Origin of the sequence: Thalassovita autumnalis, from assembly GCF_001458255.1 — a bacterium.
Classification (GTDB): Bacteria; Pseudomonadota; Alphaproteobacteria; order Rhodobacterales; family Rhodobacteraceae; genus Thalassobius; species Thalassobius autumnalis.
Map to the genome: position 1 here is coordinate 115,215 of NZ_CYSB01000009.1, position 55,526 is coordinate 170,740.

General features: G+C 60.1%; 59 protein-coding genes (2 of these 59 cut by a window edge). 42 read left to right on the plus strand and 17 right to left on the minus strand.

The features are described from left to right. The 31 genes from TL5118_RS03350 to TL5118_RS03505 form a co-directional block, all read left to right on the plus strand. Nucleotides 1–632: the 3' end of a carboxyl transferase domain-containing protein gene (locus TL5118_RS03350; RefSeq protein ID WP_058243922.1), read on the plus strand. Its footprint begins 973 nt before the window's first position; only the last 632 of its 1,605 coding nucleotides appear in the window; the start codon falls outside the window, past its left edge; its stop codon occupies nt 630–632. 339 nt (nt 633–971) lie between these two features. Continuing rightward, a complete protein-coding gene (locus TL5118_RS03360) occupies nt 972–2,906 on the plus strand; it encodes an acetyl/propionyl/methylcrotonyl-CoA carboxylase subunit alpha (protein ID WP_058243924.1) in 1,935 nt (644 codons plus the stop codon). Next, nucleotides 2,903–3,568 carry a glutathione S-transferase family protein gene (locus TL5118_RS03365; RefSeq protein WP_058243925.1) on the plus strand — a complete coding sequence of 222 codons (666 nt, stop codon included), beginning with the start codon at nt 2,903–2,905 and terminating at the stop codon, nt 3,566–3,568. The genes TL5118_RS03360 and TL5118_RS03365 overlap by 4 nt, the downstream gene beginning before the upstream one ends. 3 nt (nt 3,569–3,571) lie before the next feature. After that, on the plus strand, nt 3,572–4,237 hold the full coding sequence (locus TL5118_RS03370; protein WP_058243926.1) for a glutathione S-transferase family protein: 666 nt from the start codon (nt 3,572–3,574) through the stop codon (nt 4,235–4,237). Then, nucleotides 4,230–5,087 carry a hydroxymethylglutaryl-CoA lyase gene (locus TL5118_RS03375; RefSeq protein ID WP_058243927.1) on the plus strand — a complete coding sequence of 286 codons (858 nt, stop codon included), beginning with the start codon at nt 4,230–4,232 and terminating at the stop codon, nt 5,085–5,087. The genes TL5118_RS03370 and TL5118_RS03375 overlap by 8 nt, the downstream gene beginning before the upstream one ends. A 13-nt stretch (nt 5,088–5,100) precedes the next feature. Further along, nucleotides 5,101–5,883 (plus strand): crotonase/enoyl-CoA hydratase family protein, encoded by a 783-nt coding sequence (locus TL5118_RS03380; protein ID WP_058243928.1) that lies wholly within the window; start codon nt 5,101–5,103, stop codon nt 5,881–5,883. A gap of 483 nt (nt 5,884–6,366) precedes the next feature. After that, nucleotides 6,367–6,732, plus strand: coding sequence for an NADH-quinone oxidoreductase subunit A (locus TL5118_RS03385; protein WP_058243929.1), 366 nt, complete (start codon nt 6,367–6,369; stop codon nt 6,730–6,732). Then, on the plus strand, nt 6,723–7,256 hold the full coding sequence (locus tag TL5118_RS03390; RefSeq protein ID WP_058243930.1) for a NuoB/complex I 20 kDa subunit family protein: 534 nt from the start codon (nt 6,723–6,725) through the stop codon (nt 7,254–7,256). The genes TL5118_RS03385 and TL5118_RS03390 overlap by 10 nt, the downstream gene beginning before the upstream one ends. 18 nt (nt 7,257–7,274) lie before the next feature. After that, nucleotides 7,275–7,892 carry an NADH-quinone oxidoreductase subunit C gene (locus tag TL5118_RS03395; RefSeq protein ID WP_058243931.1) on the plus strand — a complete coding sequence of 206 codons (618 nt, stop codon included), beginning with the start codon at nt 7,275–7,277 and terminating at the stop codon, nt 7,890–7,892. Continuing rightward, nucleotides 7,892–9,106 (plus strand): NADH-quinone oxidoreductase subunit D, encoded by a 1,215-nt coding sequence (locus TL5118_RS03400; protein ID WP_058243932.1) that lies wholly within the window; start codon nt 7,892–7,894, stop codon nt 9,104–9,106. The genes TL5118_RS03395 and TL5118_RS03400 overlap by 1 nt, the downstream gene beginning before the upstream one ends. 178 nt (nt 9,107–9,284) lie before the next feature. Further along, on the plus strand, nt 9,285–9,758 hold the full coding sequence (locus TL5118_RS03405; RefSeq protein ID WP_058243933.1) for a hypothetical protein: 474 nt from the start codon (nt 9,285–9,287) through the stop codon (nt 9,756–9,758). Continuing rightward, entirely contained in the window at nt 9,758–10,036 is a 279-nt protein-coding gene (locus TL5118_RS03410) for a hypothetical protein (protein ID WP_058243934.1), read from the plus strand. The genes TL5118_RS03405 and TL5118_RS03410 overlap by 1 nt, the downstream gene beginning before the upstream one ends. Then, on the plus strand, nt 10,036–11,133 hold the full coding sequence (locus tag TL5118_RS03415; protein WP_058243935.1) for an NADH-quinone oxidoreductase subunit E: 1,098 nt from the start codon (nt 10,036–10,038) through the stop codon (nt 11,131–11,133). The genes TL5118_RS03410 and TL5118_RS03415 overlap by 1 nt, the downstream gene beginning before the upstream one ends. 10 nt (nt 11,134–11,143) lie before the next feature. Further along, nucleotides 11,144–11,380 carry a DUF5337 domain-containing protein gene (locus tag TL5118_RS03420; protein ID WP_058243936.1) on the plus strand — a complete coding sequence of 79 codons (237 nt, stop codon included), beginning with the start codon at nt 11,144–11,146 and terminating at the stop codon, nt 11,378–11,380. Nucleotides 11,381–11,384: 4 nt separating this feature from the next. Beyond that, entirely contained in the window at nt 11,385–12,683 is a 1,299-nt protein-coding gene (nuoF, locus tag TL5118_RS03425) for an NADH-quinone oxidoreductase subunit NuoF (protein ID WP_058243937.1), read from the plus strand. Nucleotides 12,684–12,689: 6 nt separating this feature from the next. Further along, a complete protein-coding gene (locus TL5118_RS03430) occupies nt 12,690–13,034 on the plus strand; it encodes a hypothetical protein (RefSeq protein WP_082626315.1) in 345 nt (114 codons plus the stop codon). 130 nt (nt 13,035–13,164) lie between these two features. Then, nucleotides 13,165–13,575 carry a DUF5333 domain-containing protein gene (locus TL5118_RS03435; protein ID WP_058243939.1) on the plus strand — a complete coding sequence of 137 codons (411 nt, stop codon included), beginning with the start codon at nt 13,165–13,167 and terminating at the stop codon, nt 13,573–13,575. Nucleotides 13,576–13,581: 6 nt separating this feature from the next. Next, on the plus strand, nt 13,582–15,600 hold the full coding sequence (nuoG, locus tag TL5118_RS03440) for an NADH-quinone oxidoreductase subunit NuoG (RefSeq protein WP_058243940.1): 2,019 nt from the start codon (nt 13,582–13,584) through the stop codon (nt 15,598–15,600). Beyond that, nucleotides 15,600–15,992 (plus strand): YNQ4 family lipoprotein, encoded by a 393-nt coding sequence (locus TL5118_RS03445; protein WP_058243941.1) that lies wholly within the window; start codon nt 15,600–15,602, stop codon nt 15,990–15,992. The genes nuoG and TL5118_RS03445 overlap by 1 nt, the downstream gene beginning before the upstream one ends. A 7-nt stretch (nt 15,993–15,999) precedes the next feature. Then, on the plus strand, nt 16,000–17,037 hold the full coding sequence (gene nuoH / locus TL5118_RS03450; protein ID WP_058243942.1) for an NADH-quinone oxidoreductase subunit NuoH: 1,038 nt from the start codon (nt 16,000–16,002) through the stop codon (nt 17,035–17,037). 4 nt (nt 17,038–17,041) lie between these two features. Next, complete coding sequence (gene nuoI / locus TL5118_RS03455) at nt 17,042–17,536, plus strand: NADH-quinone oxidoreductase subunit NuoI (RefSeq protein ID WP_058243943.1); 495 nt, start codon at nt 17,042–17,044, stop codon at nt 17,534–17,536. A 25-nt stretch (nt 17,537–17,561) separates the two neighbouring features. After that, nucleotides 17,562–17,978, plus strand: a complete 417-nt coding sequence (locus TL5118_RS03460) for a DUF4259 domain-containing protein (RefSeq protein WP_058243944.1) — start codon at nt 17,562–17,564, stop codon at nt 17,976–17,978. Continuing rightward, the gene (locus TL5118_RS03465; RefSeq protein ID WP_058243945.1) at nt 17,975–18,406 is read left to right on the plus strand and encodes a carboxymuconolactone decarboxylase family protein; all 432 of its coding nucleotides are present in this window, start codon (nt 17,975–17,977) and stop codon (nt 18,404–18,406) included. Before TL5118_RS03460 ends, TL5118_RS03465 begins: the two co-directional genes overlap by 4 nt. Further along, a complete protein-coding gene (locus TL5118_RS03470; RefSeq protein ID WP_058243946.1) occupies nt 18,403–19,011 on the plus strand; it encodes an NADH-quinone oxidoreductase subunit J in 609 nt (202 codons plus the stop codon). Before TL5118_RS03465 ends, TL5118_RS03470 begins: the two co-directional genes overlap by 4 nt. 79 nt (nt 19,012–19,090) lie before the next feature. Continuing rightward, complete coding sequence (nuoK, locus tag TL5118_RS03475) at nt 19,091–19,396, plus strand: NADH-quinone oxidoreductase subunit NuoK (RefSeq protein ID WP_058243947.1); 306 nt, start codon at nt 19,091–19,093, stop codon at nt 19,394–19,396. Nucleotides 19,397–19,401: 5 nt separating this feature from the next. Next, nucleotides 19,402–21,507, plus strand: a complete 2,106-nt coding sequence (nuoL, locus tag TL5118_RS03480) for an NADH-quinone oxidoreductase subunit L (protein ID WP_058243948.1) — start codon at nt 19,402–19,404, stop codon at nt 21,505–21,507. Next, nucleotides 21,507–23,072, plus strand: a complete 1,566-nt coding sequence (locus TL5118_RS03485) for an NADH-quinone oxidoreductase subunit M (RefSeq protein ID WP_058243949.1) — start codon at nt 21,507–21,509, stop codon at nt 23,070–23,072. Before nuoL ends, TL5118_RS03485 begins: the two co-directional genes overlap by 1 nt. A 15-nt stretch (nt 23,073–23,087) precedes the next feature. Then, entirely contained in the window at nt 23,088–24,539 is a 1,452-nt protein-coding gene (gene nuoN, locus TL5118_RS03490) for an NADH-quinone oxidoreductase subunit NuoN (RefSeq protein WP_058243950.1), read from the plus strand. 165 nt (nt 24,540–24,704) lie between these two features. Next, a complete protein-coding gene (locus tag TL5118_RS03495; RefSeq protein WP_058243951.1) occupies nt 24,705–25,454 on the plus strand; it encodes a biotin--[acetyl-CoA-carboxylase] ligase in 750 nt (249 codons plus the stop codon). Nucleotides 25,455–25,474: 20 nt separating this feature from the next. After that, complete coding sequence (locus tag TL5118_RS03500; protein WP_058243952.1) at nt 25,475–26,254, plus strand: type III pantothenate kinase; 780 nt, start codon at nt 25,475–25,477, stop codon at nt 26,252–26,254. Beyond that, nucleotides 26,251–27,921: a ribonuclease J gene (locus TL5118_RS03505; protein ID WP_058243953.1), complete on the plus strand. Its 1,671-nt coding sequence runs from the start codon at nt 26,251–26,253 to the stop codon at nt 27,919–27,921. The genes TL5118_RS03500 and TL5118_RS03505 overlap by 4 nt, the downstream gene beginning before the upstream one ends. 189 nt (nt 27,922–28,110) lie before the next feature. On the opposite strand, the gene TL5118_RS03510 is transcribed toward TL5118_RS03505, so the two are convergent. The 8 genes from TL5118_RS03510 to TL5118_RS03545 form a co-directional block, all read right to left on the minus strand. Continuing rightward, nucleotides 28,111–28,911, minus strand: a complete 801-nt coding sequence (locus TL5118_RS03510) for an ATP-binding protein (RefSeq protein ID WP_058244007.1) — start codon at nt 28,909–28,911, stop codon at nt 28,111–28,113. Between the two features lie 38 nt (nt 28,912–28,949). Continuing rightward, entirely contained in the window at nt 28,950–29,882 is a 933-nt protein-coding gene (gene tatC / locus TL5118_RS03515) for a twin-arginine translocase subunit TatC (RefSeq protein ID WP_058243954.1), read from the minus strand. Between the two features lie 3 nt (nt 29,883–29,885). Beyond that, a complete protein-coding gene (gene tatB / locus TL5118_RS03520; protein ID WP_058243955.1) occupies nt 29,886–30,332 on the minus strand; it encodes a Sec-independent protein translocase protein TatB in 447 nt (148 codons plus the stop codon). 3 nt (nt 30,333–30,335) lie between these two features. Further along, nucleotides 30,336–30,548 carry a twin-arginine translocase TatA/TatE family subunit gene (locus TL5118_RS03525; protein ID WP_058243956.1) on the minus strand — a complete coding sequence of 71 codons (213 nt, stop codon included), beginning with the start codon at nt 30,546–30,548 and terminating at the stop codon, nt 30,336–30,338. A 197-nt stretch (nt 30,549–30,745) separates the two neighbouring features. Then, the gene (locus TL5118_RS03530; protein WP_082626320.1) at nt 30,746–31,798 is read right to left on the minus strand and encodes an ABC transporter ATP-binding protein; all 1,053 of its coding nucleotides are present in this window, start codon (nt 31,796–31,798) and stop codon (nt 30,746–30,748) included. Between the two features lie 168 nt (nt 31,799–31,966). After that, nucleotides 31,967–33,007: a methyltransferase domain-containing protein gene (locus TL5118_RS03535; RefSeq protein WP_058243958.1), complete on the minus strand. Its 1,041-nt coding sequence runs from the start codon at nt 33,005–33,007 to the stop codon at nt 31,967–31,969. A 118-nt stretch (nt 33,008–33,125) separates the two neighbouring features. Beyond that, complete coding sequence (locus TL5118_RS03540) at nt 33,126–34,244, minus strand: YhaZ family DNA alkylation repair protein (RefSeq protein WP_058243959.1); 1,119 nt, start codon at nt 34,242–34,244, stop codon at nt 33,126–33,128. Nucleotides 34,245–34,269: 25 nt separating this feature from the next. Then, a complete protein-coding gene (locus TL5118_RS03545; protein ID WP_058243960.1) occupies nt 34,270–35,049 on the minus strand; it encodes an SDR family oxidoreductase in 780 nt (259 codons plus the stop codon). Between the two features lie 260 nt (nt 35,050–35,309). Between TL5118_RS03545 and TL5118_RS03550 the strand changes: the two genes are divergently transcribed. The 10 genes from TL5118_RS03550 (at nt 35,310) to TL5118_RS03595 (ending at nt 46,513) form a co-directional block, all read left to right on the plus strand. Then, a complete protein-coding gene (locus tag TL5118_RS03550; RefSeq protein ID WP_058243961.1) occupies nt 35,310–36,323 on the plus strand; it encodes a Hint domain-containing protein in 1,014 nt (337 codons plus the stop codon). Nucleotides 36,324–36,419: 96 nt separating this feature from the next. After that, nucleotides 36,420–37,148 carry a hypothetical protein gene (locus TL5118_RS03555; protein ID WP_058243962.1) on the plus strand — a complete coding sequence of 243 codons (729 nt, stop codon included), beginning with the start codon at nt 36,420–36,422 and terminating at the stop codon, nt 37,146–37,148. 111 nt (nt 37,149–37,259) lie between these two features. After that, the gene (locus tag TL5118_RS03560) at nt 37,260–38,099 is read left to right on the plus strand and encodes a universal stress protein (RefSeq protein ID WP_058243963.1); all 840 of its coding nucleotides are present in this window, start codon (nt 37,260–37,262) and stop codon (nt 38,097–38,099) included. A gap of 111 nt (nt 38,100–38,210) precedes the next feature. After that, nucleotides 38,211–39,818, plus strand: coding sequence for a peptide chain release factor 3 (locus TL5118_RS03565; RefSeq protein ID WP_058243964.1), 1,608 nt, complete (start codon nt 38,211–38,213; stop codon nt 39,816–39,818). Between the two features lie 112 nt (nt 39,819–39,930). Beyond that, nucleotides 39,931–40,386 carry a hypothetical protein gene (locus TL5118_RS03570; protein WP_058243965.1) on the plus strand — a complete coding sequence of 152 codons (456 nt, stop codon included), beginning with the start codon at nt 39,931–39,933 and terminating at the stop codon, nt 40,384–40,386. Between the two features lie 88 nt (nt 40,387–40,474). Continuing rightward, a complete protein-coding gene (locus TL5118_RS03575; RefSeq protein WP_058243966.1) occupies nt 40,475–41,428 on the plus strand; it encodes a glycosyltransferase family 8 protein in 954 nt (317 codons plus the stop codon). Continuing rightward, a complete protein-coding gene (locus TL5118_RS03580; RefSeq protein ID WP_058260745.1) occupies nt 41,394–42,002 on the plus strand; it encodes a hypothetical protein in 609 nt (202 codons plus the stop codon). The genes TL5118_RS03575 and TL5118_RS03580 overlap by 35 nt, the downstream gene beginning before the upstream one ends. Nucleotides 42,003–42,052: 50 nt before the next feature. Further along, on the plus strand, nt 42,053–43,849 hold the full coding sequence (locus TL5118_RS03585) for a glycosyltransferase family 2 protein (RefSeq protein WP_058243968.1): 1,797 nt from the start codon (nt 42,053–42,055) through the stop codon (nt 43,847–43,849). 10 nt (nt 43,850–43,859) lie between these two features. Then, nucleotides 43,860–44,813, plus strand: a complete 954-nt coding sequence (locus tag TL5118_RS03590) for a glycosyltransferase family 2 protein (protein WP_058243969.1) — start codon at nt 43,860–43,862, stop codon at nt 44,811–44,813. Between the two features lie 245 nt (nt 44,814–45,058). After that, nucleotides 45,059–46,513 carry a DEAD/DEAH box helicase gene (locus TL5118_RS03595; protein WP_058243970.1) on the plus strand — a complete coding sequence of 485 codons (1,455 nt, stop codon included), beginning with the start codon at nt 45,059–45,061 and terminating at the stop codon, nt 46,511–46,513. A 146-nt stretch (nt 46,514–46,659) separates the two neighbouring features. On the opposite strand, the gene TL5118_RS03600 is transcribed toward TL5118_RS03595, so the two are convergent. The 7 genes from TL5118_RS03600 to purF all read right to left on the minus strand — a co-directional run bounded on the left by TL5118_RS03600 (nt 46,660) and on the right by purF (nt 52,899). Further along, nucleotides 46,660–47,838 carry a peptidoglycan DD-metalloendopeptidase family protein gene (locus tag TL5118_RS03600; protein ID WP_058243971.1) on the minus strand — a complete coding sequence of 393 codons (1,179 nt, stop codon included), beginning with the start codon at nt 47,836–47,838 and terminating at the stop codon, nt 46,660–46,662. 177 nt (nt 47,839–48,015) lie between these two features. Then, nucleotides 48,016–48,666, minus strand: coding sequence for a protein-L-isoaspartate(D-aspartate) O-methyltransferase (locus tag TL5118_RS03605; RefSeq protein ID WP_058243972.1), 651 nt, complete (start codon nt 48,664–48,666; stop codon nt 48,016–48,018). After that, nucleotides 48,663–49,454: a 5'/3'-nucleotidase SurE gene (gene surE, locus TL5118_RS03610; RefSeq protein WP_058243973.1), complete on the minus strand. Its 792-nt coding sequence runs from the start codon at nt 49,452–49,454 to the stop codon at nt 48,663–48,665. The genes TL5118_RS03605 and surE overlap by 4 nt, the downstream gene beginning before the upstream one ends. Nucleotides 49,455–49,587: 133 nt before the next feature. After that, entirely contained in the window at nt 49,588–50,235 is a 648-nt protein-coding gene (locus TL5118_RS03615) for an SDR family NAD(P)-dependent oxidoreductase (protein ID WP_058243974.1), read from the minus strand. A gap of 59 nt (nt 50,236–50,294) precedes the next feature. Then, nucleotides 50,295–50,870: a DUF2199 domain-containing protein gene (locus TL5118_RS03620; RefSeq protein ID WP_058243975.1), complete on the minus strand. Its 576-nt coding sequence runs from the start codon at nt 50,868–50,870 to the stop codon at nt 50,295–50,297. Nucleotides 50,871–51,021: 151 nt separating this feature from the next. Further along, a complete protein-coding gene (locus TL5118_RS03625) occupies nt 51,022–51,294 on the minus strand; it encodes a hypothetical protein (protein WP_058243976.1) in 273 nt (90 codons plus the stop codon). 150 nt (nt 51,295–51,444) lie between these two features. Further along, nucleotides 51,445–52,899 (minus strand): amidophosphoribosyltransferase, encoded by a 1,455-nt coding sequence (purF, locus tag TL5118_RS03630; protein ID WP_058243977.1) that lies wholly within the window; start codon nt 52,897–52,899, stop codon nt 51,445–51,447. A gap of 162 nt (nt 52,900–53,061) precedes the next feature. Here purF and TL5118_RS03635 point away from each other — a divergent pair, with 162 nt between their 5' ends. After that, a complete protein-coding gene (locus tag TL5118_RS03635; protein ID WP_058243978.1) occupies nt 53,062–54,174 on the plus strand; it encodes an agmatine deiminase family protein in 1,113 nt (370 codons plus the stop codon). Nucleotides 54,175–54,935: 761 nt separating this feature from the next. Here TL5118_RS03635 and TL5118_RS03640 read toward each other — a convergent pair. Both TL5118_RS03640 and radA read right to left on the minus strand, forming a co-directional pair. After that, nucleotides 54,936–55,490 (minus strand): CvpA family protein, encoded by a 555-nt coding sequence (locus TL5118_RS03640; protein ID WP_058243979.1) that lies wholly within the window; start codon nt 55,488–55,490, stop codon nt 54,936–54,938. A gap of 35 nt (nt 55,491–55,525) precedes the next feature. After that, on the minus strand, nt 55,526 holds a 1-nt sliver of the coding sequence (gene radA / locus TL5118_RS03645; protein WP_058243980.1) for a DNA repair protein RadA. The gene runs 1,367 nt beyond the window's last position; just 1 of its 1,368 coding nucleotides falls inside the window; its start codon lies off the right edge, out of view — the gene reads right to left on this strand; its stop codon straddles the right edge of the window (only 1 of its three bases is visible, at nt 55,526).

The window sequence follows — 55,526 nt, forward strand, 5'->3', positions numbered from 1 at the left end:
CGCTGGTCACCGGCTTTGCCCATGTCAAAGGCTGCCCCGTCGGCATCATCGCCAATAACGGCGTGCTGTTCTCTGAGGCGGCACAAAAAGGCGCGCATTTTGTGGAACTTTGCAGCCAGCGCAAAATCCCGCTGGTCTTCTTGCAGAACATCACCGGCTTCATGGTGGGGCGTAAATATGAAAACGAAGGCATCGCTCGGCATGGCGCCAAAATGGTGACTGCCGTGGCCTCCACCAAAGTGCCGAAAATCACCATGCTGGTGGGCGGCTCCTTCGGGGCAGGCAACTACGGCATGGCAGGTCGCGCTTATTCCCCGCGGTTCCTGTGGACCTGGCCGAACTCGCGCATCTCGGTGATGGGCGGCGAACAGGCGGCGGGCGTGCTGGCGACGGTGAAACGTGACGGTATCGAACGGCAGGGCGGCACTTGGTCGGCTGAGGAAGAGGCTGCGTTCAAACAGCCCACCATCGATATGTTCGAAGAACAAAGCCACCCGCTCTACGCTTCGGCGCGCCTTTGGGATGACGGCGTGATCGACCCGCGCAAAACCCGCGAAGTTCTGGCGCTTAGCCTGTCGGCATCATTGAACGCGCCGATTGAGGAGACACGTTTCGGCGTGTTCCGGATGTAATGGCAGCGTTTTGTTGTGCACTCGAGGATGTATGCCTGACAGAGGATTTTTTAGCTTCTTTCCACGAATATGTGGGCAGTGCGGCTTCGCTGGAGCGCCGGCAGTGCAAAGTCTGTGGAGCCATGTGGCTAACGGATTCCGAGACGCACGAGTTGAGGTTGGCTTTCAGAGAGGCCGCGCTTGATGGCGATTTAACCTTGGCTATCGAAACCGCACGAAGAGAATTCCTCGAAGAGAACAAAGACCAAATCGGCAAGACGTGTATTTGGAAAGACTGTTCTGAAAGAGCCATGTTGGGCATGGCGTTATGCAACACACATGCCGCTGGAAGGAAGTAAAATGTTTGACAAAATTCTAATCGCCAACCGTGGTGAGATTGCCTGCCGTGTGATGGAAACCGCCCGCTCCTTGGGGGTGAAAACCGTGGCGGTTTATTCTGACGCGGATTGTGATGCCAAACATGTTGCCATGGCGGATGAGGCTTGGCACATCGGCATCGGGCCTGCGCCTGCGGATAGCTATCTGTTGGGCGATGAAATCATTGCGGTTGCCAAAAGCGCTGGCGCGCAGGGCATTCATCCGGGCTATGGTTTCCTCAGCGAAAACCCCGAATTTGTCGATGCAGTTGAGGCGGCGGGGCTGACCTTTATCGGGCCCTCGGCCAAAGCGATCCGCGCGATGGGGTTGAAAGATGCCGCCAAGGCGCTGATGGAAGAGGCCGGCGTGCCGGTGGTTCCGGGCTATCACGGGGCCAATCAGGACGCCGCCTTTCTGGCGCAGCAGGCGGATGAAATCGGGTATCCGGTGCTGATCAAAGCCGTCGCCGGTGGTGGCGGCAAAGGCATGCGTCTGGTCGAAGCCCCGGATGAGTTTGCTGATGCGCTGGCCTCGGCCCAGGGCGAGGCGCAGACCGCCTTTGGCAATCCCGACTGTTTGATTGAGAAATATATCCAGAAACCACGCCATATTGAGGTGCAGGTCTTTGGCGATGGCACCCGGGCCGTTCATCTTTATGAGCGGGACTGTTCCCTGCAGCGCCGACACCAGAAGGTGATCGAAGAGGCCCCAGCCCCCGGCATGACCGCTGAGATGCGCAAAGCGATGGGCGATGCCGCCGTGCGCGCGGCGGAGGCGATCGGCTATAAAGGTGCGGGCACGGTGGAGTTCATCGTGGACGGATCCAACGGGCTGCGCCCGGATGGGTTCTGGTTCATGGAAATGAACACCCGCCTGCAGGTGGAACACCCCGTGACCGAATTGGTCACCGGTGTGGATCTGGTGGAATGGCAGCTGCGCGTTGCGTCGGGTGAGGCGCTGACCTCCACCCAAGACGATATTCCGCTGATTGGCCATGCCTTTGAGGCCCGCCTTTACGCGGAAGATGTGCCCAAGGGTTTCCTGCCTGCGACCGGCACACTGACGCACCTGGAGTTTCCGGCCGGGGCGCGCGCCGACAGCGGAGTGCGGGCAGGGGATGTGATCAGCCCCTGGTATGATCCGATGATTTCCAAGGTGATTGTGCATGGTCCCACCCGTGCGGTGGCGCTGGCACGCCTGTCCGAGGCCCTGGCACAGACCCAGGTTGGCGGCACGGTGACCAACCTTGCCTTCCTTGGGGCCTTGGCTGCGGATCAGGGATTTGCCTCCGGCGATGTGGACACCGGGTTGATTGCCCGAGAGATTGACACGCTGGTTGTCGATCCAGAGGCAAGCGCAGAACATAAGGTGGCCGCCGCCATGCAGGCGATGGGCCTGATCGACACGGTCTGGGACAGCGGTTTCAGCCTTTGGGCGCCGCTGCACCGCTCAATCACGCTGCAATGGCGTGATGACAGCTTTGTCGCAACCGTTGAGGTCGAAAGCCCGGATCGCCAGATCTGGGAGGTTGATGGCGAACAGGTGATCTGCAACCGTATGGCCGGTCACTGGGATGTCGGCGGCACCCGCCTGCCCACCGTGGTGCAGCATGGCGATACCATCACCGTCTTTGCCGATTACGGTCTGAACTTCGAAGTGGTGGATCTGCTGGATCAGGCCAGCGGCGCAGGCGGCGACGGCAATGTGGTTGAGGCGCCGATGCCCGGTCTGGTCAAGGCGGTCTTTGCCACGGCGGGCCAGGAGGTGAAGGAGGGCGACCGTTTGGCGATCCTTGAGGCAATGAAGATGGAGCATTCGCTGCTGGCCGCCCGCGATGGCGTTGTGGCCGAGGTTTTGGCCGCCGATGGCGACCAGGTGGAGGCAGGCGCGGCACTGATCCGTCTGGAAGAGGCATGAGCGCGACACTCCATTCCATAGCGGGCAGCCGGTCCTTCCGGGTGCTCTGGCTGCTGCATGAGCTGGGCGAACCTGTTGAGGTGGTGCCCTATCAGATCATGGACGGATCCCTGCAGCAGGAGGGGTTCAAAGCAATCTCACCCGCGCGCCGGGTGCCAGCCTTGGAAATTGATGGCCGGGTGCTGATCGAAAGCGGCGCGACGGTGCAATACCTCTGCGAAACGCGCAAAGGCCATGACCTGATGCCGCCGGTGCATGCCGACGAGCGCGCCGATTGGCTGCAATGGCTGCATTACGCCGAAACGCTGGGTGGTGGCATTCAGAACCTGAACATGCAGCACCTGTTCCTGCCGAAGCCCGAAATGCGTTCGCTGACCGTGATGGGGATTGAAACCAAACGTCTGGCGATTGCGCTCAAGGGCGTTGAAAAGGCGCTGAGCGACGGGCGGGATTACCTGCTGCCCACCGGGTTTTCGGCGGCGGATGTGATGATGGGCTTCACCCTCACCTCTGCCCGGCGTTACGTGCGCTTTGAGGGCTTTCCGCATTTGACGGCCTATCAGGCCCGGTTGGAGGCACGCCCGGCTTACAGTGCGGCACAGGTTGCTGAGGGGCCACAACAGTTCTACACGCAGGACTTCTACGAACTGCCAGAGGGATAAGCCATGCAGATCACGCTACACCACGCGCATGAGGCCCGTTCGATGCGGGTCCTCTGGCTGCTGGAGGAGTTTGGCGCCGACTACACGCTGCGGGTCTATGACTTCTTCAACAAATCGCTGCGGTCTGAGGATTACCTGACCATCCACCCCGCAGGCCGCGTGCCCTCGGTGGAGGTTGACGGCCGGGTGATGCTGGAAAGTGGCGCGATCGCGGAATACTTGGCAGAACAGCTGCCCGCTGCCGGTCTGCATCGCGGGCCGGATCATCCGGAGCGGATGGAATATCTGGAGCTGTTGCACTACGCCGAAACCATCGGCCAGCATCTGGCGAACCTGACGCAGGGCCATATCGTCCTTTACGAGGACTGGATGCGCTCGCCCACCCAGATCGGGCTTGAGACAAAACGGTTGGCCAAGGTGCTGACCCGGCTAGAGGCGCAGCTGAGGGATGGGCGGGCGTATCTGCTGACCTCAGGCTTCTCGGCGGCGGATTGTGCGGTGGGCTACGGTGTCTGGCTGGCACCGCGCTTTGTCTCGCTGGAAAAACTGCCCCATGTGGCGGCCTATCGTGACCGGCTGATGGCACGGCCAGCCTTGCAAAAGGCACTGCCCCCAGAAGGGGCAAAACGTATTTACACCAAAGACTTCTACGAGGTTCCTGATGTCTGAGACGGTTGAGATCTTTGAAATGGGGCCGCGGGATGGCCTGCAGAATGAAAAGCGCCAGATCCCGACAGAGGAAAAGATCGCGCTGGTTGATTGCCTCAGCCGAGCGGGGTTCAAACGGATTGAGGTCGCCAGTTTCGTCAGCCCCAAATGGGTGCCGCAGATGGCCGACAGCGGCGAGGTTCTGGCCGGCATCACCCGTGCAGCAGGCATTTCCTATGCGGCGCTGACACCGAACATGAAAGGTCTGGAACGGGCAATGGCTGCCAAAGCGGATGAGGTGGCGATCTTTGGCTCTGCCTCAGAAGGGTTTTCCAAGGCCAACATCAACGCCACCATCGCCGAAAGCCTGGAACGGTTCAAACCCGTGGCTGAGGCGGCACTGGCCGCAGGCATCAAGGTGCGGGGCTATGTCAGCTGCGTCACCGATTGCCCTTATGACGGTAAGGTCGACCCGGCTGAGGTCGCCCGCGTCGCCGCCGCGCTGGACGCGATGGGCTGTTATGAGATCAGCCTGGGCGACACCATCGGGCAGGGCACGCCGGACAGCATCGCGGCGATGTTGGATGCGGTTTTGCAGGTGGTTCCGGCAACGCGGCTGGCCGGTCACTATCATGACACCGCTGGCCGGGCTTTGGTGAACATTGAGGCGTCGCTCGACAAAGGTGTGCGCGTCTTTGATGCCGCCGTGGGGGGCTTGGGCGGTTGCCCCTACGCACCCGGCGCCAAAGGGAACGTGGCGACCGAAGCGGTGGCCGAACGGCTGGCGGCGCTGGGCTATGACACCGGCCTTGATATGGCGGTGATTGCCGAGGCAGCGGACATGGCACGCGCCATGCGGATTGAGCGCTAAAGGGGACGATAGCATGTATGACACAGTAAAGATCGAGCGCGACGACCGCGGTGTGGCCACGCTCTGGCTGGCGCGGGCGGAAAAGCACAACGCCATGTCGGCGCAGATGCTGGCGGAGCTGCATCAGGCCGCTGAGGAGTTGGGCGCGGATGACAGCGTGCGCGTGGTCGTTCTGGCAGCAGAAGGCCGGTCCTTCTGCGCCGGTGGTGATCTGGGTTGGATGCGCGAACAGTTCGAAGCCAGCCCCGAGGTGCGTAAGGTTGAGGCCACCAAACTGGCCACCATGCTGCAGGCGCTGAACACCCTGCCGAAACCGCTGATCGGGCGGGTGCAGGGCAATGCCTTTGGCGGCGGGGTTGGCATGGCCTCGGTCTGTGACGTGGCGATTGGCGCCGACACGGTTCTGATGGGGCTGACAGAAACCCGTCTGGGTCTGATCCCGGCCACCATCGGGCCCTATGTCTGTGCCCGCATGGGCGAAGCCAATGCGCGCCGTGTGTTCATGTCGGGCCGCCGCTTTGACGCGGCTGAGGCGGTGACGCTGGGCCTTTTGGCCAAGGCGGTGCCTGCCGAAGATCTGGACGCTGCGGTTGAGGCCGAAGTGGCCCCCTATCTGGACTGTGCCCCAGAGGCCGTGGCGCGCGCCAAGGCACTGCTGCGCAGCCTGGGACCCCGCATTGATGAAGGCACCATCGCCCATACCATCGATGAGCTGGCCGCCTGCTGGGAGGGCAGCGAAGCCCCCGAAGGGATCGGCGCCTTTTTCGACAAACGCAAACCCAGCTGGCAGGGCTGAGCGCGCGTCCTTGCGGAGCGCGAATACCGGCGCTGATCGGGCACAAAGCCGACTGGTGGTATTTTGTGAAACAGACCTCTCTGCGACCACGTCCTGTCGCAGAGAGGCGTCCGCAAACGTCAGAAAACACGGCGGATTGCGCGACTCACCCGGGTGTCAGCGAATTTCCTAGGATTCGCGTCAGGTACTCAAAAACCGGACTGTTAGCGCTGGTTTGAAACATTCCCACGAAATACATTTTCAGACATTCTGACCGCGCAAATTTTTGTCATTGAACGGCGGCGGGTCACATTGTCCAAGGTACGCCTTGTAAACAAGGGCTGTGTGCATCGGTATACAGTGTTGCGCTCGGGCCAGATCCTTCCGGTGATTTGGCTGTAAATCCGCCGCACTCGGTTGACCCTCCCTAGGACACGGGAGTAAACCCCTGCACAGCTAAAGCAGCCTACTGACTGCGCGACTTTGCGCATGAAAGGAGCCACCGTGGAAGAGATGTTGCGGGAATACCTTCCCATCCTCGTCTTTCTGGCCATCGCAATTGCCCTTGGCCTTGTCCTGATACTTGCCGCCGTTGTTCTGGCCGTCCGTAATCCGGACCCGGAAAAGGTCTCGGCCTATGAATGCGGATTTAACGCTTTCGACGATGCGCGCATGAAGTTCGATGTCCGGTTCTACCTGGTCTCGATCCTGTTCATCATCTTCGATCTGGAAATCGCCTTCCTGTTCCCCTGGGCCGTCGCGTTCAAGGACATCTCGATGGTCGGCTTCTGGTCCATGATGGTGTTCCTGGCCGTGCTGACCATTGGCTTTGCCTATGAGTGGAAGAAAGGGGCCTTGGAATGGGAGTGATGACCGGACAGAACACTGCCGGTGCCGACCGTGAGGTCGCCACGCAGGAGCTGAACCGCGAGCTGCAGGACAAAGGTTTCCTGCTGACCACGGCGGAGGATCTGATCAACTGGGGCCGGACCGGCTCGCTGCACTGGATGACCTTTGGTCTGGCCTGCTGCGCAGTTGAGATGATGCACACCGCGATGCCGCGATACGACGTGGAACGCTACGGCTTTGCCCCACGCGCCAGCCCGCGGCAGTCTGACGTGATGATCGTTGCAGGCACCCTGACCAACAAGATGGCCCCGGCCCTGCGCAAGGTCTACGACCAGATGCCTGAGCCGCGCTATGTCATCTCCATGGGGTCCTGCGCCAATGGCGGTGGGTATTACCACTACAGCTATTCGGTTGTGCGCGGCTGTGACCGTGTTGTGCCCGTCGACATCTACGTGCCCGGCTGCCCACCCACGGCAGAGGCGCTGATGTACGGTATCATGCAGCTGCAACGCAAAATCCGCCGCACCGGCACCATTGTGCGCTGATCGCGGGGAGGAGTAGAGATGAGTGACGCTCTGAAAGATCTGGCCACCCATATTGAGCTGAAGCGCACCGATTGCGTGCTCAGCTGGGACATCGCCTATGGTGAGCTGACCGTGGATGTGGCGCCAGCCAACATCAAAGCCTTTGTGGAATTCCTGAAATCGGACGCCACCTGCAAGTTCTCCACCCTGGTGGACATTACCGCGGTGGACTACCCCGAGCGGGCCAAACGCTTTGACGTGATCTACCACTTCCTGTCGATGTATCAGAACCACCGGATCCGCTTGCGCGTGTCGATCCGTGAAGAGGATGTGGTGCCGTCGATCGTGGATGTGCACCCGTCGGCTAACTGGTTTGAACGCGAAGTCTTTGACATGTTCGGCATCATCTTTTCAGGTCACCCCGACCTGCGCCGGATCCTGACCGACTATGGCTTCCGCGGCCACCCGCTGCGCAAGGACTTCCCGACCACCGGCTACACCGAAGTGCGCTACGACGAAGAGCTGAAGCGCGTGGTCTATGAACCGGTGAAACTGGTTCAGGAATACCGCCAGTTCGACTTCATGTCGCCCTGGGAAGGGGCCAACTACATCCTGCCCGGTGACGAAAAAGGTTCCGAGAAAGGGGAGGCGAAGTGATGGACGGCTCCAAAGGTTTTGATGACGCCCTGACCGGCGAACAGAAGATCCGCAACTTCAACATCAACTTCGGTCCGCAGCACCCTGCGGCGCACGGCGTTTTGCGTCTGGTGCTGGAGCTGGACGGTGAGATTGTTGAGCGTTGCGACCCGCATATCGGCCTGTTGCACCGTGGCACCGAAAAGCTGATGGAAAGCCGCACCTACCTGCAGAACCTGCCGTATCTCGACCGCCTCGACTATGTGGCGCCGATGAACCAGGAACATGCTTGGTGTCTGGCGATTGAGAAGCTGACCGGCGTTGAAGTGCCGCGTCGCGCCCAGCTGATCCGCGTGTTGTTCTGCGAAATTGGCCGGGTGCTGAACCACCTGTTGAACGTGACCACCCAGGCGATGGACGTCGGCGCGCTGACGCCGCCGCTTTGGGGCTTTGAAGAGCGTGAGAAGCTGATGGTGTTTTATGAACGTGCCTGTGGTGCACGTCTGCACGCCAACTACTTCCGTCCCGGTGGTGTGCATCAGGACATCACCGACAAGCTGATCGATGACATCGAGGAATGGTGCATCGAGTTTCCTGCCGTGCTGGAAGACATCGACGGGTTGCTGACCGAAAACCGGATCTTCAAACAGCGTAACGCCGATATTGGTGTGGTCACCGAGCAGGAAATCCTCGACTGGGGCTTCTCTGGCGTGATGGTGCGTGGCTCGGGCCTGGCATGGGATCTGCGTCGTGCGCAGCCCTATGAATGCTATGACGAGTTCGAGTTCCAGATCCCTGTTGGCAAAAACGGCGACTGCTATGACCGTTACCTCTGCCGCATGGAAGAAATGCGCCAGTCGGTTTCGATCATCCGTCAGGCCATTGTCAAACTGCGCGAAACCCCCGGTGACGTGCTGGCCCGTGGCAAGCTGACCCCGCCGAAACGTGGTGAGATGAAAACCTCGATGGAGGCGCTGATCCACCACTTCAAACTCTACACCGAAGGCTTCCATGTGCCGGAAGGTGAGGTTTACGCCGCGGTTGAAGCCCCGAAGGGTGAATTTGGCGTCTTCATCAAATCCGACGGCACCAACAAACCCTACCGCGCCAAGCTGCGCGCGCCGGGTTTCCTGCATCTTCAGGCGATGGACCACGTGGCCACCGGCCACCAGCTGGCGGATGTGGCAGCGATCATCGGCACCATGGACGTTGTGTTCGGGGAGATCGACCGCTGATGCGTTTTGCACCGTTTCAGGCAAACACAGATAAGGCTGGCGCAATTTCTGCGCCGGTCGCCTCTGCCTGTGCGGTGTTTTCTGCAAACTCTTCGCTCAAGTCGCACAAACAGGGACAATTTTCCCCCGCGCCTCGGGCTATGCTTTTCCCAATTCCATTTTTCAAAGAGGTGACATCATGAAGGCAATTTCCGCCCTGTTCGTCTCCGCTGCTTTGGCGCTGCCCACCATGGCGGCGGCTGAGGTGAGCGAAGACCGTGTTCTGGAATTCATCGAGGTGATGGTCGCAAATGACTGCGTCCTGCCCGAAGACAAAGCCGCCGAAGTGCTCCCCGCGAATGGGTTTGAGCGTGATGAGGCTGGTGCCATTGTTAAACATCTGCGCGGTGAGGGCCGGATGAACCGTGCCAAGCGCACGATCTACCTGACCGGTCCTGAGTGCGAGAGCCCCGAGGCCGTGCGCGCCGGCGCGCTGCAGGTGCTGAAGAAAAACGACTGCAAGGTCGGCCTTGAGGAGTTCAAATCCGTTTTCAAAAAAAGCGGGCTGGAGCCGATGCTGGTCAAGCAGGAACTGCAGAAGATGGTCATGGGCGGCGAAGCCACCATGGGCGAAAATGACACCATCATGCTGAAGCCGGAGGTTTGTTCCTGATGTTGAAAAAGGGCGTTTTGACCACTGCTGTTCTTTCACTGCTGGCGGGCTGCGGCCTGCCGCAAGGGCTGTCGCTGCAAGACGTCCAAACCTACGAAACCGCGGTGGCCTCGATCGGCTGCGTCATGCGGACCGAAGCTGACTATCTGCCGGTGGAGCTGCAAACAGGCTTCACCCGGGAACAGGTGGTTGGCCTGACTGAATATGAACTCGCCACTGGCAAAGCCCAGAAGCTGGAAGACGGTGGCGTGCAACTTACGACCGGAGCCTGTGCCTGATGCTACGCCGTCTCTACCACGAACAGCCAGAAAGCTTTGCTTTCACTGCCGAAAACCAGAAATGGGCTGAGGCACAGATCACCAAGTACCCGGCTGGCCGGGCGCAATCGGCTGTGATCCCGCTGTTGTGGCGCGCGCAGGAGCAAGAGGGCTGGTTGACCCGCCCGGCGATTGAATATGTCGCTGACATGCTGGGCATGGCCCATATCCGCGCGTTTGAGGTGGCATCCTTCTACTTCATGTTCCAGCTGACCCCGACCGGGTCGATCGCGCATGTTCAGATCTGTGGCACGCTGTCGTGCATGATCTGCGGTGCGGAAGACCTGATTAAGGTCTGCCAGGAACAGATCGCGGAAAAGCCGTTTACCCTGTCCGAAGATGGCGCCTTCACCTGGGAAGAGGTTGAATGCCTTGGCGCCTGCGCCAACGCGCCGATGATCCAGATCGGCAAAGACTATTACGAAGACCTGACCGCAGAGCGCTTTGCTGAGATTCTGGCCGAGCTGCGCGCGGGCAAGGTTCCGGTGCCGGGACCGCAGAACGGCCGCTTTGCCTCTGAGCCGCTGTCGGGCCTGACCTCGCTGAAAGATTTTGACAGCGGTAAAACCAAATACAACGCCTCGGCGCAGCTGGCCGTGGATCTGGGCGAAACCGTCAAGCGGATCGATGGCACTGAGGTGCCGATCCTGACTCCTTGGATGAAGGGCAAGGACGCATCAGACGTGGCCGCGCCTGCAAATGGCAAGGTGGCCGATCCGGCCCCTGTGGCCAAACCGGCCCATGCCCAGAAAGCCGAAGCTGACGCCAAAGCGGCGAAGCCTGCCGCCAAAGCTGAAGCCGTGGCTGAGGTTGACGAGGCTGAGCCTGAGGTGCTGACCGCAGCGCGTTCAGAAGGTGCAGATGATCTGAAGAAAATCAGCGGTGTTGGCCCCAAGCTGGAGCAGACGCTGAATGAGCTGGGCTTCTTCCACTTTGATCAGATCGCCAAGTGGACCGAAGCTGAGATCCAGTGGGTTGATAACCGTCTGAAGTTCAAAGGCCGCATTACGCGGGATGACTGGATCGGCCAAGCGGCTGAACTGGCCAAGAAAGACTGAGGGTAACACGTTGAGCGAACAGAAAGATGCAGAACTGGCACGCAAGGGGCGCATCACCTCACTGGTGATTGCGGGCACTGCGCTGTTCTGGATCGTGGCGTCATTTGTCGGCGGGTGGCTGGAATTGCCCAACCGCACGCGCGCCCTGTTCGATCTGGTCGCTTTGGCGGGGTTCATCTACGCCATTGTGATGATTTTCCAAATCTGGCGTTTGCGTCAAAGCAACGACCAGAACAACAAAGGGTAACGGGATGCTGAAGGACCAAGACCGTATCTTTACCAACCTGTACGGCATGCATGACCGTACATTGGCAGGTGCAAAGGCACGGGGCCATTGGGATGGCACCGCCGGCATTATCCAAAAGGGCCGCGACTGGATCGTGAACCAGATGAAGGCTTCTGGCCTGCGCGGCCGTGGCGGTGCGGGCTTCCCGACCGGTTTGAAATGGTCCTTCATGCCGAAGGAAAGCGACGGGCGCCCGGCCTATCTGGTCATCAACGCCGATGAATCCGAACCCGGCACCTGTAAAGACCGCGAAATCATGCGACATGATCCGCACACCCTGATTGAGGGCGCGCTGGTTGCCTCTTTCGCGATGAATGCCCATGCAGCCTATATCTACATTCGCGGCGAATACATTCGTGAACGCGAGGCGCTGCAGGCCGCCATTGATGAAGCCTATGACGCGGGCCTTCTGGGCAAAAACGCCGCTGGTTCGGGCTGGGATTTCGACCTGTATCTGCACCACGGGGCAGGGGCCTATATTTGTGGTGAGGAAACCGCCCTGATCGAAAGCCTTGAGGGCAAGAAGGGCATGCCGCGGATGAAGCCGCCGTTCCCGGCAGGCGCTGGCCTTTATGGCTGCCCGACCACGGTGAACAACGTGGAATCCATCGCTGTTGTGCCGACCATCCTGCGCCGTGGGCCAGAGTGGTTTGCTGGTTTCGGCCGCCCCAACAACGCGGGCACCAAACTGTTTGCGATCTCAGGTCACGTCAACAACCCCTGTGTGGTTGAAGAGGCGATGAGCATCAGCTTCGAAGAGCTGATTGAGAAACACTGCGGTGGCATCCGTGGCGGCTGGGACAATCTGCTGGCCGTGATCCCCGGTGGCTCCTCTGTGCCTTGTGTGCGTGGTGAAAACATGCGCGATGCGATCATGGACTTTGATTACCTGCGCAACGATCTGGGCTCGGGCCTGGGGACTGCGGCGGTCATCGTGATGGACAAGCAGACCGACATCATCAAAGCGATCTGGCGCCTGTCCAAGTTCTACAAACACGAAAGCTGCGGACAGTGTACACCGTGCCGCGAAGGCACCGGCTGGATGATGCGGGTGATGGATCGTCTGGTGAAAGGCGAAGCGGAGATCGAAGAGATCGACATGCTGTGGGACGTGACCAAACAGGTCGAAGGCCACACCATCTGCGCCCTTGGCGATGCCGCGGCTTGGCCGATCCAGGGCTTGATCCGCAACTTCCGTGATGAAATTGAAGACCGTATTAAAGCCCAGAAAACCGGCCGCCGTTCGGCCATTGCTGCGGAGTGATTTGAAATGCGTAACGTGATCCTTTGTGTAATGGGTGTCGCTCTGCTGAGCGGCTGCAGCTGGGCGAAAAACGTCCAGAGCTCGAAGAATCGCGTCTATTTCGAAAACCTCTACTTCCCGGCACGCCTGTCGACCAACAGTGACGACAAGCAGAGCTTCACCGTCTCCGTCGACCGGATCGATCAGGGCCTCGCTCCCGCGCGTGAGGCTGGCCGCTATGAGGCCACCAAATACTGCGTTGCCACTTACGGCAATTCGGATGTGGCTTGGGTGGCCGGCCCGGATGCGCCAGACAGTGAACTGCGCATCGTTGAAGGCCGTTTGCAGTTCGAAGGGCGCTGCGACGTATGATCGATTTCGCCATCATATCAGGGCTTTGCGCGATGTGTTATTGCATATCAAGCGCCTGCGCCCGCATCTCTAGCGCGACGGGAGGCCTTTCGGCCGCCCTGGTTTCGCGTGAGTACAAAGGAGATGCCCCATGCGTATGATGATGACTGCAGCCGCTCTGTCCCTGGTTCTGAGTGCGGCAGCCAGCCATGCCACCGCCAAACCGCCGCTGCGGGACGTGGCTGAGATTGACAACAACATGCTCTGGGTCGCGTTGGCGATTGAGATTTCTGACAAATGTGATGAGATCGATGCCCGCACCTTCAAGGGGCTGACCTTCCTCAATTCATTGCGCAACCGGGCCAAGGCGCTTGGCTACAGCAATGCCGAAATCAAAGCCTATGTCGACAGCGACACCGAAGAGGCCCGGATCCGGTCCATCGGCGAGGCATATGTGAAATCCAAGGGGTTGAACCCCACTCAATCTGCTGACCTGTGTAGCCTCGGCCATGCCGAGATCGCTGCCAGCAGCCAGATTGGAGTCCTGTTGAAAGCTAAGTGAGGCAAGATGACCGACCTACGCAAAATCGTCATTGACGATCAGGAGATCGAAGTCGAAGGCGCGATGACTCTTATCCAGGCCTGTGAACAGGCCGGGGTAGAGATCCCGCGGTTCTGCTACCATGAGCGTCTGTCGATTGCGGGCAACTGCCGCATGTGTTTGGTCGAAGTTGTTGGGGGACCGCCGAAACCGGCGGCCTCCTGTGCGATGCAGGTGCGTGACCTGCGTCCTGGCCCCGAAGGTCAGCCGCCGGTGGTGAAAACCAATTCGCCAATGGTCAAGAAGGCGCGTGAAGGGGTGATGGAGTTCATGCTAATCAACCACCCGCTGGATTGCCCGATCTGCGACCAGGGGGGCGAATGCGACCTGCAGGATCAGGCGATGGCCTATGGTATCTCGGAAACCCGCTTTACCGAAGGCAAACGCGCGGTGGACGATCTCAACCTCGGCCCGCTGGTGTCGACCGCGATGACCCGCTGCATCAGCTGCACCCGTTGTGTGCGTTTCACCACCGAGGTGGCTGGCATCACTCAGATGGGCCAGACCGGCCGCGGCGAAGATGCTGAGATCACCAGCTACCTGAACGAAACACTGGACAGCAACCTGCAAGGCAACATCATTGACCTCTGCCCGGTGGGGGCGCTGACCTCGAAACCCTATGCCTTCACCGCCCGCCCGTGGGAGCTGACCAAAACCGAAAGCATTGATGTGATGGATGCGCTTGGCTCCAACATCCGTGTGGACACCAAAGGCCGCGAAGTGATGCGGATCCTGCCGCGCAACCATGATGGTGTGAACGAAGAGTGGATTTCGGACAAAACCCGGTTTGTCTGGGACGGTCTGCGCCGCCAGCGTCTGGACGTGCCTTACATTCGTGAAAACGGCAAACTGCGCAAAGCCTCCTGGGGCGAGGCGCTCGGTGCCGCCGCTGCAGCGATGAAGGGCAAAAAGGTTGCCGGTCTGATCGGTGATCTGGTGCCTGTTGAAGCCGCTTTCGCACTGAAGAACCTGATCGAAGGTCTGGGCGGCAACGTCGAATGCCGCACCGACAAGGCGCGCCTGCCGATTGACAGCCGTTTCGGCTATGTCGGCAACGCCACCATTGAAGACATTGATGACGCCAAGTTCATCCAGCTGATCGGCACCAACCCGCGCGAGGAAGCGCCGGTGCTGAACGCCCGGATCCGTAAGGCCTGGCTTAACGGCGCCAACATTGGCCTCGTCGGCGAAGCGGTTGATCTGACCTATGAATACGCCCATGTGGGCACCGATCGCGCGGCGCTGGACAGCATCGTCGGCCGGGACTACGGCGCGGTGAAAGACGCGCCTTCGGTGGTGATCGTGGGGCAGGGCGCCCTGCGCGAAGCTGATGGTCTGGCAGTTCTGGCCGCGGCTCAGAAGCTGGCGGAAGACACCGGGTCCAAGCTGATGATCCTGCACACTGCCGCCGCCCGTGTGGGCGCGATGGACGTTGGCGCAGTGACCGAAGGTGGGGTTGAGGCCGCCACCAACGGGGCAGAGGTGATCTACAACCTTGGCGCCGATGAGGTGGAAATCGATGCGGGTGCCTTTGTGATCTATCAGGGCAGCCACGGCGATCGCGGCGCACACCGCGCCGATGTGATCCTGCCCGCCGCCGCCTATACCGAGGAAAACGGCCTGTTCGTGAACACCGAAGGCCGCCCGCAGCTGGCGCTGCGCGCTGGCTTTGCACCGGGTGAAGCGAAAGAAAACTGGGCGATCCTGCGGGCGCTGTCGGCAGAACTGGGCGCGGCCCAGCCCTGGGACAGCCTAGCCCAACTGCGTCAGGCGCTGGTTGCGGCGGTGCCGCATCTGGCCAAGGTGGATCAGGTTGCCGAAAACGAATGGGTCTCGCTGCCGCAGGATAAGCTGGGCAAGGCTGATTTCGTCAACGCAGTCAAAGACTTCTACCTGACGAACCCGATCGCACGCGCCTCCAGCCTGATGGCGGAACTGTCGGCCGGCGCAAAGGCGCGCGGCGTGCAGCAGGTGGCGGCTGAGTGATGATCCGCACCGCGATCATATCCCTGACAGCGGCGTTGACCGTTGCGGGTTGCGAGGCATCGCAGCCCGACGCACTGGCGTTCGTGCCAGACTATCAGGGTGTGGACACGCGGTTGCTGGAAGGCGATCTGGTCAGCTTCCTCGTCGCGATGGACGGGGCACGCGGACCAACGGATGTAGAGGATTATGCGCAATGTGCAGCCGCACAATATACGCTGATCCGTGGATTTAGTTTCGCGCGGCATGTCCGCACGAATGTAGAGCAACAGGGCGGCCTATGGCGGGCGGATGCGGTTTATACCATTTCCCCCGACTTGCCGCGCGGCGCCAAAACGATCGATGCGGAAACCGTTGTCGATCACTGCGTCGAAAACGGAATACCGACGGTGTGAGGACCTAATGGCAGAGTTTTTTACCACCCCCTTCGGAATAGCGATCATCATCGTGGCCCAGTGTCTGGCTGTGGTGGCCTTTGTGATGATTTCGCTGCTGTTCCTGGTTTACGGGGACCGGAAAATCTGGGCCGCGGTGCAGATGCGTCGCGGGCCGAACGTGGTGGGCGCCTTTGGCCTGCTGCAATCGGTGGCGGATGCGCTGAAATATGTGGTGAAAGAAGTGGTGGTGCCCGCAGGCGCGGACAAGCCGGTCTTCTTCCTGGCGCCGATGCTGAGCTTTGTTCTGGCGATGATCGCCTGGGCGGTGATCCCGTTCAATGACGGCTGGGTGCTGAGCGACATCAACGTCGCGATCCTCTTCGTCTTCGCGGTTTCCTCGCTTGAGGTTTACGGCGTGATCATGGGCGGCTGGGCGTCGAACTCGAAATACCCGTTCCTCGGCTCGCTGCGTTCTGCTGCACAGATGATTTCCTATGAGGTGTCTCTGGGTCTGATCATCATCGGCATCATCATCTCCACCGGTTCGATGAACTTCGGTGACATCGTGCGCGCGCAGGATGGCGATTACGGCTTCTTCAGCTGGTACTGGCTGCCGCATTTCCCGATGGTCTTCCTGTTCTTCATCAGCTGTCTGGCGGAAACCAACCGTCCGCCGTTTGACCTGCCCGAAGCGGAATCCGAACTGGTGGCCGGCTATCAGGTGGAATATTCGGCAACGCCGTTCCTGCTGTTCATGGCAGGCGAATATATCGCCATCTTCCTGATGTGCGCGCTGACTTCGCTGCTGTTCTTTGGTGGCTGGCTGTCGCCGATCCCGGGCCTGCCGGATGGCGTGCTGTGGATGGTGGCCAAGATGGCGTTCTTCTTCTTCATCTTCGCAATGGTGAAGGCGATCACCCCGCGCTACCGCTACGACCAGCTGATGCGCATCGGTTGGAAAGTGTTCCTGCCGCTGTCGCTGGGCTGGGTGGTGATCGTCGCATTCCTTGCAAAATTCGAAGCCTTCGGCGGCGCCTATGCCCGCTGGGCGATTGGGGGCTAAGCACATGGCAAACGTCGACTATAAACGCGCGGCTGGCTACTTCCTGCTGTCGGATTTCATCAAAGGGTTCAAACTGGGGCTGAAGTACTTCTTCGCACCCAAATCCACCCTGAACTACCCGCATGAAAAGGGGCCGCTTTCACCTCGTTTCCGCGGGGAACATGCGCTGCGTCGCTATCCGAACGGGGAAGAACGCTGCATCGCCTGTAAGCTGTGCGAAGCGATCTGCCCGGCGCAGGCGATCACCATCGACGCGGAACCGCGCGATGATGGATCACGCCGGACCACCCGCTATGATATCGATATGACCAAATGCATCTACTGCGGCTTCTGCCAAGAGGCCTGCCCGGTGGATGCCATTGTGGAAGGTCCGAACTTTGAGTTCGCGACCGAAACCCGCGAAGAACTGTTCTACGACAAGGCCAAACTCCTTGAGAACGGTGAGCGATGGGAAGCGGAAATCGCACGTAACTTGGAACTGGATGCGCCCTACCGTTAAGGGCGCTGTGTAAGGGGTATAGATCATGGGCGCTTGGGGCGTAGGCACATTTGAAGACGACACTGCTCTCGACTGGATCGAAGAGGAGTATTCCGCTGCGGGCGTCGAAGCTGTGCGTAGTGCCCTTCAGGATGTGATCGACCTGGAACCGGGTGACTATATCGAAATGGATCTGGGCACCGCAGCCCGCGCTGCCGCTGAAATCGTAGCCTTGGCCTTTGATGCAGGCGGTGAGCTTGGCTCAGACGTTGCCGAAACCGTTGGCGAACATTCCGAACAGGTTGCCGAACATGATGATCTGCCGGCGCTGGCGCTGGTGGCACTGGCCCGGATCAGTGGTGAGGCCTCGGAATTGGCTGAGCTTTGGGCCGAAAGCGGTGACAGCAGCGGTTGGGAAAACGCCATGGCGGATCTGACCGCCCGGCTGGAAGGGGTCAAATGAGCGACAGCAAATCCCCCTTTGAGCTGATGATGGCGCAGATGAGTGCGCAGGCGCAGACCATGGCCAAGGCAATGAATCCGGCGCTGGAAAGCTTTTCGCCCACCGAAGCCTTCAAAGGGTTCGAGGCACTTTGGCCCACCATGCCCAAGGAATTCATGGAGATGACCTTTGGCAAAGGGATCAGCAATGATGGTCTGGATGCCAAAACGCGGCTGCTCCTGACGTTGGCAGGGCTGACCATGCAGGGCGCGCAAAATGAAACAGGCTTGCGGATGACAGTGCGACACGCACTGGAAGCCGGGGCCACAGAAGACGAAATCGCCGAGACCATCGCCCAGATGTCGATGTTTGCCGGCATACCCGCCATGACCAAGGCAATGGATTGTGCCCGTGAGGTCATGGCTGACAAAGAGGACAAAGAGACATGACGATTGCAGCATTGGCATTCTACCTGTTCGCAATCTGCGCCGTCACCGGCGGGCTGTTCACCGTGATCAGCCGCAACCCGGTGCACTCGGTGCTGTGGTTGATCCTGGCCTTCCTCAGCTCGGCGGGGCTGTTTGTGCTGCTCGGGGCCGAGTTTGTGGCGATGCTCTTGATCATCGTCTACGTGGGGGCGGTTGCGGTTCTGTTCCTCTTTGTGGTGATGATGCTGGACGTCGAATTTGCCGAACTGAAGGCGGAAATGGCGAAATACATGCCCATCGCGCTGCTGATCGGTGTGGTTCTGCTGATGCAGTTCGGCCTGGCCTATGGCGCCTGGGACTATGCGGAACACGCGATGGACAACCGCGCCGCAGTTGCACCGGCGGACATGCAGAACACCGCCGCGCTGGGGGTGCTGATCTACGACAAATACTTCCTGCTGTTCCAACTCTCCGGTCTGGTGCTGCTGGTCGCGATGATCGGGGCGATCGTGCTGACACTGCGCCACCGCACCAACGTCAAGCGCCAGAACGTGCTGCACCAGATGTGGCGTGACCCGGCCGAGGCGATGGAACTGAAGGACGTCAAACCGGGGCAGGGCCTGTAATGGCCTGGTGGGGTTGGCTTGCAATAACTGTGGCGCTGGTCGCCGCGATAAAAACGACCGCTAAGAAAGAGGGGCGGACATGATTGGACTTGAACATTACCTGACGGTGGCCTCGGCGCTATTCGTCATCGGCATCTTCGGTCTCTTTCTGAACCGGAAAAACATCATCATCCTGTTGATGAGCATCGAATTGATGCTCCTGTCGGTGAACATCAATCTGGTGGCCTTCTCCAGCTTCCTTGGCGATCTGGTCGGGCAGGTCTTCACATTGTTTGTGCTGACCGTCGCAGCCGCTGAGGCGGCGATTGGCCTGGCGATCCTGGTCTGCTTCTTCCGCAACCGCGGCACCATCGCGGTGGAAGACGTTAACGTGATGAAAGGCTGAGCCAGATGGAAAAGATTATCCTCTTTGCACCCCTCATTGGGGCGCTTATCGGCGGTTTTGGCTGGCGCATCATCGGTGAGAAGGGCGCGCAGTTCGTCACCACCGGTCTGCTGTTTCTGGCCGCGCTGCTCAGCTGGATCGTGTTCCTGACGCATGATGCGTCGGTGACCCAGCAGATCCATATCCTGGACTTCATCCAGTCCGGCACGCTGGACACCGCCTGGTCGATCCGTCTGGACCGGCTGACTTCGATCATGCTGGTGGTGGTGACCTCGGTTTCGGCGCTGGTGCACCTTTATAGCTTTGGCTACATGGCGCATGACCATGCGTGGAAAGAGGGCGAGCACTATAAGGCCCGCTTCTTTGCTTACCTGTCGTTCTTTACCTTTGCCATGCTGATGCTGGTCACCTCGGACAACCTGGTGCAGATGTTCTTTGGCTGGGAAGGTGTGGGCGTCGCCTCCTACCTGCTGATCGGCTTTTACTACAAGAAACCTTCGGCCAATGCGGCAGCGATCAAGGCTTTCGTGGTGAACCGTGTCGGTGACTTCGGCTTCGCGCTGGGGATCTTTGGCCTGTTCCTGCTGACCGACAGCATTTCGTTTGATGTGATCTTTGCCTCTGCACCGGAACTGGCAGAAACCACCATCACCTTCCTGTGGACCGACTGGAACGCGGCCAACCTTCTGGCCTTCCTGCTGTTCGTCGGCGCGATGGGGAAATCGGCACAGCTGATCCTGCACACCTGGTTGCCCGACGCGATGGAAGGTCCGACCCCTGTGTCGGCGCTGATCCACGCCGCCACCATGGTGACCGCAGGTGTGTTCCTGGTCTGCCGCATGTCGCCGCTGATGGAATTTGCGCCTGAGGCCACGGCCTTCATCACCTTCCTCGGCGCGACCACAGCGTTTTTTGCAGCGACCGTTGGTCTGGTGCAGAACGACATCAAACGTGTGATCGCCTATTCGACCTGTTCGCAGCTGGGCTACATGTTTGTGGCGGCTGGTGTGGGCGTCTATTCGGTTGCGATGTTCCACCTGTTCACCCACGCCTTCTTTAAGGCGATGCTGTTCCTTGGCGCGGGCTCCGTGATCCACGGGATGCACCACGAGCAGGACATGCGGAACTATGGCGGTCTGCGTAAGAAACTGCCCCTGACCTATTGGGCGATGATGATCGGCACGCTGGCCATCACAGGTGTCGGTATCCCGCTGACCACCATCGGTTTCGCCGGCTTCCTGTCCAAGGACGCGGTGATCGAGGCAGCTTATGCCGGCACCAATGGCGGCTATGCCTTCTGGATGCTGGTGATCGCTGCGCTGTTCACTTCGTTCTACTCGTGGCGTCTGATGTTCCTGACCTTCTACGGCGAACAGCGCGGCGATAAGCACACCCACGAACACGCTCATGAAAGCCCGACCGTGATGCTGATCCCACTTGGCGTTCTGGCTGTTGGTGCGGTGCTGGCCGGTATGCTGTGGTATAATGTTTTCTTCGGCAAGACCGATCAGGTCGCCAAGTGGTTCGGCGTGCCCTACCATGCGGAAGCGCATCATGATGAGCATGCTAAAGATGACCACGCCAAAGATGACCATGGTGCGGCCAAGGGCGATCACGGAAAAGACGCCAAACCGCACTACGTACTGGCCGGCAACCCCGGCGACGGTGCGATCTATGCGGGCGTCGACAATGACGTCCTGAACGAGGCGCATTATGTCCCGAAATGGGTCAAGATCAGCCCGTTCATTGCCATGCTCACCGGCTTCATCGTGGCGCTGTGGTTTTACATCTGGAACCCTTCGATGCCCGCGCGTGTGGCGGCGGCAAACCGTCCGCTGTACCTGTTCCTGCTGAACAAATGGTACTTTGATGAGATCTACGATTTCCTCTTTGTGAAGCCTGCGCAGGCGCTGGGTCGTTTCCTGTGGAAACGCGGTGATGGCGCGGTCATTGACGGCTTCCTCAACGGTGTGGCCATGGGCATCGTGCCCTTCTTTACCCGCCTCGCGGGCAAGGCGCAGTCTGGCTACATCTTCACTTATGCCTTTGCGATGGTGCTTGGCATCGTTGCACTGATCACCTGGATGACGCTCAGCGGAGGAGCGCACTAATGTCTGATAGTTTGCTCTCTCTGGTCACCTTTATCCCGGCGCTGGGGGCGGTCATTCTGGCCGTGTTCCTGCGCGGGTCCGATGCGCCTGCACAGCGCAACGCGAAATGGGTGGCGCTGGTGACCACATCGATCACCTTCCTGGTGTCGCTGTTCATCCTGGCCGAGTTTGATCCATCCAACACCGGGTTCCAGTTCGTCGAAAGCCGCGAATGGATCCTGGGCCTGAGCTACCGCTTGGGTGTGGATGGCATTTCCGTGCTTTTTGTCATGCTGACCACCTTCATGATGCCGCTGGTCATCTGGGCCAGCTGGGATGTGAAGAGCCGCGTCAAAGAATACATGATCGCCTTCCTGCTGCTGGAGACCCTGATGCTGGGTGTCTTCATGGCGCTGGATCTGGTGCTGTTCTACCTGTTCTTTGAGGCCGGGCTGATCCCGATGTTCCTGATCATTGGCATCTGGGGCGGCGCCAACCGTATTTACGCTTCGTTCAAGTTCTTCCTCTACACCTTCCTTGGCTCGGTGCTGATGCTGGTGGCGATGGTGGGCATGTATGTGGATGCGGGCACCACCTGTATCGCAGCCTGTGGCGAAGCAACCTCGCTGATGACCCATTCGTTTGAGGCCGAAGGCTTTGAGGTGCTGGGTATCTACGTTGTCGGTGGTATGCAGACGCTGCTGTTCCTGGCCTTCTTTGCCAGCTTCGCGGTGAAAATGCCGATGTGGCCGGTCCACACCTGGCTGCCCGATGCCCACGTTCAGGCCCCAACGGCCGGTTCGGTGGTGCTGGCCGCGATCCTGCTGAAGATGGGTGGCTACGGCTTCCTGCGGTTCAGCCTGCCGATGTTCCCCATTGGCGCTGACGTGATGACACCGCTGGTTCTGTGGATGTCGGCGATTGCCATCGTCTACACCTCTCTGGTGGCGCTGGTGCAGGAAGACATGAAAAAGCTGATCGCCTATTCCTCGGTGGCTCACATGGGGTATGTGACCATGGGGATCTTTGCGGCCAACCAGCAGGGCATTGACGGTGCGATCTTCCAGATGATCAGCCACGGCTTCATCTCGGGCGCGCTGTTCCTGTGCGTGGGCGTGATCTACGACCGGATGCACACCCGTGAGATCGACGCCTACGGCGGTCTGGTCAACCGGATGCCGGCTTATGCGCTGATCTTCATGTTCTTCACCATGGCCAACGTCGGCCTGCCGGGCACCTCGGGCTTTGTCGGTGAATTCCTGACCCTGATGGGCGTCTTCCAGGTCAACACCTGGGTTGCCATGATCGCCACCTCAGGCGTGATCCTGTCGGCAGCCTATGCGCTGTGGCTCTACCGCCGCGTGGTGATGGGTGACCTGATCAAGGAAAGCCTCAAGACCATCAGCGACATGACCGTCCGCGAACGCGCGATCTTTGCGCCGCTGGTTGTCATGACGCTGCTCTTGGGGGTCTATCCGCCACTGGTCACCGATATCATCGGCCCGTCGGTTGAGGCGCTGATCAACAACTACCAACTGGCCCTCGCGGAGGCGCCAAGCGCCACCGCCGTGGCCGTATCGCACTAACGGGAGCCCTGAGAGATGATCCAGGCTGATCTGAACATTATCCTGCCGGAAATCCTGCTGTCCGTTTACGCGATGCTGGGGCTGGTTTTTGCGGTCTACACCGGCAAGGACAAGCTGGGCCCGCTGCTGACATGGACCACCGCATTGGTCTTTGTGCTGCTGGCGGCATGGATTGGCATGTCGGGCAGCGGCAGCCACGTGGCCTTTGACGGCATGTACAATGACGATGCCTTTGCCCGCTTTGCCAAGGTTGCCATCCTGCTGAGCGCTGCGGCCATTCTGGTGATGAGCCAGGAGTATATGAGCCGCCGCGACATGCTGCGGTTTGAATATCCGATGCTGATGGCGCTGGCTGTTGTCGGCATGATGGTCATGGTGTCTGCCGGTGACCTGATGGCGCTGTATCTGGGGCTGGAACTGCAGTCTCTGGCGCTCTACGTGATCGCCTCGCTGCGCCGTGACAGCGTCAAATCCACTGAGGCGGGTCTGAAGTATTTCGTGCTGGGCTCGCTCAGCTCTGGCCTGCTGCTGTTTGGCTCGTCGCTGGTCTATGGTTTCTCGGGCACCACGCTGTTTTCGGGCATCATTGAGGCCGCATCGGGCGGGCATGCCTCGCTGGGGCTGCTGTTTGGTCTGGTGCTGGTGATCTCGGGCCTGGCGTTCAAGATCTCGGCGGTGCCGTTCCACATGTGGACGCCGGACGTTTACGAAGGCGCGCCCACCCCGGTCACTGCGTTTTTTGCAACCGCCCCCAAGATCGCCGCAATGGCGCTGTTTGCCCGGGTGCTGCATGACGCCTTTGGCGGTGTCACCAAGGACTGGCAGCAGGTTGTGGCGCTGTTGTCGCTCTTGTCGATGTTCCTCGGTGCTGTGGCTGCGATTGGTCAGACCAACATCAAACGTCTGATGGCCTATTCCTCGATCGCCCATATGGGTTATGCGATGATGGGTCTGGCGGCAGGCACGGCCTTTGGTGTGCAGGCGCTGCTGATTTACATGGTGATCTATGTCACGATGAACATCGGCACCTTCGCCTTCATCCTGACGATGGAGAAAGACGGCCAGCCGGTCACCGATATCAACGCACTGAACATGTATGCCAAACGGGAGCCGGGCAAAGCGCTGGCGATGCTGGTTCTCTTGTTCTCGCTGGCAGGTGTGCCGCCGATGGTGGGCTTCTTTGGCAAGTTCTACGTGCTGCAGGCCGCTTATGAGGCCGGTCTGATCTGGCTGGCGGTGCTGGGTGTTGTGGCCTCGGTCATCGGCGCCTTCTACTACCTGCGGATCGTCTACTACATGTACTTCGGTGACGAGAGCGAGGAGAGCCTCGACAGCGGTGCGCAGCCGGTGCTCTGGGGGCTGTTGATGGTCTCGGCCGTGATCATCGGTCTGGCTTGGCTGCCCGGTGTGAACCTCTTGGGCGTTGAAGCCTGGGCCGAAGCCGCCGCCGCGACGCTGGTCAACTAAGCGCTGCAGCCTTAAGCCGCAGGGCCAAGATGGCCCCGAACTTGCAAGATTTACGGGCGCGCGCGGGGACACTCGGGCGCGCCGTGTCATTTTCGCTGGGTTTATTGCCGCTAGCGCGGCATGCCTCCGGCGGGAGTATTTTGGGAACGATGAAAGGCAGACCTCATGCAGGATTGGCCGGACGGTTACGGAAAACGGGTGCTGGCAAGCATCGATAGCACCAACGCAGAGGCGGCACGGATCGCTGATGATCTGGCGGGGCCGGAGTGGATATTGGCGCTGGAGCAGACCGCAGGACGTGGTCGGCGCGGCCGGGCCTGGGTCAATCCGGTGGGCAACTTTGCCGCCACGCTGGTGCTGCATCCGACGGAACCGCCCGAGGTGGTTGCGCTGCGCAGTTTCGTGGCCTCCCTGGCGCTTTATGATGCCTTTGTTGCGGTCACAGGCCGGCCGCAGGGGCTGAGCCTGAAATGGCCCAATGACGTGTTGCTGAACGGCGGCAAGGTCGCTGGCATTCTGTTGGAAAGCGTCGGCATGGCGCGCGACATCCGCCACATCGGCATTGGGATCGGGGTGAACCTGAAAGAAGCCCCGGGCGCCGATCAGGTGGAGGAGGGGGCTGTCCGGCCAGTATCGCTCCTGTCAGAAACCGGGATTGCGGTGTCACCGGAGGAGTTTCTGGACGCGCTGGCCCCGGCCTATGCCCATCATGAGGCGCAGTTCCGCATCTACGGGTTTGAGCCGATCCGCGCCCTGTGGCTGGATCGCGCGGCCCGTCTGGGTGAGGTGATTACAGCACGCAGCATGCGCGATGAACGCACCGGCACCTTCGAGACGGTAGACGCGGCGGGCAATCTTGTCCTATCCACCGCAAAAGGTCGCGAAACCATCGCGGCCGCTGACATTTTCTTCTGAAGCATCCACGGGGGGCGTTCATGCTTCTGGCCATCGACTGCGGCAATACAAATACGGTGTTCTCAATCTGGGACGGGGAAAAATTCCTGTGCACCCTGCGCACCTCCACCCACCATGCCCGCACCGCGGATGCCTATTTCACCTGGTATTCGACGCTGATCAATCACTACGGCATCAAAGCCAAGATCACCGATGTGGTGATTTCCTCAACCGTGCCACGGGTGGTGTGGAACCTGCGCGTCTTTGCTGACCGGTTCTTTGGCTGCCGCCCGCTGGTGGTGGGCAAGCCCGATTGCCTGTTGCCGCAGACGCCGCGGGTGGATCAGGGCACCCAGCCGGGCCCCGATCGTCTGGCCAATGCGGTGGCGGCGTATGAGCGCCATGGCGGCAATGTGGTTGTGGTCGACTTTGGTACTGCGACCAACTTTGACGTGGTGGCCGAGGATGGCGCCTATGTGGGCGGCGTGATTGCGCCGGGTGTGAACCTCAGCCTTGAGGCGCTGCACTCCGGCGCGGCGGCGCTGCCGCATGTGGATGTCAGCCAGCCAGAGAAGGTCATTGGCACCAATACGGTCGGCTGCATTCAATCCGGCGTCTTTTGGGGCTATACCGGCCTGATCGAAGGCATCATTACGCGAATCAAGTCAGAATACGGTCATCCGATGAAAGTCATTGGCACCGGTGGTCTGGCCCCCTTGTTTGAGAAGGGCGATCACCTATTTGACACCATCGAGGATGACCTGACCATGCACGGCCTGACCGTGATCCACAAATACAATAAGGACCAAGGCAACATATGAGCAGCCAGCGCCTGATCTATCTTCCCCTCGGCGGCGCGGGGGAGATTGGAATGAACTGTTACGTCTATGGCTACGGCCCCAAGGATCAGGAACGCCTGATCCTTGTGGATCTGGGCGTGACCTTCCCGGATATGGACGGCACGCCGGGCGTGGACCTGATCCTGCCGGATATCGCCTGGCTGGAAGAGCGCAAGGATCGCCTTGACGCGATCTTCATCACCCATGCCCACGAAGACCATGTCGGCGCTGTGGGCCATCTTTATGAGCGTCTGGGCGCGCCGATCTTTGCCCGGGCCTTCACCGCAAATATCGCACGGCACAAGCTGGCAGAATATGGCTTTTCGGACAGCGTGCTGCGCACCGTCTCGCCATTGCCGGAAAGTGTGAAGGTGGGTGATTTTGAGGTGGCCTTCCTGCCAATGTCACATTCGATCCCCGAAAGCTCGGCCTTGATCATCGACACGCCCAAGGGGCGGTTGATCCATACCGGCGATTTCAAACTGGATAAGACCCCCATCGTGGGCGAGCCTTTTGATCCTGACCTCTGGGCGACAGTGGCCAAGAAAGGTGTGAAAGCGCTGATCTGTGACAGCACCAATGTGTTCAGCCCGCAGCCCGGTCGTTCGGAAGCCTCCATCGGTGATGAGATCACTGCGCTGGTGGCTGAGGCGCCGGGCATGGTTGTGGCGACCACATTTGCCTCTAACGTCGCGCGGGTGAAAACCCTGGCTGAGGCCGGCGTGCGGGCAGGGCGGTCAATCTGCCTGATGGGCCGGGCCATGCGCCGGATGATTGAGGCGGCGATCACCACCGGTGTGCTGGCTGACTTCCCCAAGGTGGTGTCTGCCGAAGAGGCACGTGACATTCCGCGGGAAAACCTGATGCTCTTGGTGACCGGGTCACAGGGCGAACGCCGCGCGGCCTCGGCCCAGCTGGCCAATGGCAAATACAATGGCATCAGCCTGAAAGAGGGGGACATGTTCCTGTTCTCCTCCAAGACCATTCCGGGCAATGAACGGGGCGTGATCCGCATCATGAACCAGTTCTCGGAGATGGGTGTTGATGTGGTGGATGATCACGGCGGGCGTTATCACGTTTCCGGCCACGCCAACCGCCCCGATCTGATCGAGATGCACAAGCTGGTGCATCCTGAGATGATCGTGCCGATGCATGGCGAACACCGTCACCTGCGGGAACATACCAAACTGGCTCAAAGCAACGGCTACCCCGCCACCATCGCGGTCAACGGCACCATGCTGGACCTGTCGGGGCCGGAGCCTAAGGTCTGCGACTATGTGGAAACCGGGCGCACTTATCTGGATGGCTCAGTGCAATATGGCGCGCTGGATGGCATCGTGCGGGATCGGATCCGCATGGCGCTGAACGGCCACGTGTTGGTCACTGTTATCCTGGATGAGGACAATGAGCCGCTGGGCGATCCCTGGTGTGAGCTGAAGGGCCTGGCCGAAACCGGCAAGTCCAACGCGCCACTGGTCGATGTGCTGGAGGAAGACCTGAACCAGTTCATGGGCCGTGCCGCACAGCGGACGCTGGACGATGACGACAAGCTGGAAGATGAGCTGCGCAAGATCACCCGCCGTTCGGCCATGGGGGAGATCGGCAAGAAGCCAGAGGTCACAGTGGTCATCTCGCGCCTGTCGGCGTGAGGTAGATACCCTGAGTAAAAGAAAGGCGCTCCGAACGGGGGCGCCTTTTTTGATTGGGAGTGTGAAACAGAATAATGCCAAATCTTTGATTTGGCAGCGCCCGAACCGCCCCCACGGGGCGGGCGCTTTGCTTCGCCCCTCGGTTCGTGCGCAGGTGATCGCCAGTGACTAAGTGGGCTTCGTTGGCTTTCACCCGTTGATAACCACACCACGCCGACCTGCGAGGTCGGTGAAGTATTGCCATGCCACACGGCCTGACCGGGCGCCGCGAGTGGCCTGCCATTCGATAGCTTCCGCCCAGAGCGTCTCTTCGTCGATCTCTACGCCATAGGCCTTGCAGTAGCCGCGGATCATGTCGAGGTAGTCATCCTGCGAACAGGGGTGGAAGCCCAGCCAAAGGCCAAAGCGATCCGACAGGGAAACCTTCTCCTCAACCGCCTCAGACGGGTTGATGGCGCTGGAGCGTTCGTTCTCGATCATATCGCGCGGCATCAGGTGGCGCCGGTTGGAGGTGGCGTAGAACACTACATTGTCGGGCCGCCCTTCGATGCCGCCATCCAGAACCGCCTTCAGCGATTTGTAATGCTGGTCATCATGGCCAAAGCTGAGGTCATCACAGAACAACAGGAACCGCGCCTCTGAGGCGCGCAGCAGGTTCATCAGCCGCGACACAGACGGCAGATCCTCGCGTTGCAGTTCCACGATCTTCAGATCATGGCCCTGACGCAGCACCTCGGCGTGAATGGCCTTCACGATGGAGGATTTACCCATGCCGCGCGACCCCCAGAGGAGGGCGTTGTTGGCGGGCAAACCTTTGGCAAACTGCAACGTGTTGGCCAGCAGGGTCTCGCGGGTGCGATCGACGCCAACCAGCAGCGACAGGTCCACCCGGTTCACTTTGGCTACCGGTTCCAGGCGGTCAGGTTCCACATGCCAAACAAAAGCATCCGCAGAGGCGAAGTCAGGTGCAGAAAGAGGCGCCGGAGCCATTCGCTCCAGCGCCTCTGCAATACGTTTTACGGTCTTTTTCACTTGTCGCTTTCCTTAGCGTTTTCTGCCTCATCGGCGTCAAACTCAGCCATTAGCGGATCGTCAAACTCTTCTTCGTCATCATAGTAACCCTCCGCCCGCAGTTGCGCTTCGCGTTTGGTTTCCACCCGGGCCACAAGGAAGATCGAAATCTCATAGAGGCCGTAAACAACGGTGAACAGGATCAGCTGTGTGGTCACATCCGGCGGGGTCACCAGCGCGGCGACGGTCAGGATGCCAACAACCGCATATTTGCGTGTGTTGCGCAGCCCGGCGGCCGAGGCCAGCCCGGCCTTGCCCATCAGGGTCAGCAGAACCGGCAGCTGGAAACACAGGCCAAAGGCCACGATCATCTTCAAGGTGATGTCGAGGCTTTCGTTGACCTTGCCGTTGAAGACAATGTCGATGCCTTCTTTGGCGGCTTCCATCGAGCCTTCGACCTCTTCGCCAACCAGAATGGCCGACACGAAGGAGGGGAAATCTGCAAAGCCCAGGAAGAAGGCCATCGCCAGCGGGATCACCACATAATGCGAAAAGGCCGCGCCCAATAGGAACAACGCCGGCGAAGCGATGAGGAAGGGCAGGAAGGCGTTTTTCTCATTCTTGTAGAGACCCGGCGCCACAAAGCGCCACAGCTGGTAGCCGATCACCGGGAAGGCCAGTGCCAGACCACCCACCATCGAGATGCGGATCAGGGTGAAGAAATATTCCTGCGGGGCGGTGTATTGCATCACCGGATTGGGGTTGCCCAAATCCCGCATGGTTTTCTCAATCGGATCCAGCAGGAAGTCCAGCAGCTGCCCGCCAAAGGCAAAGCAGATCACCATGCCAACGAGGAAGGCCAGCACAGACCGGATCAACCGGGTACGCAGCTCGGCCAGATGCTCGATCAGCGGGGCGCTGGAATCCTCCAGCTCGTTAGAGTTGCTCATGGCTTATCCTTGGGCCTTGGTGTCAGGGGCTGCGTCAGCCGGTTTGGCGGCTTCGGCATCTGCGGCAGCCTCAGCGGCAGCAGCTTCCTGACGTTCTTGTGCCTTTTTGGCGGTGGCGTCGTGGATCTTGCGGGCCGCATCGGCGCGCTCATCAGACAGGGTGCCCTCGGCGTCAGGTTCCCACTTGGTGAAACTGTCGGTGGCTTCCTTGACCTTATCCATCCCAAATTGAGTGGGGTTTGTCGCCGCTTTCAGGCTTTGACTGACCTCTTTCATTCCGGATTCATCTGCGGCCTGATCCATCGCGCGGCTAAACTCGCGCGCCATGCCTTTGGCTTTGCCGACGAAACGTCCGACAGAGCGGAACAACATCGGCAGGTCTTTGGGTCCGACGACGATCAGCGCCACAATGCCGATCACCAGGAGTTCGGTCATGCCCAGATCGAACATGGCTTAGGCCTTGTCTTTTTCGGTCTCCGGGGTCACGTCTTTGGCAGCTTCGGCCTGGTCTTCCAGTTCCGCTTTGCCTTCGTTGACGCCGCGCTTGAACGAGGTGATGCCTTTGCCAACTTCACCCATCAGCGAGCTGATCTTGCCGCGACCGAAAAGTACCAGCACCACAACGGCGATCAGAAGAAGGCCGGGAAGGCCGATATTGTTCAGCATAGTGTCTCTCCCTTGCTACGGGTCCGCGCTGATCGGCCCCGTCGAAATTCACCTTCCGTATCTAATGGCTCAACCCCTCTGTTGGAAGGACCAATGCGCCGCAGGGGCGGATTTTTCCTAGAACAGTGCAAATGCGCGGCCAAAACGCCTGTGGCGCTACCCAGAACTGCGTAGGAAATCGGGGTCAGCTTGACCCGTCAGGCGTTTTGGCGCGGAAAGACAAAGCAGCGGTCGCGACGGAACATCAGCCACAAGGGGCGCCCCGGTTGCGGCAGGAACACGTTTGGCACCGTCGCTTTCAGGATGGAGCCATCGTAATCCATGCGGATTTCCACCAGGCTTTCCGATCCCATGAAACGGGCACGCACCACTTCACCACGGGCGGCGACACCGTTCTGTGGGGTGGGCTCGGGGCCTTTGCCATTGCGATCAAATTCGATTTTCAGGTGCTGCGGGCGGATCACGATGTCCACTTCGCCGCCATCGGCCACACCGGGGGCCAGAAACTGACCAAAGGGGGTTTCGCACAGCGCGCCCTGAACCTTGCCGCAGATCACGTTGATATCGCTAAAGAAAGAAACGGCCTGACGGTCCTTGGGGGCGTTGTAGATATTATAGGGCGCGCCCTGTTGCACAATGCGACCGCCGCGCATCAGTGCAATTTCATCAGCCATGCGCATCGCTTCTTCCGGCTCATGGGTCACCAGCAGAACTGCCGCGTCTTCTGCTTTCAGCAGTTCCAGCGTCTGGTCGCGGATGTCATCGCGCAGCCGGTTATCAAGGCCCGAGAAGGGTTCATCCATCAACATGATCTTGGGACGTGGGGCCAGCGCACGGGCCAGCGCCACACGCTGTTGCTCGCCGCCTGACAGCAGATAGGGATAGCCATCGATGAAGCGGCGCAGGCCGACCTTGTCCAAGAGCTCCTCAACACGGGCGCGCTTTTCCGCTTTGCTGCCTGACAGGCCAAAGGCGACGTTGTCGCCGACGGTCAGATGCGGAAACAGGGCGAAGTCCTGAAACATCAGCCCGATGTTGCGCCGTTCTGGTGGGATGCGGAACACCGTGTCGCAGATCAGCTCACCATCGACGTAGATCTCCCCGCTGTCCTGCATCTCCACCCCTGCGATCATCCGCAGCGTAGTGGATTTCCCGCAGCCCGACGGGCCCAGCAGACAGGTCACCTGACCGGGCATCACCTTGAGTGAGACGTCATTGACCACCGGGGTGCCGCCGAAACTGCGCATCATATTGCGGATCTCAAGGCGGGGGGCGGTCTGGGGCGCGGGTGTGAGCAAGGGCAATCCTTGGGGCGTCTGGCCGGCGATCAGGCCGGGGCGGGTGGCAAATCAGGCTGTCCGATTAAAACAATCGGGATTTGCCGACCCTTAACAACCCAAAAGGCTTGGCACAAGGGATCAGCAACAGGGTGCGGCGCCTTGGGCCAGATCGCGTTCAAACGGGCTTTCGCCGCCACAACCTTCGAAGATTCCGTAATGGGTTGAGAAGTCCCCGATGAAGGTGAAATGTTCAGCCAGTCGGGTTTCGGCCAGCATTTTCCAGGTGTTGCCACAGACGGGGAAGACCTTGCCGGCCTCAATCACATGGTGGTCATCCAGGACGAACTGATGGGGCGCGTGGGGCAGGGTGCCTTTGTAGATCACCGCCTGACCGTAGTCTTCGCAGGCCGGTTCCAGCCCGTTGAGTTTGAACAGACGGTAGGTGGCTGAGGTGAAGGAAAGCGGGGCAACACGCTCCTCCAGAACCTGGTTTTCAATGGTCAGGGGGCGATGTGTCACCAGACGGGGATCGTCAAAGCCTGCACGGCGGGCAAAGCTGAGGAAATCGTTCCAGTAAAGGGCGCCGGACAGGCATTCGCCATAAAGCACCTCATCCTCGGCCATCGCTTTGGGAACGCGGCGATCCGCATAGACGTCGGCAAAATACATCTCGCCACCGGGTTTCAACAGGTGATAGGCGCCGTTCAGCACCGCCTGTTTGTCGGTGGCCAGGTTCACCACACAGTTTGAGACGATCACGTCAAAACTGCCTGGCTCCAGCCCCAGCTGATCCAGTTTCTCAATGAACCCTTCGCGGAAATCGACATTGGCATAGCCGAACCGCTCAGCATGCCAGTCCTGATGGTCGCGCGCGACGGCCAGCTGCTCTGCCGTCATATCGACGCCCACAACCTCTCCTTCAGGGCCGACCAGCTGGGCCAGCGCGTAGACATCGCGACCCGCGCCGCAGCCCAGATCCAGCACCCGCGCCCCTTCCAGACCTTCGGGCATCACCAGACCGCAGCCGTAGTAGCGGGTCAGCACCTCATCATGCACGTTGCGCAGTACATCTTTGACGTATTGCGGCATTTCGGCCGGGCTACAGCAGGCGTTGGTCTGCAGATCATCACTGCCCTGCAGGACTTTGCCGTAATAATCCTGAACGTTTTCGTGTTTCATGGTGCTTCCCCGAAAGTCTTGTGTTCAGAAGGGGATAAAGCGGTGTTTTGAGGCGGGCAATCACCTGTTGCCGCGCCTCACGCGATTGTGGGGAAATGTCAGACAGGGAGACGAGGGATTAGGCGATCAGCTCAAATCCGGTTTCGGCGAGGATGCGACCGTTCACCTGCAATTCCACCCAATGCGGCCCGGGGTGCAGGGTGAAGGTGGAGGCATTGCCTTTCAGCTTGTGGGCCTTTTTCAGCACCAGAGGTTTGCCCGCCTGCACTTTGGCCTGCTTCAGTTTATGCACTCTACGCCCGGTTTTGCCGCCGGGGCGGTGGAAATGCAGCACGTAGTCCACAAGGACCGGCACTGTTTCCGGACTGCTCAGCGTAACTTCCAGCGTGACCGCCGTGTCAATTTTGACTGGATCCGGCGTGGCGGTGATCTGTCCTGTGACCGGGGCGTCAGCACGAAATCCCAGCAGGGCCATGGCCCGCGGGTCGCCGGCCTTGATCAGGTTGCGCAGCGCATGTTTGGTCAGCCATTCACGTTCCTTCGGCTGCTGTGCTGCTTGTCCGTCCCAGACCTCCAGCCGATCCATCATTTCTGCAGGATGCAGGGCTGCCAGATCGTTCAGGTGGTTGGCAACCGACCGGGTGACATAGCGGGTTGGATCGCTGTGCAGCTGATCCAGAAACGGCAGCGGCCGCAGCGGATCCATCGCCACCTTCTGGCCCCAGGGCAGGCGCGGGCGGGTGCCTTCGCTGACCAGACGGCGCAGATGGTAGTGATCCGAGGTGACCCAGCCCTCCATCGCAGCGATCACCTGATCCTCCCACTTGTTCAGGAAGGGACGGATCGCAAATTCCATTGAGAAACGTGTTGTGACCTCGGCCAGCATCGGCAGTGAGGTCTGCGGCGCCTCAAGACCGCGTTCGGCGATGAAATCCCCGATGGGGGCAAAGATGAAATCGCCAAAATCATCATCTGACAGCGTGGGATCGCATGGCGCGGGCAGGGCGGCGGCGATGATATCGTAGCTGTGTTGCAGGTCCGCGGGCAGTTTGGCACCCAATACCCGCGCAATCAGCTGCTGACGTTGCTTCAGCTCCAGCGGCAGCAGCTCCACCATCACGTCTGCCACGAAGCCATCCCGGTCAAACCCGTCCCAGGCCCCGGCAAAAAGGTCGCCCAGATAGGCGACCTTTTCGGCGTTGAACAAATGGTCTTTCAGCGAAAACGCTTCGGCCATTTGGCCCTCCTCCGTTTTGGGTGGTTTACATCACCTGGTTGGCGGCGCCGCCATCCAGCAGGATGTTTTGACCAATCATGAAGCCCGCATGCTGCGAGCACATGAAGGCACAGGTCTGGCCAAACTCTTCCGAGGTGCCGTAACGGCCGGCCGGAATGGTTGCGGCGCGCTGGGCCTTCGCCTCATCCATCGAAATGCCCTGCTGTTGGCTGACGCCTGTATCCAGCGCCACGGCGCGGTCGGTGGCATGGATGCCGGGCAGCAGGTTGTTGATGGTCACGCCTGAGCCTGCGACCTGACGGGCGGTGCCCGCCACATAGCCGGTCAGACCGGCGCGGGCCGAATTCGACAGGCCCAGAACCGGGATCGGCGCCTTGACCGAAACCGAGGTGATGTTGACCACACGGCCCCAGCCACGCTCCATCATGCCGGGCACCAGCGCTTTGATCAGCGCGATCGGTGTCAACATGTTGGCATCCAGCGCTTTGATGAAATCTTCGCGGTCCCAATCCGTCCACATGCCGGGGGGCGGGCCACCGGCGTTGGTCACCAGAATGTCGACCTGGCCGGCCACCTCCAGCAGCTGCGCCTGACCTTCAGGGGTGGTGACGTCGGTTGCGCAGGTTTCGACCTCAACGCCATATTTGGCGCGGATCTCAGCGGCGGCGGCTTCCAGGGCCTCACTGCCGCGGGCGTTCATCACCAGGTTGACACCAGCTTCGGCCAGCGCTTCGGCACAGCCGCGCCCCAGACCTTTGGAGGACGCGCAGACCAGCGCGCGTTTGCCTGCAATGCCAAGATTCATAAGTATTCTCCCTTGTGCCAATAAAATGGCGTTTCGTGGTACCGTTAAGTATAGTGAAGCCTCCAAAAGGAAAGTGCCAGCAAAAGGCCGTGGGGTTGGACGATTTGCGCCGCATTCCTGACGTAACGCTGTCAGGAGGTGTTTCGGCCCTCTTGGCGCTGCGTCCCCCTGTGGGGCGCGTCAAAGGCTATAAAAGTAAGGGCTGCGGCGATGTTCGCGGCCTGTTTCGGTGCCCCGCCGGTCAGTGAAAGTAGAGCGATATGCAAGATTTTGCCCCTAGTTCGGTATTTACCCTGCCAGCCTATGCGTCTTCGGCGTTACGGGTCAGCCATGGGGCGAATCTGGGGGATGCGCTGTCTTTCGCAGAAGAGCTGGTTCTGGATGACACCTATTTCCTGAAAGGCGGCGCACGATCGGCGCGACTGGCCGTGGTGCCGGGACGTTCGGGCGCCTTTACCATTGCGCCCGCCACTGAGATGGGCATGCCGGGATGTCAGCTGCATCTGGACAGCTGCCTGACCTTCATGTCGCCCGACGGGATCACCACCGAAGCGCTGGTGCTGGTTGAGGTGGATGACGCCGGTGATGTGCTGGAGGTCTATGCGCTGCCGCTGTCGCCACTGCGGCCCAAAACCGAATTGACGCTGGTGGGTGTGGATACCGAAAACCCGCAAACCAAACTGGCCGAGGTGGCCTGTGTCAGCTTCACCGCCGGCACCCATATCACCATGGCCTCGGGCGAACAGCGCCGGATTGAGGATCTGCAGGTTGGTGACAGGGTTCTGACCCGCGATGACGGCCCACAGGAATTGCGCTGGATTGGGCAGTCCACCGTTCGGGCTCTGGGCGAATTTGCCCCGGTTCTGATCGCCGCCGGCACCCTGCATAACGCCAATGACCTTGTGGTCAGCCCCGAACACCGCCTGTTTGTCTACCAGCGCACCGATGAATTGGGCGCGGGCCGCTCAGAGGTGCTGATCAAAGCGCGCGACCTGATCAACGGCAGCACGGTCACCCAGCTGGACGGTGGCTTTGTCGAATATTACCAGCTGCTGTTTGATGACCATCAGATCATCTACGCCGAAGGCATCGCAGCGGAAACGCTGCTGGCCGATTTGCGCACCTCGCCTGCGTTGCCGCCAGAAGTGGCGGAACGCCTGCGCTCCGGCACCCTGCGCCATTCTGACCGCAGTTATCTGGAGTTTTCCCTGTCCAAGGTCGAAACAGGGGAGGTCGACATGACCTCCGTCCTGCGCCGCGCCTCGACGGGGTGATGCACGCCACCTCTGCGGGTTTTGATGTCTTGACGTTCGCGTCAGCTCTGGCATTGTGCGGTTTTTGCGTGACATGACACGCTTGAGGGGCCGCATTTGACTAACCTTGCAGAGACATCTTTCGCCGTTTTCGACCATCCCACCGATGTTGTGGCAAACGAGTCCTTTGAGCCCTCGGCCTTTTTGCAGGCGCCGGGCCCCACTTTGGTTTTAGGGTTCTCCTCAACCGGTAAATCCCATTTTATTCAGCACCTTATCACCAAGGTGCCGCGCTACCGCAATGCGCAGTTGCGGTTTCCGTCGGAGGCTGAGAACCCCAAAAATCCACCGTTTGGCACAGATGATCTGATCCACGGTGACTTGTCGATCAGCGGCGAGGCAGATCATCAAGTCACGCGTTTTCCAACTTTGGAAAGTCACCCGATTTTGACCCGGTTGATCCGTGGCAGAACCTTGGGACAGGCCATTGTCATGGTGGATTCAGAGGAGGTTTTGCGCAAGCGCATCGCGCGACGCAAAGTCATCGGCATAGGCTTTGGTCGAGACGACGACGCCAAGCCTTACCTGCCGTTGAGTAAGATCGTTCAGCTGAACTTATTCTCGTTGATTGACTATTATGCTATCTGGATCGAGGCGTTAAAGGCTGCAGAGGTGCCGTTTCAATTTGTGCAGTCGAAGGGTGGCGCGTTTCATGTTCTCAGCGAGGAAGAAGCGCTGCGCCTGCTGTCGCACCACCACATGCGGCGTCTGCCTCGCCGTATAATGAGGCGTTTGATGTGGCACGTTATCTGGTCTTGTTCAGCTTCGGGATTTCCCAAGATCTGATCGCACAATTGCCTAAGGGGCGGGCTAGGTCATCAGGTCGCAGTCTGTTGTCAGTAGATTGAAAATTCATCTCTCCTACCTATCTCAGAATAGCATAGAGGGGAGTGACACATGCTCGATTCAATCTTGTTGGCCACCGACTTGTCGCAGCGCTCGGATCGGGCGTTGCATCGCGCGGTGGCGCTGGCGCGTCAATCTGGGGCGAAATTGACCATCCTGACCGTGGTCGATGATGAGCAGCCAGACGACATGCGGGAAGATCAAGTAAACCATGCCCATCGCCAGCTGGAGGCCAGCCGTGAGGCCCTGTGTCAGGGCATTGAGTGCACCGTGCTGGTTGAGCAGGGCGACCCAACCGATCTGGTGCTGACCCACGCGCGCAATGATGAGCCGGATCTGATGGTGTTGGGCCCGCACCGCGAACGCAACCTTTGGGACATGCTCTATGAAACCACCGGGCAGCGGATTGCGCGGATGACCCATGTGGCGGTTTTGCTGGTGGTTGAGCCTGCGGAAACCAAATACAATTCGGTCTTACTGGCCACCGATTTCTCGCCAGCCTCGACTGCAGCGGCCCTGCTGGCAAATGAGGTGGCGCCAGAGGCTGATCTGCATGCGCTGCACGCGTTGCATGTGCCCTATGGGGCCATGGGCCGTGCCGCAGGCGGGGGGGCAGACAACAGTCTTGAGGCAAGCTTCCGCGCTGACGCGAAAACCGCAGATGCCAATTGGCGGGGTAGTTTTGAAGCCCCGGCCAATCTGTCTGAAACCGATATTCAGACCGGATCTGCAGAGGCGCTGTTTAACCAGATCGTGCAGGCCAAACATGTGCCGCTGATCGCCATCGGGGCCCATGGCCGGGTTGGGGCGCATCGGGCTTTGCTGGGCTCGCTGGTCACCAGCCTGATGCGCTACCCGCCCTGTGATCTGCTGGTCTGCCGCCCGCATTAAGCTGCATTCACCGACGGTACACTGGAAAACGCGCACCAAGGGGGCAGCCTGTGCTGCCCCCTTGAGCGTCCTCCATTGCCAGAGCAGCCAACCCCGGCTATATGCGCCTTCATGTTGGACACCGCTACAAACCGCCCCGAATTGCCGCCTGAGATTGCGCGCCGCCGTACCTTTGCGATCATCTCGCATCCGGACGCAGGTAAAACGACGCTGACGGAAAAGTTCCTCCTTTATGGTGGTGCGATTCAGATGGCGGGGCAGGTGCGTGCCAAAGGCGAAGCGCGGCGGACCCGTTCGGACTTCATGCAGATGGAAAAGGATCGCGGGATCTCGGTCTCGGCTTCGGCGATGTCGTTTGATTTCGGTGAATTCCGTTTCAATCTGGTGGACACCCCCGGTCACTCGGACTTTTCGGAAGACACTTATCGGACGCTGACGGCGGTGGATGCGGCGGTGATGGTGATCGACGGCGCCAAAGGTGTGGAAAGCCAGACGCAGAAGTTGTTTGAGGTCTGCCGCCTGCGGGATCTGCCGATCCTGACCTTCTGTAACAAGATGGACCGCGAAAGCCGCGACACCTTTGAAATCATTGATGAGATTCAGGAGAACCTGGCCATTGATGTGACCCCGGCCTCCTGGCCGATCGGGGTTGGCCGTGATTTCATCGGCTGTTACGATCTGCTGAACGACCGGCTGGAGCTGATGGACCGGGCCGACCGGAACAAAGTGGCCGAGTCGATCTCGATCGAAGGTCTGGATGATCCCAAGATCGAAGAGCACGTGCCCGCCGAGCTGATCGACCAGCTGCGCGAAGAGGTGGAGATGGCGCGTGAGCTACTGCCCGCGCTGGATCCGCAGGCCGTGCTGGAGGGGCATATGACCCCGATCTGGTTTGGCTCGGCGATCAACTCCTTCGGGGTGCAGGAACTGATGCAGGGCATCGGCAAATACGGGCCAGAGCCGCAGCCGCAAAGCGCCCAGCCGCGCGAAATGATGCCGGAAGAGAAAAAGGTCGCGGGCTTTGTGTTCAAGGTGCAGGCCAATATGGACCCCAAGCACCGTGACCGCGTGGCCTTTGTGCGCATGGCATCCGGCCATTTTAAACGTGGCATGAAGCTGACCCATGTGCGCACCAAAAAACCGATGGCGATTTCCAATCCGGTGCTGTTCCTGGCCTCGGACCGTGAACTGGCCGAGGAGGCCTGGGCCGGTGACATCATTGGCATCCCCAACCACGGCCAGCTGCGCATTGGTGACACGCTGACCGAAGGCGAGGCGCTGCGCGTCACGGGCATCCCATCCTTTGCGCCGGAACTGCTGCAAGGCGTGCGTGCGGGCGATCCGCTGAAGGCCAAACACCTTGAAAAAGCGCTGATGCAATTTGCCGAGGAAGGCGCTGCAAAGGTCTTCAAACCCAGCTTCGGCTCGGGCTTTGTGGTGGGCGTTGTGGGCGCGCTGCAGTTTGAGGTACTGGCCAGCCGGATTGAGCTGGAATATGGCCTGCCGGTGCGGTTTGACCAGTCGCAGTTCACCTCGGCCCGCTGGGTGCATGGGGAAAAGGATGCGGTGGATAAATTCGTCAATGCCAACAAACAGCATATCGCGTTGGATAACGACGGTGATGTTGTTTACCTGACCCGCCTGCAATGGGACATCGACCGGGTGGAACGGGATTATCCCGACATCACACTGTCGGCGACCAAGGAAATGATGGTCTAACATCAAAAGGTCAGGCAAGAAATTGCCTGACCTTTTTTCATGCAGAAATTTTTGCTTCCCTTGTAAAGTGTATACTATAACATCTGTCGCAAAACAGGCAGGAGTTTCCAAAATGCAAAGCAGCCGTTTCGCCCTGATGAGTGCCTTTGGCGCCACCAGCGCCGCCTTCACCGCGCCGCCCGCGCTGGCGCAGGTGGATGTCTGGCAGTTGCTGGATCAGATCGAGATCGAAGAGGTGGTGACCGAAACCACCTATGAGGTGAAGAAATCGCTGCCTGCTGAAATCGATAAAGGCCTGCAAGGGGTTGAAATCACCGGCTTTGCGGTGCCGACCTATCCCGGTGAAACGGTGAAGGAACTGCTGCTGGTGTCAGACATGGGGCTATGCCCGCTCTGCGGCAGTGGGGATCACGGCGCCACCCTGCAGGTGATGCTGGAAGATCCCATTCCCGGTTTTGAGGCGCCCAGCAAAATCACCCTGCGCGGCGATCTGCAGGCGGTGCGTGACCCGGAAACCTGGCAGGCGGCGATTTTGACCAAGGCTTCTGTGCTGGCACCAACGAATTAAGTTGAAAAACAGGGTCGTGTTGTGAAGGGTAAGCCGGGGAATTCCCCGGCTTTTTTGTGCAAATTATCTAGAGATTTTCAGAACTTCGATGACCAAGACAGATACCATACAAGTCGCTTTTGCCATTGATCAGGGGTTGATTGAGCCGCTCTGTGTCACGCTCCATTCGCTGTTGCGGCACCGAACTGGCGCTACTGAGGTGCTGCTATTGGCCACTGACTTGACCGAGCCACAGCTAAAGCCGATCCGACAAACGGTGGCGCTGTTCCCGCAGGCGGACCTCACCGTGCAGCCGTTTGAACTGGGGGATGACGCGCTGGCGTCGATTTCCTCAGGGCATTTGACGGCAACCACTTTGGCGCGGATTTTCTTGCCTGACTTTGTGGAGGGGCGGGTTCTGTACCTGGATGCGGATATTTTAGTGCGGGGCGATCTGGGCCCTCTGTTCCACAGTGACATGGCGGGGCGGTCCCTTGCCGCGGCGCGGGATCTGCCGCAGCAGGTGCATTGCGATATTTTGGCGCGATCGGCCAAAGGGGATGCGGTGCTGCCACGGGATCTGCGGCGGGCTGAGGCAGGTCTTGATGTATTTCGCACTGATTTCCCCGAGGGCAACGCTGAGCACTATGTCAACACGGGCGTGTTGCTGATCGATTGCGCGGCGATGCGGCAGGACGCCGAACGCTATGCAAGGTTGCGCGATATAGGGCAGGCGGCGCACTATCCGCTGCTGGATCAAGACCATATCAACCGAACCTATGGCGAGGAGATCACCAAGCTACCCCTGCGCTGGAACCGTTTGGCGGGCAATGTGTCTGAGGGCATGTATCGCCGCTATCTGGCGGCGCATGGCCTGAAGGATGAGGCCGCAGTTTATCACTACGCGGGACCGCGCAAACCGTGGAAACCCTGGTGGCGTTGGCGCCGCAGTGCGGCCCCGGCCAAGATGCTGCGCTGGCGCTGGGAACGTCACCTCTGGCGGCGGAACCTCAGGAAAGGGGCGGCCCATGACCTTGCAGAACCGCGTTTTGCCAACGGGTGAGATCATCGCCACGCCTGAACGGGGGATGATGACCGGCAACCGGGGTATTTTGCACCGCGATGATGGCACGCTTGGGGTTAGTCGCTGGCAGCATCCGCATTGGGTCTGTTGCCAGCTGCAGTTTCGCGGCCGCTATCATGGCCCCATGCCCAATCGCGGCTGGACGGCGCTGTTTTTCCTGGATGAGGCGGTGGCGCTGGCGGCGGGGCATCGGCCCTGTCTTTTCTGCCGCCACACGGATGCCATGCGCTTCAAGGCGGCTTGGGCCGATGCCAATGGCCCCGCCACAGCCCCTGAAATTGATCGCATCCTGCATCCGGCGCGGGTGACGCGGCAACGCCAACAGGTTCGGTTTTCGGCTGCCGCGTCAGGCCTACCAGATGGCGCGTTCATCCTGCGGGCCGGTCAGGCGGCACTGATCTGGCAGGGACAGGCCTATGTCTATAGCCCGGCAGGGTATGGCGCTGCCCAGCCAATCCCGCAGGGGGATGTGACGGTTCTGACGCCGAAACCAATCCTTGATGTGCTTTCAGCGGGTTACCGGCCGATGTTGCATCCCTCGGTCCCGGCGTAGCAGGTGGTGAATGGCTTGCAAGGCTGGGCAACTCAGGCCATGCTCTGCCCATGAGTGAGCAGCGCAAAACAACCTATCCCGGCGGCTTTCCGGCCATCCTGACCCAGATGGAGGGGCGGCGTGATCCGTTCACCTATTACGATGGCGAGGCCTTGGCGCCGCTGGATCAGGACCTGCAGGCGCTGAAACAGGTCACGATGCAGGCAGCCGCCCCCGAATTGGGCGACAGCCGCAGCGGCTATGCCCGGAAATACCGCGCCCTTGCCGAAGAGTTTGACGGGCAGCCAGCCCTGTTGCACCTGCACGGGCTGTTGGTGGCCCATCTGCGCCGCCGTGCGCAACCGGATCATACGGCCGCGCTGTTTCAGCGACTCTGGGCGGAGGAGGCCGAGTATCTGCTGGCGCGGCTTGATGCACGTTGGCTGGTCTCAGCGGCGACGACTTTTGGCGATCACGGGGCAAATGAGGTGCAGCGCTCGGTCGGGCATGCACTGTCGGTCCTCTTTGGCATGATGAAGCTTTATGAGACCGAGCGTTTGTATTCCGCTGTGCCCCCGGAACAGCCACACCCCTGGCGCAAGAAATCCAGCAAACATCTGGCGATGCAGATGGATGCCTTTGCCGTCGGTGGGGCCGGGGGGCTGGATGTCAATATGCTGGGGCGTCTGTGGCAGCAGGGCAGCGAAGATCCGGTGATCGCGCCATTGGTGCAGCGGCTACTGACCTTGCTGGTGGATGACGACAAAACGGTGTTTCGCCGCCTTCACATCATGCGAGCACGTAAAGAAAAACAGCGCCAGGCCGAGGGCAAAGAGGGCAAGGTCAAGCCGGGGCGTTCGATGCCTGCCGACCGGCAGAAGATCACCGCGCCGGTGCCGCAACGCCGGGCCGACCGGGCAGGCAGGCCGCTGCATTGGGGTGTTGTGTCGCTGATCAAGGCCCCGGTGCGCGAGATACTGGAATTTGCCGCCTATCACATCGATCGCGGCGCGCATCAGCTGCATATCTATCTGGATCAGCCCGATCCTGAGGCCGAGGCCATTCTGGCGCGCCATCCGCGTATTACCCTGACCGTCTGCGATGATGCCTATTGGGACGCGCAGAAAAAGCCCCGGATGAAGACCCACCGGATGCGGCAGGTCTGGGTGGCGACCCATGCCTATAACACGACGGACTGTGACTGGCTGTGCCATATCGATGTGGATGAGTTCCTGCTGCCGGCATCAGGCGTCTCGGTCGCCGATATGCTGGCCGCGGTGCCGGGGGATCAGCTGGGCGCGCTGTTGCAACCTGCTGAAATGCTGCAAACCGGCGCATCTGCCGAAGCGGAGGCGTTTAAGCTGACCCACCTGGCTGCTGGCCACAAACGGGCGGTTCTAAGCGAGATCTACCCGAATTTTGGCACCCATCTGCCGGGCGGTTTCATCGGTCATATCTCTGGCAAGCTGTGTCTGCGCACCGGCTTGGACGGCTTGCGCTTTGGCATTCACGCCTGCCATTGGCAGGCCGCGCAGGTCGAAAATATCGAAGTGCTCTCAGGCAGTTATTTGGGTCACGCCCATGCGCCGGATTGGGCGCAGTTCCGCAAACATCTGGATTTCCGCATGACCCGCGGGTCCTACCAGCGGCAGGAGGACAACGACCGCCTGCAAATGGGCGATGTGGTGGATCTGCTGCTGGAGGAGGGCGGCGAGGATGCGCTGCGCCGTTTCTATGAGGAAATGAACGGGGGGGGCGATGCGCAACGGGCCGCCCTGGCGAAACACGGCATGCTGGTCGATTATCCGCTGCATCTCAGCGCGCGGGTGGTGCGGGTCTTTGGCAATGACGCCAAAGCCTATCTGTGAGGGGCGGTAAATGGCGGTGAAATGGGGCGTTGTTTCAACCATCAAAGCACCTGTTGATGAGGTGCTGGAGTTCTGCGCCCATCATTTGGATCTGGGGGCGCACCGGCTGTTCATCTATCTGGATGACGACAATCAGGAGGCCTTTCGCCTGCTGTCAGATCACCCCAAGATTCGTCCCGTTCTAACCGATGACGCCTATTGGCAGAAACGTGGGTTCAAACGGCGAGAAAAGCACCAGTCCCGCCAGTTTGAGAATGCCAAACAGGCCTACAACAGGGCCTCGGGCCAGGTCGATTGGCTGACCCACATCGATGTTGATGAGTTTCTGTGGCCTGAACGGCCCTTGGGCGATGTGTTGGCCGAATTGCCCGCATCCTGCCAATGCGCCCGTATCCGCCCCTGGGAGGCGCTGGCGCTTGAGGACACAGCGCAGACGGATATGGTTCAGTTCAAAGGGTTCACTGTGGCGCAGCCGCAGCGGCGTCAGCAGACCGAGGCGATCTACCCAGACTACGGCGCGCATCTGAACGGCGGTTTCCTCAGCCATGTTGCGGGCAAGATGATCTATCGCACCGGGGTGGATCGGCTGAAGGTGCAGATCCACAACGTCTGGGTGGGCGACGACATGAACCCCGGTCAGCGGGAACTGGCTGATGTGAAACTGCTGCATATGCACGCCAAAAGCTGGGAACAGTTCTATGCCGCCTATCGGTTCCGCATGGAAAAGGGCAGCTACCGCAGTGAGTTGAAGCCGAACAAGCCGCGTGAAGAGGGTGGGTTGAGCCTGCATGAGTTGTTTCAGATGCTGGATGATGACGGCGGACCGGAGGCGCTGCGGCGGTTTTATCAGCAGGTTTGCGCTGCGTCGCCCGAGCTGATCCAGCGGCTGAGCGCACATGGGCTGCATTTTGAGGCGGATCTGAGGCTGGCGGACAAACGGCAGCGCCACTTCTCCGCCAGCTAAGCCGTTCATCACGCAGGTAAAACGCCTCGAAATTGACCTTCGGGTTAACTTCTGTGGCAAATACGCCGCGCCAGCCCCCCTCAGATGTCAGAAAACTGGCGAAAAATGCGCTTTCGTTGACCAAGCACGGGGTTTGCGTTAAACCGCGCTCCATCAAGGATCCAGTTGCGGGAAACCGTCAGGCCATCCGGGCCGATCCACTGCTGCTGCTGCGGGCCCGAAGTGTCCGCAATAAACGGATACGTATGACAAAATTTAGTGATCTGAAGCTCGCCCCCAAAGTTCTCAAAGCGATTGCGGAGGCCGGTTACGAAAGTCCGACACCGATTCAAGCCGGTGCGATTCCGCCTGCGCTTGAGGGCCGTGATGTTCTGGGTATTGCCCAGACCGGCACTGGCAAGACGGCCAGCTTCACCCTGCCGATGATTTCGCTTCTGGCGCGCGGTCGCGCCCGGGCACGGATGCCGCGTTCGCTGGTGCTCTGCCCAACCCGCGAATTGGCGGCACAGGTGGCGGAAAACTTCGACACCTATTCCAAACACCTGAAACTGACCAAGGCACTGCTGATTGGTGGTGTCTCGTTCAAGGAACAAGAAGCGCTGATCGACCGTGGTGTTGACGTGCTGATCGCCACCCCCGGCCGTCTGCTGGACCATTTTGAGCGCGGCAAGCTGCTGCTTACCGGTGTGCAGATCATGGTGGTGGACGAAGCGGACCGGATGCTGGACATGGGCTTCATCCCGGATATCGAACGCATCTTCTCGCTGACGCCTTTCACCCGTCAGACGCTGTTCTTCTCGGCCACCATGGCGCCTGAGATTGAGCGGATCACCAACACCTTCCTGTCCGCCCCTGAGCGGATCGAGATTGCCCGTCAGGCAACCACCTCGGAAACCATCACCCAGGGTGTGGTGATGTTCAAAGCCAGCCGCAAAGACCGTGAGGGCAGCGAAAAACGCCGCCTGCTGCGGGCGCTGATCGACGGTGAAGGGGAGAAGCTGACCAACGCGATCATCTTCTGTAACCGCAAAACCGACGTGGACATCACCGCCAAATCGATGCGCAAATACGGCTATGATGCCGCTGCGATCCACGGCGATCTGGACCAGAGCCAGCGGATGAAAACCCTGGATGCCTACCGTTCGGGTGAGTTGAAGTTCCTGATCGCCTCGGATGTGGCGGCGCGTGGTCTGGACATTCCCAGCGTCAGCCATGTGTTTAACTTCGACGTGCCCGGCCACGCCGAGGATTACGTGCACCGCATTGGCCGGACCGGTCGTGCCGGCCGTGAAGGCACTGCGATCACCCTGTGTGTGCCGCGCGATGAAAAGAACCTCGGCGACGTTGAGGCGCTGGTGAAACAGGAAATCCCGCGTCTGGAAAACCCGATCAAGGATGTGAAGCCGACCCGTCGTCGCAAAGACAAGGTTGAGGCCGACGCCCCGAAAGACGGCGCGCAGGAACAGCCTCAGGCGGAAGAAAAAGCGGCAGAGAAGCCCAAGCGGGGCCGCCGCGATGACCGCCGCGAAGATCGTCGTGATGACAACCGCCGCGATGACAACCGCAACGAACGTGGTGACCGCAATGATCGCGGCAACCGTGGCAAACACGGCAAAGGCGGCCGCAACAACGTTGTGGGCATGGGCGATCACCTGCCCAGCTTTATCGCGCTCAGCTTTGATGAGCGCCGCGCCGGCTAAGCATGGCATACCATTGACTTAAAGAAGCTCCCGAAGGCCCCTTCGGGAGCTTTTTCATGCCTTGGGAAGGGGCTGAGAGGGGCCCAAAGGAAAACAGCCGCCCAGTGGGACGGCTGTCAATCAGTTGCTCTGCCTGATGCGCACAGTCAGTTCAGATAGGGCATCGGATCAACACTGTTGATGCCTTTGCGCACCTCAAAGTGCAGGTAGTTCGATTCCCCTGAGCGGATCTTGGCGATCGACTGACCGCGGGTGACGCTGTCCCCCTTGGCGACAGAAATGTCAGCGACATTGGCGTAAACGGTCAGCAGGTTGTCGGGGTGTTTGACCACCACGATTGGCACTTTTTCAGCGTTGGTGATGATCGCGGCGACGGTGCCGGCCTCAGCCGCTTTGATCGGGGTGCCGGGGGCGGCGGAGAAATCGATGCCCTCATTCTTACCCTTTGAAAACTCACGGAAGATCGAACCGTTCACCGGCATAGCCAAACGCCCACCTGAGGGGACTTTGCTCAGATCAGGGGTGTTGGCTTTGGCCTGCGCTTCGGCTTCTTTTGCGGTTGGGGTTTTCTCATTCGGCAGCGGTTTGGAGGCCGAGGGCGGTGTGGGCGTCGGTGTACCTTGGCCGGGGACTGTATCGCTGCTGCGGGCGGTCTTGATCTCGGTCGAGGCGGGTACAGGCACCAGCAGGTACTGACCTTCGCGGATGGCGAAATCAGGGCCCAGGCCGTTCCATTCAGACAGCGACTTCACGCTGACGCCATAGAGGCGCGAAATGGTATAGACGGTTTCGCCGCGCGCCACCTTATGGCGCAGCGGTTCAACGCCGGTCTGGGCATTGTCCTCTTTGCTACTGGCAATCGGTTCCAGGGTGGTGGTTTCCACCGATTGCGGTGTGGCATTGTCGATCGCATTGCCGGCCAGCGCGGCGATATCCACGCCTGAGGGTGGCTGGATCGGCCCTTCACCGGTTTCCGAAACCCGGCGCGGCAGGGCCAGCACTTCGTTGTTGCGCAGCAGCGATTTGGTCTCAAGCCCGTTGTAGCTGGCCAGTTCCTGCGCATCGACGCCGATGCGGTTGGCCACATCCTGGACCGAGTCACCGCGTTTGGCGACAGCAACCTGATAATTCGGGTAAGAGATTATGCCGCGATCATCAGGGCGGGGGCGATCTGCGGTGATATTCTGGGCGGCGTCCGCGGTGTTGAAGGCACCGCCAAAATTGCCGCGCATGTCAAAGTCCAACGGTTGACTGCAAGCGCTGAGGAGCGCCAGCCCGCTGGCGGCGACAAGCCATGTCCGGGGACTTTGGCGAAGTGTGGACATCTCGATTTCCTCTGCCTCTCAGGTCTGCCTCAGGCGATACCCCTGTTTGCCGGGGCCTTGCCAGTTGATCATCAAGCGATCTTAGAACGTGTGCTTTTATTGGTCTTTAACGACCATTTTACGCGATTGCGCGCAAAACGGCCAACATCACGCAAATTTGCGCGCCTTTTTGCCTATTTAGGCGTCTCGGCCCAGACCTTCAACCAGTGGAACGAAACGCACGGGCATCAATTCGTCGTAGTCAAATCCATCTTCGGTCCGGGTGACGCGGATCAGGCTTTGCACGTGATCTGATTGTCCCACCGGCAAGACCATGATGCCGCCGACCTTCAGCTGTGCCAGTAGCGGTGGCGGCGGATCCTCGGCGGCGGCGGTGACCAGAATGCGGTCAAACGGCGCCTGATCAGGCAGGCCAAAGCTGCCGTCGCCCAGGATGCTGGTGACATTGGAAAGATCAAGCGCTTCAAAGACTTCGCGGGCTTCTGCGACCAGCCTGCGATGGCGGTCCACGGTATAGACCCGGCGCGCCAACTGGCTGAGGACCGCGGCCTGATAGCCAGACCCGGTGCCCACTTCCAGCACCTTATCGCGCGGGCTGATCTGCAGCGCCTGGCTCATCAGCCCAACGACTGAAGGCTGGCTGATGGTCTGTCCGCAAGCGATGGGCAGCGGCATATCCTCATAAGAGCGTTCAGCGAACAGCCCCTTGATGAACAGCCCGCGATCAATTTTTTCCATCGCGCTCAAGACACGCTGATCCGTGACGCCCTTGGAGCGGAGCGCAAAGAGGAACTGCATCTTGCGTGTGGCGATGTCGTCTTCGCTCATCTGTCGCTTTCCAGAGATTTCAGCCGCTCCAGCGCGTCATTGGCGGTCAGATCCGCACGCATTGGGGTGACGGAAATATAGTCATCAAGGTTCACCGCCGCATCAGTGCCGGGCAGGGTGGGGCGACGCTGATCGCCCCCACGGACCCACAGGTAGCGTCGACCAGTGGGGGAGGTGTGCGGCTCTACCGCAAAGCCAGGGCCACGACGATAGCCTTGCGGCGCCACACGCACGCCTTTCACCTCGGCCGCCGGGCAGGGCGGGAAGTTCACATTGAAGAACAGGCGATAGTCCTCTTCCTGTTCGGGCATCTGTTCCAGGATCTGGCGCAACAGGGGCACGGCGTGTTCCGCCGCGGCCTCAAACGGGTTTTCAGCGTTATAGGTTTTCGGCCCCAGATATTGGCTGAGGGCAATGGCGCGCACGCCCTGTAAAGCCCCCTCCATCGCGCCGCCCAGCGTACCGGAGTAGAGCGCGTTTTCGGCCGAGTTGTTGCCGCGGTTCACGCCAGACAGGATCAGATCCGGCGGCGTGTCTTTCATCACGTCATGCAGACCGACCAGCACACAGTCGGCGGGGCTGCCCTCGGCGGCAAACCGGCGTTCGCCTAGTTTGGCGACCATCATCGGGTGGGTGTAGCTGATGCAATGGCCAACGCCGGATTGTTCAAAAGCCGGGGCAACCACCCAAACCTCACCGTCCGGGCCGGCCAGTTCACCCGCGATTGCTTCCAGCACCTTTAGGCCGGGGGCGTTGATGCCGTCATCGTTGGTGACCAGAATACGCATGGCTGTGCCCCTTACCCTCAGCCCCTGATGGGGCGATCTGCCTTATGTCTTCAGGCCTTTAGTAGGGGAGCGGCGCGAATGGGGCAAGCGCCCGCAAGGGGCACCCGCCAATGGCGTGGGCGCTGTGTTGTTCTTAAGCGACGCCCAGACCTGCTAGCAGGCGCTTGGCCTCTTCCGCCGGTTTGGCCAATGCGTCGCGGTCTTCGCCGGGGAAGAAACGGGCGCGGTTGGCGGTGGCCAGGGGCTTGGGCTGCAGGATATGGACCTTGGGCCCGGTGGCGGCGGTTTCCGCCGCCCAGGACCGGGCCAGATCGATCTGCGCGGATTTGGTGGCGCCATAGGCCCCAAAGAACTTCTGCCCGCCGCGCGCGTCCTCAAAGAACAGTGCGGTGCCGTCCTCACCCAGAAGCGGGGCAACATAGGTGATCAGACGGCCGGTGGCGGTGACATTGATGTTGACCGACTTGTCCCAATCCTTGGCGTCGATGAACTGCGCCGGGGACAGGGGGGGGGCATGCACTGCGGCATGGGCCCACAGATCAATCGCGCCCCAGCGGTCATAGATCGAGCGGCAGAGCTGTGCCATGGCATCGGGATTGGTGATGTCCATCGGGGCCAGGGTGGCCTGTCCGCCTGCGGCCTGAATACGGTCATCCAGCTCTTCCAGCGCGCCGGTGGTGCGCGCCACGGCAACGATGTGGTGGCTTTGGCAAAGCGCTTCGGCCAGGCCTGCGCCGAGGCCACGCGATGCGCCGGTGATGAGTGCGATTTTCTGTGTCATGACGGGGATGTGCGGCCTATTGGGCAAGAGGTCAAGGGCAAAGCGCTGCCCTGCGCTGCTTAGTCGTGTTGCAGATGGGGGCGGATGTCCTGGCCAAAGGCGGCGTAGATATCCAGAAGCTGATCAAAGCTGATCCCGTTTTCTTGCGCCTCCGCCAGCTTACCAGATTGCGCCAGCGCGATCGGGCGGGCCTCAGGGCCGGGGAAATGCAGCAGGACCGGCAGGGGATCTTCGGTTTCATCTTCAAAGCCAGGCAGCTGGTTGACCAGCGTCGCCGGCGCATCATCCACCGCCGGGGCATCCGCGCCATCAAAGGTGTCGAGATAGGCATAGAAGGCTTCGGGCGAAAGTTCGACCCAGGGCGTAACATGCAGTGCCTCATCGTCGGCGCCTTGGATGGGGAAACTCATGACCACGCGGACAAAACGCTGTTCACCCGCACGGCACAGGTCGGCGGTCAGCTGATCCTCCCCCTGTTTCACAAAAGGCTGGTCGTCGCGCGCCTCATGCGGCCAGGGGCCGGGGTGATCAAAGCCAATGTCAAAGACACCGGAAAACCCCTGATCGGAGCCCGGCATCACGCGGTTGGGGTCATTGAAACGCCGCCAGCGGGCATCAAGATCAAGTAGGGCCATCGGGCACACCGTTGCTGTCTTCTGTTGGCGCCACGGTATGGGGCGGGGCCGGGCGCTGCAAGTAAGAAGCCGGTGCGGGCCGAAAGGTCGGAGCCTCCGGCGGGAGTATTTTGGGAACGATGAAAGGGGAGGGGCGGCGCTTAGGCGGTGCTTAGGTGGTGGCAGGCAGGCGCATCTGACGCTGGTCATCCCCGCGGGTCAGGGTCAGCGCGCCGCTGTGGATGGCGGTTACCTCAGCGCCCTCCAGTATGTCACCCGGGCGCACCTTGTGAATACGCCCAGCACCCAGATGCACATAGGCGCGCGGGCCCTCGGGCGTCAGAATCGTGCCGAGCAGGCTGGCATGGCCCATCGGCAGCGCAGACCGCTCGGTCGCGGCAGCGTCAATTGTCAGGCTGCGCTCCAGCCGGCCTCGAACAGACATCACGGGTTACTCCACTACACCAGGAAAGCTTGGCAAGAACTGTGCCGAGCCGGGAAACGGTGCCTCAGAAGTGTTGTGATTGTCTTGAAACGGACAAAAAACAGGGGGCACGCGGCCCCCTGAATGTTTCGTATTTAGATCAAATTGCGCTTATTCAGCGGCTTTCAGCTGGAAGCCTTTTTCGATCATATCGCTTGGCACAACCGGGTATTCGCCGCTGAAACAGGCGTCGCAATACTGTGGGCAGGATTTGGAGCGGCCATCGGCTTCGCCCACGGCGCGATAGAGGCCATCAAGCGTGATGAACTTTAGGCTGTCGACCGAAAGGTGCTTGCGCATCTCTTCTTCGCTCATCGTGGCGGCCAGCAGCTTTTCGCGCTGCGGCGTATCGACACCGTAGAAACAGGGCCAGGCGGTGGGCGGTGAGGCGATGCGGAAATGCACCTCAGCAGCACCTGCATCAAGGATCATTTCCTTGATCTTGCGCGAGGTGGTGCCGCGCACCACCGAGTCATCAACCAGAATGACCCGTTTGTCTTTGATCAGCGCGCGGTTCACGTTGAGCTTCAGGCGCACACCCATGTTGCGGATCTGCTCGGTCGGTTCAATGAAGGTCCGGCCCATATATTGGTTGCGGGTGATGCCCAGACCAAAGGGGATGCCGCTTTCATGGGCAAAACCGATGGCCGCAGGCGTTCCGCTGTCCGGCACGGGGCAGACCAGATCGGCCTCCACAGGGGCTTCGCGGGCCAGTTCCACACCGATCTGACGGCGGGTTTCATAGACCGAACGGCCGCCGATGATGCTGTCGGGGCGCGAGAAATAGACATGTTCGAAGATACAGAACTTCGACGCTTGTTGGCGGAAGGGGAAGTGGCTCTCCACGCCGCCCTCGGCGGTGATGACAACCATTTCGCCCGGCGCGATCTCACGCACAAATTCGGCACCGATGATGTCGAGCGCGCAGGTTTCCGAGCTGAGCGCCCAGCCGTCACCGACCTTGCCCAGCACCAGCGGGCGTACACCAAGTGGGTCGCGCACGCCGATCAGCTTGGTGCGGGTCATCGCCACAACCGAGAAGGCGCCTTCGACACGGCGCAGCGCATCTTCCATCCGCTCAGGGATGTTGCGCTGAAGCGAGCGCGCCATCAGGTGGATGATGCATTCACTGTCGCTGGAGGACTGGAAGATCGAGCCACGCTCGATCAGCTCTTTGCGCAGGGCTTCGGCGTTGGTGATGTTGCCGTTGTGGGCAATCGCCGCGCCGCCCATCGAGAACTCGCCAAAAAAAGGCTGCACATCACGGATGGCAGCCCCTTTGGATCCAGCAGTGGAGTAGCGCACATGGCCAATGGCCAGCGGACCGGGCAGGGTTTTCATCAGCGACTGGCTGGTGAAGTTATCGCGCACATAGCCGAAACGGCGTGCGCTGTTGAACCCGTCTTCGGGGTCATGGGCAACGATGCCGCCGGCTTCTTGGCCGCGGTGTTGCAAAGCGTGCAGGCCGAGGGCCACGAAGTTTGCGGCATCAGCAACGCCGACGACGCCGAACACACCGCACTCCTCCTTTAGCTTGTCGTCATCAAAGGGGTGGGCGAGGGGCATAGGCTTGGACAAGGGGATGCTCCGAATCCGTTCGCTGGCAGTTGGCCCCCGTATAGGACGTGCGAGCGCGGCTGTCATCAAAGGATCACAAAAGAATTTGTGCTGAACAGTCGCGTGCCTAAAATGAGGACTAAATCGCAGGGCAAAAGGGCGGAGGATGAGATGCAACGTCGCAGCGTTTTGGCTCAGATGATTGGTGGCTTGGGGGCTGGTCTGACCGCTGGCCTTGCAGGGGTGAAGGCCACAACGGCAGAGGCTGCAGAACAGGGCACAGAACAGCACGCTGGGGCGTGGTATGTGCCTGCCGAAGAGGTCCCGCATGAGCTGACATTCATGCAGTTTCCGGTGGCCTTGTCGGTTTACGGCGATCGGTGGTTTTTGCAGCAGGCTCAGACCACGATTGCCGAGATTGCCAATACGATTGCAGAATTTGAACCGGTCGTGATGCTGGCCGCAGCTGGCGATCACGCCTCCGCACGGCAGCTCTTGTCAGATAAGGTGACGCTCTGGGACATCCCGACGGAGGATCTGTGGTGTCGCGACAGCGGCCCGATTGTTGCGGTGGATGGCACCGGCGGGCGGGCCGTGCAGCACATCCAGTTTAACGGCTGGGGCGGCAAACAGCGCCATCGTCGCGATGGCCGGGTGGCGGAACGGGTGGCGGAGCGTTTGGGCCTGCCGCTTTTGCCCACAGGTCTGGTGGGCGAAGCCGGCGGTGTGGAGCAGGACGGCCACGGCCTGCTCTGCGCGCATGAAAGTTCCTGGGTGATCAGCAATCGCAATCCCGGAATGCACCGCGATCAGGTGGAGGCGGCGCTGCTGGCGGCCTATGGCGCGGACCGGATGATCTGGGCGCCGGGGGTGAAGGGGCAGGACATCACCGATTATCATATCGATAGCCTGATGCGGTTCACCGGGCCGGGGCGGGGTCTGATCAACCTGCCTGAGGAGCCGGATTTTGACGATCCCTTCCATATCTCAGCCTTTGAGACACATGACATCCTGCAAGCAGCCGGCGTGGCGCTGGAGGTGATTTCCGAACCAAACGTGCGGCGCGTTCAATCGCTGGATTTCGTCGCCTCATATGCCAATTACTATGTCTGCAATGGGGCGGTGATCGCTGCTGAATTTGGCGACCGAGAGACCGATGCAGCGGCCGAGCGGGCCCTGCGCCGTCTTTACCCCGGCCGTGATGTGGTGATGCTGAACGTTGATCCCTTGGGGGAGTTGGGCGGCGGCATCCACTGCGCCACGCATGAATTGCCCAGCGGATGAAAAGATACCGCATTGACCTGCCAATTGAAGTGAGCTTTCGTCGTCGCACCAGTTATTTAGAATGGGCATTTTTTAATGATGAATGGACTTCGACCCGTCGCTGTGCGGTCATTTCTTTTTGTGTGTGCTTCGGTTTTTGCGGTTTCAGCAACTGCGGCCGCGGCGGACTGCGTTGATTTAAGCAAGGGCACCGGTTTCACGCTCACACGTAATGAACCGTTTTTTCAGGTCACCAATCGGCTGGCGCAGGACGGAACCGTGCGGGAAGATCGGACAATGGAAAGGGACGGAACGACCGAGCGGGTCAGCACAGAATATTGGAACGGGGTCATCGCGGTGGATCGCAAAACGGCTAAAAGTCGAATTGAAATGCAGGTGCCGGCGACAGCGAAATCGCTGGATCTGAGTGTGGGGGGGAAGAAATATACCTTGCCGATGACGATGCACATCAATGGCAAGGATTTCGGGCGCGGTACCTATATTGTGCGCCCAATCAAAAGGACCGATGTGCAGATTGGAAAATGCCGTTATCCCGCGATGATCGTGCGCACGACACTGCGGATGGAAAACAGGGCGGATATAAACGAAGAGGCCTTGCTGAGCCTTGAGGCTGGCATGCTGCTGGGAAACGTTGCAATGACCGCCACGTGGCAGCCCAAACATGGCGTGTTGTTTGATCGGATTGAGGGCCACGAGGCACTGGTCCTAACAAAAAACGGCGCCTCGTGGGGCGCCGTTTGGAAACTCTCTGGTGAATGGGACTACAGCTCGCAGCTGCTGACCAGATCTTCGTACTTGGAGGTGATCCAGCCCAGCGATGCGCTTGGGTCGCGGTCTTCGATTTTGCCGGTCATTGAGGCAAAGACCTTGGCTGAGCGGCTGTTGTCCACCATGGCAACGTCCTGACCCACCGCGACGGTTTCGTAGACGAAGAAGGTGATCGCCACCAAGAGCACGCCGCGCAGCACCCCGAAGAGGAAGCCCAGACCCTGATCCAACCCGCCCAGGATCGATCGCTGCACCAGCGATGAGAACAGCGGCGTAAAGAGTGATGCCACCACCAAGACCAGTGCGGCGACCACAAAGGCGGCTGACAGCATCGACAACTCGCAGCTGTCGGCGATGAAATCACCCACAACGGGGATCTCTTTGACCAGCGGTTGCACTTTCGGGGCGAACATAAAGGCCAGCACAGCGGCCAGAATCCAGCCAGCAATCGCCAGCGACTCGCGGACTAAGCCACGCGAATAGGCCAAGAGGGCCGACAAAATGATGACCAGCGCGACAACGCCGTCGATGATGGTGAAACCGTCCATGGTCCGTTTCTTATCCCTGTTCCCTATGTGACGCCT

Bases quoted from the DNA above. Each gene is read 5' to 3' on its own strand.
- purF (WP_058243977.1), bottom strand. From the start codon at position 52,899: ATGCCCCTCGCCCACCCCTTTGATGACGACAAGCTAAAGGAGGAGTGC.
- TL5118_RS03435 (WP_058243939.1), top strand. From the start codon at position 13,165: ATGCGTATGATGATGACTGCAGCCGCTCTGTCCCTGGTTCTGAGTGCG.
- nuoG (WP_058243940.1), top strand. From the start codon at position 13,582: ATGACCGACCTACGCAAAATCGTCATTGACGATCAGGAGATCGAAGTC.
- TL5118_RS03600 (WP_058243971.1), bottom strand. From the start codon at position 47,838: ATGTCCACACTTCGCCAAAGTCCCCGGACATGGCTTGTCGCCGCCAGC.
- TL5118_RS03540 (WP_058243959.1), bottom strand. From the start codon at position 34,244: ATGGCCGAAGCGTTTTCGCTGAAAGACCATTTGTTCAACGCCGAAAAG.
- TL5118_RS03405 (WP_058243933.1), top strand. From the start codon at position 9,285: ATGAAGGCAATTTCCGCCCTGTTCGTCTCCGCTGCTTTGGCGCTGCCC.
- TL5118_RS03460 (WP_058243944.1), top strand. From the start codon at position 17,562: ATGGGCGCTTGGGGCGTAGGCACATTTGAAGACGACACTGCTCTCGAC.
- TL5118_RS03535 (WP_058243958.1), bottom strand. From the start codon at position 33,007: ATGAAACACGAAAACGTTCAGGATTATTACGGCAAAGTCCTGCAGGGC.
- TL5118_RS03505 (WP_058243953.1), top strand. From the start codon at position 26,251: ATGAGCAGCCAGCGCCTGATCTATCTTCCCCTCGGCGGCGCGGGGGAG.
- TL5118_RS03585 (WP_058243968.1), top strand. From the start codon at position 42,053: ATGAGTGAGCAGCGCAAAACAACCTATCCCGGCGGCTTTCCGGCCATC.
- TL5118_RS03605 (WP_058243972.1), bottom strand. From the start codon at position 48,666: ATGAGCGAAGACGACATCGCCACACGCAAGATGCAGTTCCTCTTTGCG.
- TL5118_RS03500 (WP_058243952.1), top strand. From the start codon at position 25,475: ATGCTTCTGGCCATCGACTGCGGCAATACAAATACGGTGTTCTCAATC.
- nuoK (WP_058243947.1), top strand. From the start codon at position 19,091: ATGATTGGACTTGAACATTACCTGACGGTGGCCTCGGCGCTATTCGTC.
- TL5118_RS03570 (WP_058243965.1), top strand. From the start codon at position 39,931: ATGCAAAGCAGCCGTTTCGCCCTGATGAGTGCCTTTGGCGCCACCAGC.
- TL5118_RS03635 (WP_058243978.1), top strand. From the start codon at position 53,062: ATGCAACGTCGCAGCGTTTTGGCTCAGATGATTGGTGGCTTGGGGGCT.
- TL5118_RS03640 (WP_058243979.1), bottom strand. From the start codon at position 55,490: ATGGACGGTTTCACCATCATCGACGGCGTTGTCGCGCTGGTCATCATT.
- TL5118_RS03415 (WP_058243935.1), top strand. From the start codon at position 10,036: ATGCTACGCCGTCTCTACCACGAACAGCCAGAAAGCTTTGCTTTCACT.
- TL5118_RS03470 (WP_058243946.1), top strand. From the start codon at position 18,403: ATGACGATTGCAGCATTGGCATTCTACCTGTTCGCAATCTGCGCCGTC.
- TL5118_RS03485 (WP_058243949.1), top strand. From the start codon at position 21,507: ATGTCTGATAGTTTGCTCTCTCTGGTCACCTTTATCCCGGCGCTGGGG.
- TL5118_RS03375 (WP_058243927.1), top strand. From the start codon at position 4,230: ATGTCTGAGACGGTTGAGATCTTTGAAATGGGGCCGCGGGATGGCCTG.
- TL5118_RS03615 (WP_058243974.1), bottom strand. From the start codon at position 50,235: ATGACACAGAAAATCGCACTCATCACCGGCGCATCGCGTGGCCTCGGC.
- TL5118_RS03365 (WP_058243925.1), top strand. From the start codon at position 2,903: ATGAGCGCGACACTCCATTCCATAGCGGGCAGCCGGTCCTTCCGGGTG.
- TL5118_RS03620 (WP_058243975.1), bottom strand. From the start codon at position 50,870: ATGGCCCTACTTGATCTTGATGCCCGCTGGCGGCGTTTCAATGACCCC.
- TL5118_RS03400 (WP_058243932.1), top strand. From the start codon at position 7,892: ATGGACGGCTCCAAAGGTTTTGATGACGCCCTGACCGGCGAACAGAAG.
- nuoF (WP_058243937.1), top strand. From the start codon at position 11,385: ATGCTGAAGGACCAAGACCGTATCTTTACCAACCTGTACGGCATGCAT.
- TL5118_RS03395 (WP_058243931.1), top strand. From the start codon at position 7,275: ATGAGTGACGCTCTGAAAGATCTGGCCACCCATATTGAGCTGAAGCGC.
- TL5118_RS03410 (WP_058243934.1), top strand. From the start codon at position 9,758: ATGTTGAAAAAGGGCGTTTTGACCACTGCTGTTCTTTCACTGCTGGCG.
- tatB (WP_058243955.1), bottom strand. From the start codon at position 30,332: ATGTTCGATCTGGGCATGACCGAACTCCTGGTGATCGGCATTGTGGCG.
- TL5118_RS03465 (WP_058243945.1), top strand. From the start codon at position 17,975: ATGAGCGACAGCAAATCCCCCTTTGAGCTGATGATGGCGCAGATGAGT.
- surE (WP_058243973.1), bottom strand. From the start codon at position 49,454: ATGCGTATTCTGGTCACCAACGATGACGGCATCAACGCCCCCGGCCTA.
- TL5118_RS03545 (WP_058243960.1), bottom strand. From the start codon at position 35,049: ATGAATCTTGGCATTGCAGGCAAACGCGCGCTGGTCTGCGCGTCCTCC.
- nuoI (WP_058243943.1), top strand. From the start codon at position 17,042: ATGGCAAACGTCGACTATAAACGCGCGGCTGGCTACTTCCTGCTGTCG.
- nuoN (WP_058243950.1), top strand. From the start codon at position 23,088: ATGATCCAGGCTGATCTGAACATTATCCTGCCGGAAATCCTGCTGTCC.
- TL5118_RS03565 (WP_058243964.1), top strand. From the start codon at position 38,211: ATGTTGGACACCGCTACAAACCGCCCCGAATTGCCGCCTGAGATTGCG.
- TL5118_RS03530 (WP_082626320.1), bottom strand. From the start codon at position 31,798: ATGATGCGCAGTTTCGGCGGCACCCCGGTGGTCAATGACGTCTCACTC.
- nuoH (WP_058243942.1), top strand. From the start codon at position 16,000: ATGGCAGAGTTTTTTACCACCCCCTTCGGAATAGCGATCATCATCGTG.
- TL5118_RS03510 (WP_058244007.1), bottom strand. From the start codon at position 28,911: ATGGCTCCGGCGCCTCTTTCTGCACCTGACTTCGCCTCTGCGGATGCT.
- tatC (WP_058243954.1), bottom strand. From the start codon at position 29,882: ATGAGCAACTCTAACGAGCTGGAGGATTCCAGCGCCCCGCTGATCGAG.
- TL5118_RS03430 (WP_082626315.1), top strand. From the start codon at position 12,690: ATGCGTAACGTGATCCTTTGTGTAATGGGTGTCGCTCTGCTGAGCGGC.
- nuoL (WP_058243948.1), top strand. From the start codon at position 19,402: ATGGAAAAGATTATCCTCTTTGCACCCCTCATTGGGGCGCTTATCGGC.
- TL5118_RS03590 (WP_058243969.1), top strand. From the start codon at position 43,860: ATGGCGGTGAAATGGGGCGTTGTTTCAACCATCAAAGCACCTGTTGAT.
- TL5118_RS03370 (WP_058243926.1), top strand. From the start codon at position 3,572: ATGCAGATCACGCTACACCACGCGCATGAGGCCCGTTCGATGCGGGTC.
- TL5118_RS03580 (WP_058260745.1), top strand. From the start codon at position 41,394: ATGACCTTGCAGAACCGCGTTTTGCCAACGGGTGAGATCATCGCCACG.
- TL5118_RS03625 (WP_058243976.1), bottom strand. From the start codon at position 51,294: ATGTCTGTTCGAGGCCGGCTGGAGCGCAGCCTGACAATTGACGCTGCC.
- TL5118_RS03525 (WP_058243956.1), bottom strand. From the start codon at position 30,548: ATGCTGAACAATATCGGCCTTCCCGGCCTTCTTCTGATCGCCGTTGTG.
- TL5118_RS03390 (WP_058243930.1), top strand. From the start codon at position 6,723: ATGGGAGTGATGACCGGACAGAACACTGCCGGTGCCGACCGTGAGGTC.
- TL5118_RS03495 (WP_058243951.1), top strand. From the start codon at position 24,705: ATGCAGGATTGGCCGGACGGTTACGGAAAACGGGTGCTGGCAAGCATC.
- TL5118_RS03550 (WP_058243961.1), top strand. From the start codon at position 35,310: ATGCAAGATTTTGCCCCTAGTTCGGTATTTACCCTGCCAGCCTATGCG.
- TL5118_RS03445 (WP_058243941.1), top strand. From the start codon at position 15,600: ATGATCCGCACCGCGATCATATCCCTGACAGCGGCGTTGACCGTTGCG.
- TL5118_RS03575 (WP_058243966.1), top strand. From the start codon at position 40,475: ATGACCAAGACAGATACCATACAAGTCGCTTTTGCCATTGATCAGGGG.
- TL5118_RS03595 (WP_058243970.1), top strand. From the start codon at position 45,059: ATGACAAAATTTAGTGATCTGAAGCTCGCCCCCAAAGTTCTCAAAGCG.
- TL5118_RS03360 (WP_058243924.1), top strand. From the start codon at position 972: ATGTTTGACAAAATTCTAATCGCCAACCGTGGTGAGATTGCCTGCCGT.
- TL5118_RS03560 (WP_058243963.1), top strand. From the start codon at position 37,260: ATGCTCGATTCAATCTTGTTGGCCACCGACTTGTCGCAGCGCTCGGAT.
- TL5118_RS03380 (WP_058243928.1), top strand. From the start codon at position 5,101: ATGTATGACACAGTAAAGATCGAGCGCGACGACCGCGGTGTGGCCACG.